The 56,047-nt window shown below is 67.2% G+C and carries 52 protein-coding genes and 1 riboswitch (2 of these 53 running past the window's edge); of the genes, 25 read left to right on the top strand and 27 right to left on the bottom strand.

Annotated features, from left to right (window positions below):
• Positions 1-1,242: the 3' portion of an MFS transporter gene (locus ACR65J_RS06360; RefSeq protein ID WP_440167097.1), read on the top strand. 171 nt of this gene lie to the left of the window's left edge; the window shows 1,242 of its 1,413 coding nt (coding positions 172-1,413); the start codon falls outside the window, past its left edge; its stop codon occupies positions 1,240-1,242.
• A gap of 254 nt (positions 1,243-1,496) precedes the next feature.
• The gene (locus ACR65J_RS06355) at positions 1,497-4,004 is read left to right on the top strand and encodes a GcvT family protein (RefSeq protein WP_440167095.1); all 2,508 of its coding nucleotides are present in this window, start codon (positions 1,497-1,499) and stop codon (positions 4,002-4,004) included.
• 165 nt (positions 4,005-4,169) lie between these two features.
• Here ACR65J_RS06355 and fdhA read toward each other — a convergent pair whose 3' ends face one another.
• From fdhA to ACR65J_RS06325, 6 genes are all read right to left on the bottom strand, one after another.
• Positions 4,170-5,384: a formaldehyde dehydrogenase, glutathione-independent gene (gene fdhA, locus ACR65J_RS06350; RefSeq protein ID WP_440167093.1), complete on the bottom strand. Its 1,215-nt coding sequence runs from the start codon at positions 5,382-5,384 to the stop codon at positions 4,170-4,172.
• A 134-nt stretch (positions 5,385-5,518) separates the two neighbouring features.
• A complete protein-coding gene (locus tag ACR65J_RS06345; RefSeq protein WP_440167092.1) occupies positions 5,519-6,919 on the bottom strand; it encodes a ferredoxin reductase in 1,401 nt (466 codons plus the stop codon).
• Positions 6,916-8,220 (bottom strand): aromatic ring-hydroxylating oxygenase subunit alpha, encoded by a 1,305-nt coding sequence (locus ACR65J_RS06340; RefSeq protein ID WP_440167090.1) that lies wholly within the window; start codon positions 8,218-8,220, stop codon positions 6,916-6,918. The genes ACR65J_RS06345 and ACR65J_RS06340 overlap by 4 nt, the downstream gene beginning before the upstream one ends.
• 352 nt (positions 8,221-8,572) lie before the next feature.
• Entirely contained in the window at positions 8,573-10,927 is a 2,355-nt protein-coding gene (locus tag ACR65J_RS06335) for an FdhF/YdeP family oxidoreductase (RefSeq protein ID WP_440167088.1), read from the bottom strand.
• A gap of 125 nt (positions 10,928-11,052) precedes the next feature.
• The gene (locus tag ACR65J_RS06330) at positions 11,053-11,673 is read right to left on the bottom strand and encodes an MBL fold metallo-hydrolase (RefSeq protein ID WP_440167086.1); all 621 of its coding nucleotides are present in this window, start codon (positions 11,671-11,673) and stop codon (positions 11,053-11,055) included.
• A complete protein-coding gene (locus ACR65J_RS06325) occupies positions 11,670-12,776 on the bottom strand; it encodes an S-(hydroxymethyl)mycothiol dehydrogenase (RefSeq protein WP_440167084.1) in 1,107 nt (368 codons plus the stop codon). The genes ACR65J_RS06330 and ACR65J_RS06325 overlap by 4 nt, the downstream gene beginning before the upstream one ends.
• Positions 12,777-13,088: 312 nt before the next feature.
• Here ACR65J_RS06325 and ACR65J_RS06320 point away from each other — a divergent pair, with 312 nt between their 5' ends.
• From ACR65J_RS06320 to purM, 3 genes are read left to right on the top strand one after another with little or no spacing between them, the layout of a single operon-like run.
• On the top strand, positions 13,089-13,409 hold the full coding sequence (locus tag ACR65J_RS06320; protein WP_440167083.1) for a hypothetical protein: 321 nt from the start codon (positions 13,089-13,091) through the stop codon (positions 13,407-13,409).
• Between the two features lie 58 nt (positions 13,410-13,467).
• Positions 13,468-15,138: an amidophosphoribosyltransferase gene (gene purF / locus ACR65J_RS06315; RefSeq protein WP_440167081.1), complete on the top strand. Its 1,671-nt coding sequence runs from the start codon at positions 13,468-13,470 to the stop codon at positions 15,136-15,138.
• Positions 15,135-16,280: a phosphoribosylformylglycinamidine cyclo-ligase gene (gene purM / locus ACR65J_RS06310; protein WP_440167080.1), complete on the top strand. Its 1,146-nt coding sequence runs from the start codon at positions 15,135-15,137 to the stop codon at positions 16,278-16,280. Before purF ends, purM begins: the two co-directional genes overlap by 4 nt.
• A 71-nt stretch (positions 16,281-16,351) precedes the next feature.
• Here the strand turns inward: purM and ACR65J_RS06305 are convergent, their stop codons facing one another.
• Entirely contained in the window at positions 16,352-17,125 is a 774-nt protein-coding gene (locus ACR65J_RS06305) for a VOC family protein (protein WP_440167078.1), read from the bottom strand.
• An 83-nt stretch (positions 17,126-17,208) separates the two neighbouring features.
• On the opposite strand from ACR65J_RS06305, the gene ACR65J_RS06300 reads away from it, so the two are divergent.
• The gene (locus ACR65J_RS06300; protein WP_440167076.1) at positions 17,209-17,982 is read left to right on the top strand and encodes an alpha/beta fold hydrolase; all 774 of its coding nucleotides are present in this window, start codon (positions 17,209-17,211) and stop codon (positions 17,980-17,982) included.
• A gap of 169 nt (positions 17,983-18,151) precedes the next feature.
• Here the strand turns inward: ACR65J_RS06300 and ACR65J_RS06295 are convergent, their stop codons facing one another.
• Positions 18,152-18,385 (bottom strand): DUF3073 domain-containing protein, encoded by a 234-nt coding sequence (locus ACR65J_RS06295; protein WP_159635036.1) that lies wholly within the window; start codon positions 18,383-18,385, stop codon positions 18,152-18,154.
• A 271-nt stretch (positions 18,386-18,656) separates the two neighbouring features.
• Here ACR65J_RS06295 and ACR65J_RS06290 point away from each other — a divergent pair, with 271 nt between their 5' ends.
• Positions 18,657-19,337 carry a septum formation family protein gene (locus ACR65J_RS06290; RefSeq protein ID WP_440167075.1) on the top strand — a complete coding sequence of 227 codons (681 nt, stop codon included), beginning with the start codon at positions 18,657-18,659 and terminating at the stop codon, positions 19,335-19,337.
• Positions 19,338-19,381: 44 nt separating this feature from the next.
• Here the strand turns inward: ACR65J_RS06290 and clpB are convergent, their stop codons facing one another.
• The 5 genes from clpB to ACR65J_RS06265 form a co-directional block, all read right to left on the bottom strand.
• Positions 19,382-22,024, bottom strand: coding sequence for an ATP-dependent chaperone ClpB (gene clpB, locus ACR65J_RS06285; protein ID WP_440167073.1), 2,643 nt, complete (start codon positions 22,022-22,024; stop codon positions 19,382-19,384).
• A gap of 155 nt (positions 22,025-22,179) precedes the next feature.
• A complete protein-coding gene (locus ACR65J_RS06280; protein WP_440167071.1) occupies positions 22,180-23,256 on the bottom strand; it encodes a sulfate/molybdate ABC transporter ATP-binding protein in 1,077 nt (358 codons plus the stop codon).
• Positions 23,253-24,140, bottom strand: coding sequence for an ABC transporter permease (locus ACR65J_RS06275; RefSeq protein WP_440167069.1), 888 nt, complete (start codon positions 24,138-24,140; stop codon positions 23,253-23,255). The genes ACR65J_RS06280 and ACR65J_RS06275 overlap by 4 nt, the downstream gene beginning before the upstream one ends.
• Positions 24,137-25,036 (bottom strand): molybdate ABC transporter substrate-binding protein, encoded by a 900-nt coding sequence (gene modA / locus ACR65J_RS06270; protein ID WP_440167067.1) that lies wholly within the window; start codon positions 25,034-25,036, stop codon positions 24,137-24,139. The genes ACR65J_RS06275 and modA overlap by 4 nt, the downstream gene beginning before the upstream one ends.
• Positions 25,033-25,443: a TOBE domain-containing protein gene (locus tag ACR65J_RS06265; protein WP_440167065.1), complete on the bottom strand. Its 411-nt coding sequence runs from the start codon at positions 25,441-25,443 to the stop codon at positions 25,033-25,035. The genes modA and ACR65J_RS06265 overlap by 4 nt, the downstream gene beginning before the upstream one ends.
• 117 nt (positions 25,444-25,560) lie before the next feature.
• Here ACR65J_RS06265 and ACR65J_RS06260 point away from each other — a divergent pair, with 117 nt between their 5' ends.
• Together ACR65J_RS06260 and ACR65J_RS06255 are read left to right on the top strand one after the other, a co-directional pair.
• Positions 25,561-26,430 (top strand): DUF4031 domain-containing protein, encoded by an 870-nt coding sequence (locus ACR65J_RS06260; protein WP_440167063.1) that lies wholly within the window; start codon positions 25,561-25,563, stop codon positions 26,428-26,430.
• The gene (locus ACR65J_RS06255; protein ID WP_440167061.1) at positions 26,427-27,236 is read left to right on the top strand and encodes a 2-phosphosulfolactate phosphatase; all 810 of its coding nucleotides are present in this window, start codon (positions 26,427-26,429) and stop codon (positions 27,234-27,236) included. Before ACR65J_RS06260 ends, ACR65J_RS06255 begins: the two co-directional genes overlap by 4 nt.
• 36 nt (positions 27,237-27,272) lie before the next feature.
• On the opposite strand, the gene ACR65J_RS06250 is transcribed toward ACR65J_RS06255, so the two are convergent.
• Together ACR65J_RS06250 and ACR65J_RS06245 are read right to left on the bottom strand one after the other, a co-directional pair.
• Positions 27,273-27,689, bottom strand: a complete 417-nt coding sequence (locus tag ACR65J_RS06250) for a YccF domain-containing protein (RefSeq protein WP_440167060.1) — start codon at positions 27,687-27,689, stop codon at positions 27,273-27,275.
• A 112-nt stretch (positions 27,690-27,801) separates the two neighbouring features.
• The gene (locus ACR65J_RS06245) at positions 27,802-28,413 is read right to left on the bottom strand and encodes a phosphoribosylanthranilate isomerase (protein WP_440167058.1); all 612 of its coding nucleotides are present in this window, start codon (positions 28,411-28,413) and stop codon (positions 27,802-27,804) included.
• A 105-nt stretch (positions 28,414-28,518) separates the two neighbouring features.
• Between ACR65J_RS06245 and ACR65J_RS06240 the strand changes: the two genes are divergently transcribed.
• From ACR65J_RS06240 to ACR65J_RS06210, 7 genes are all read left to right on the top strand, one after another.
• The gene (locus ACR65J_RS06240) at positions 28,519-29,088 is read left to right on the top strand and encodes a HutD/Ves family protein (RefSeq protein ID WP_440167056.1); all 570 of its coding nucleotides are present in this window, start codon (positions 28,519-28,521) and stop codon (positions 29,086-29,088) included.
• Positions 29,089-29,157: 69 nt separating this feature from the next.
• A riboswitch (guanidine-III (ykkC-III) riboswitch) is annotated at positions 29,158-29,223 on the top strand.
• A gap of 9 nt (positions 29,224-29,232) precedes the next feature.
• The gene (locus ACR65J_RS06235) at positions 29,233-29,556 is read left to right on the top strand and encodes a DMT family transporter (protein WP_387561131.1); all 324 of its coding nucleotides are present in this window, start codon (positions 29,233-29,235) and stop codon (positions 29,554-29,556) included.
• Positions 29,556-29,921 carry a DMT family transporter gene (locus ACR65J_RS06230; protein WP_440167054.1) on the top strand — a complete coding sequence of 122 codons (366 nt, stop codon included), beginning with the start codon at positions 29,556-29,558 and terminating at the stop codon, positions 29,919-29,921. The genes ACR65J_RS06235 and ACR65J_RS06230 overlap by 1 nt, the downstream gene beginning before the upstream one ends.
• 9 nt (positions 29,922-29,930) lie before the next feature.
• Positions 29,931-30,557, top strand: coding sequence for a nucleoside/nucleotide kinase family protein (locus ACR65J_RS06225; protein WP_440167052.1), 627 nt, complete (start codon positions 29,931-29,933; stop codon positions 30,555-30,557).
• A 30-nt stretch (positions 30,558-30,587) separates the two neighbouring features.
• On the top strand, positions 30,588-31,631 hold the full coding sequence (locus ACR65J_RS06220) for an aldo/keto reductase (protein ID WP_440167050.1): 1,044 nt from the start codon (positions 30,588-30,590) through the stop codon (positions 31,629-31,631).
• 48 nt (positions 31,632-31,679) lie between these two features.
• Positions 31,680-31,982: a putative quinol monooxygenase gene (locus tag ACR65J_RS06215; RefSeq protein ID WP_440167048.1), complete on the top strand. Its 303-nt coding sequence runs from the start codon at positions 31,680-31,682 to the stop codon at positions 31,980-31,982.
• 3 nt (positions 31,983-31,985) lie between these two features.
• Positions 31,986-32,636 carry an MBL fold metallo-hydrolase gene (locus tag ACR65J_RS06210; RefSeq protein ID WP_440167047.1) on the top strand — a complete coding sequence of 217 codons (651 nt, stop codon included), beginning with the start codon at positions 31,986-31,988 and terminating at the stop codon, positions 32,634-32,636.
• An 85-nt stretch (positions 32,637-32,721) separates the two neighbouring features.
• On the opposite strand, the gene ACR65J_RS06205 is transcribed toward ACR65J_RS06210, so the two are convergent.
• Positions 32,722-34,617, bottom strand: a complete 1,896-nt coding sequence (locus ACR65J_RS06205) for a DEAD/DEAH box helicase (protein ID WP_440167044.1) — start codon at positions 34,615-34,617, stop codon at positions 32,722-32,724.
• Positions 34,618-34,935: 318 nt separating this feature from the next.
• Between ACR65J_RS06205 and ACR65J_RS06200 the strand changes: the two genes are divergently transcribed.
• Entirely contained in the window at positions 34,936-35,682 is a 747-nt protein-coding gene (locus ACR65J_RS06200; protein WP_440167042.1) for an SAM-dependent methyltransferase, read from the top strand.
• A gap of 14 nt (positions 35,683-35,696) precedes the next feature.
• On the opposite strand, the gene ACR65J_RS06195 is transcribed toward ACR65J_RS06200, so the two are convergent.
• Together ACR65J_RS06195 and ACR65J_RS06190 are read right to left on the bottom strand one after the other, a co-directional pair.
• Positions 35,697-37,121: an MFS transporter gene (locus ACR65J_RS06195; RefSeq protein WP_440167039.1), complete on the bottom strand. Its 1,425-nt coding sequence runs from the start codon at positions 37,119-37,121 to the stop codon at positions 35,697-35,699.
• Between the two features lie 8 nt (positions 37,122-37,129).
• On the bottom strand, positions 37,130-38,476 hold the full coding sequence (locus tag ACR65J_RS06190) for an MFS transporter (RefSeq protein WP_440167037.1): 1,347 nt from the start codon (positions 38,474-38,476) through the stop codon (positions 37,130-37,132).
• Between the two features lie 137 nt (positions 38,477-38,613).
• On the opposite strand from ACR65J_RS06190, the gene ACR65J_RS06185 reads away from it, so the two are divergent.
• Together ACR65J_RS06185 and trmB are read left to right on the top strand one after the other, a co-directional pair.
• Entirely contained in the window at positions 38,614-39,123 is a 510-nt protein-coding gene (locus ACR65J_RS06185; RefSeq protein WP_440167035.1) for a hypothetical protein, read from the top strand.
• Between the two features lie 78 nt (positions 39,124-39,201).
• Positions 39,202-40,125: a tRNA (guanosine(46)-N7)-methyltransferase TrmB gene (gene trmB, locus ACR65J_RS06180; protein WP_440167033.1), complete on the top strand. Its 924-nt coding sequence runs from the start codon at positions 39,202-39,204 to the stop codon at positions 40,123-40,125.
• A 21-nt stretch (positions 40,126-40,146) separates the two neighbouring features.
• Here the strand turns inward: trmB and ACR65J_RS06175 are convergent, their stop codons facing one another.
• A complete protein-coding gene (locus ACR65J_RS06175; protein ID WP_440167031.1) occupies positions 40,147-40,593 on the bottom strand; it encodes a hypothetical protein in 447 nt (148 codons plus the stop codon).
• 5 nt (positions 40,594-40,598) lie between these two features.
• Positions 40,599-42,179 carry a fimbrial protein gene (locus ACR65J_RS06170; protein ID WP_440167030.1) on the bottom strand — a complete coding sequence of 527 codons (1,581 nt, stop codon included), beginning with the start codon at positions 42,177-42,179 and terminating at the stop codon, positions 40,599-40,601.
• Between the two features lie 213 nt (positions 42,180-42,392).
• On the opposite strand from ACR65J_RS06170, the gene ACR65J_RS06165 reads away from it, so the two are divergent.
• Positions 42,393-43,211: a DUF1206 domain-containing protein gene (locus ACR65J_RS06165; RefSeq protein WP_440167418.1), complete on the top strand. Its 819-nt coding sequence runs from the start codon at positions 42,393-42,395 to the stop codon at positions 43,209-43,211.
• A gap of 145 nt (positions 43,212-43,356) precedes the next feature.
• Here the strand turns inward: ACR65J_RS06165 and ACR65J_RS06160 are convergent, their stop codons facing one another.
• On the bottom strand, positions 43,357-44,028 hold the full coding sequence (locus tag ACR65J_RS06160) for an anti-sigma factor family protein (RefSeq protein ID WP_440167028.1): 672 nt from the start codon (positions 44,026-44,028) through the stop codon (positions 43,357-43,359).
• Positions 44,025-44,543: a sigma-70 family RNA polymerase sigma factor gene (locus tag ACR65J_RS06155; RefSeq protein WP_440167026.1), complete on the bottom strand. Its 519-nt coding sequence runs from the start codon at positions 44,541-44,543 to the stop codon at positions 44,025-44,027. Before ACR65J_RS06155 ends, ACR65J_RS06160 begins: the two co-directional genes overlap by 4 nt.
• 238 nt (positions 44,544-44,781) lie before the next feature.
• On the opposite strand from ACR65J_RS06155, the gene ACR65J_RS06150 reads away from it, so the two are divergent.
• Positions 44,782-45,351, top strand: coding sequence for a COG4315 family predicted lipoprotein (locus tag ACR65J_RS06150; protein WP_440167025.1), 570 nt, complete (start codon positions 44,782-44,784; stop codon positions 45,349-45,351).
• 34 nt (positions 45,352-45,385) lie between these two features.
• Here ACR65J_RS06150 and ACR65J_RS06145 read toward each other — a convergent pair whose 3' ends face one another.
• The 4 genes from ACR65J_RS06145 to ACR65J_RS06130 form a co-directional block, all read right to left on the bottom strand.
• Entirely contained in the window at positions 45,386-46,159 is a 774-nt protein-coding gene (locus ACR65J_RS06145; RefSeq protein ID WP_440167023.1) for a hypothetical protein, read from the bottom strand.
• Positions 46,152-46,730, bottom strand: a complete 579-nt coding sequence (locus tag ACR65J_RS06140; protein WP_440167021.1) for an RNA polymerase sigma factor — start codon at positions 46,728-46,730, stop codon at positions 46,152-46,154. The genes ACR65J_RS06145 and ACR65J_RS06140 overlap by 8 nt, the downstream gene beginning before the upstream one ends.
• A gap of 166 nt (positions 46,731-46,896) precedes the next feature.
• Positions 46,897-47,598 (bottom strand): protein tyrosine phosphatase, encoded by a 702-nt coding sequence (locus ACR65J_RS06135; RefSeq protein WP_440167020.1) that lies wholly within the window; start codon positions 47,596-47,598, stop codon positions 46,897-46,899.
• Between the two features lie 61 nt (positions 47,599-47,659).
• Entirely contained in the window at positions 47,660-48,301 is a 642-nt protein-coding gene (locus ACR65J_RS06130) for a DMP19 family protein (RefSeq protein ID WP_440167018.1), read from the bottom strand.
• Positions 48,302-48,519: 218 nt separating this feature from the next.
• Here ACR65J_RS06130 and ACR65J_RS06125 point away from each other — a divergent pair, with 218 nt between their 5' ends.
• On the top strand, positions 48,520-52,002 hold the full coding sequence (locus tag ACR65J_RS06125) for a DEAD/DEAH box helicase (RefSeq protein ID WP_440167016.1): 3,483 nt from the start codon (positions 48,520-48,522) through the stop codon (positions 52,000-52,002).
• 105 nt (positions 52,003-52,107) lie between these two features.
• Here the strand turns inward: ACR65J_RS06125 and ACR65J_RS06120 are convergent, their stop codons facing one another.
• Entirely contained in the window at positions 52,108-53,400 is a 1,293-nt protein-coding gene (locus ACR65J_RS06120; protein WP_440167014.1) for an ammonium transporter, read from the bottom strand.
• Positions 53,401-53,691: 291 nt separating this feature from the next.
• Here ACR65J_RS06120 and ACR65J_RS06115 point away from each other — a divergent pair, with 291 nt between their 5' ends.
• The 3 genes from ACR65J_RS06115 to ACR65J_RS06105 all read left to right on the top strand — a co-directional run.
• Positions 53,692-54,801, top strand: coding sequence for a Gfo/Idh/MocA family protein (locus tag ACR65J_RS06115; RefSeq protein ID WP_440167012.1), 1,110 nt, complete (start codon positions 53,692-53,694; stop codon positions 54,799-54,801).
• Positions 54,801-55,559, top strand: coding sequence for a ThuA domain-containing protein (locus ACR65J_RS06110; protein ID WP_440167010.1), 759 nt, complete (start codon positions 54,801-54,803; stop codon positions 55,557-55,559). Before ACR65J_RS06115 ends, ACR65J_RS06110 begins: the two co-directional genes overlap by 1 nt.
• Before the next feature lie 147 nt (positions 55,560-55,706).
• Positions 55,707-56,047: the 5' portion of a cupin domain-containing protein gene (locus ACR65J_RS06105; protein WP_440167008.1), read on the top strand. It continues 34 nt past the right edge of the window; only the first 341 of its 375 coding nucleotides appear in the window; the start codon lies at positions 55,707-55,709; its stop codon lies beyond the right edge, outside the window.

The raw sequence follows: 56,047 nt of genomic DNA, 5'->3' as shown, positions 1-56,047 counted from the left end.
TCAGATCTCCAGCTCGACGCCCTGTCGCTGGGCATGATTGCTGCAGGCCCGCTGGCTGGCATTTTCATCGGCTCCCCGCTGGCCGGGTGGGCTACTGACAAATTCGGCCGCAAGCCCATGTTCCTCGTGGACATGGGCCTGTTCCTGATCGCCTCAGCGGCCCAGTTCTTCGTAACCTCCGGAGACGGCGCCGTGATCCAGCTGGCGCTCATCAGATTCATGATGGGCGTCGCGATCGGCGGCGAGTACTCGATCGGCGGCCCGCTGCTGTCAGAGTTCTCCCCTCCGAAGCTCCGCGGGCGGCTGCTCGGGCTGACCCTGATCGCCTGGTACGTCGGCTTCATGATGGCATTCATCATTGGCACCCTCCTGCACGACGCCGGCACCCCCTGGCGCCTTGTCATCGGCACGAGCACGATACTGGCCTTCGTTCTGTTCATCGCGCGCATAGGCCTCCCCGAATCGCCGAGCTGGCTCATCACGAAGGGACGGCGTGAGGAAGCACTCGCGATCGCCCACAAATACGTCGAATCGCCACAGATGCACGACAGCATCACCGAGGAGATCGACCTGAGGATGATCCAGGAGGCCCAAGCCGCGAAGGGCAGGACCAAAATCAAGAACGCCTCCTTTGGAATGTTGTTCTCGAGGGAGCACTGGCGGACCACCCTGTTCACCGCGGGTTTCTGGTTCTGCGCGGTCACCCCGTACTTTGCGATCGCGACCTTCGCCGACGACGTGCTCAGCCAATTCGGCTTCGGCGGCGGCTGGGCCGGTGGAGTCGGCCTGTCCGCACTTGCGGCCGCGGGTGTTGTCACCACCGTGCTTCTGATCGACAAGCTGGGCCGCCGGATCCTCACCGTGCCCGGACAGTGGCTCTGCGCAGGCATCCTGCTGGTCATCGGCGTATGGGCGGACGCACCAGCGATCCTCGTCCTCGCCCTGTTCCTCGCGTTCTCCTTCTTCAACGCCGGCTACACCACATTGACCCAGGTCTATCCGGCCGAGGTATTCCCCGCCCCCCTGCGCGGCATCGGCATGGGCTTCGCCGCGGCTTTCAGCCGCATCGGAGCCGCACTCGGCACCTTCGCCCTGCCGTGGGCAATCAGCAACATCGGCCTGGGCCCAAGCATGGTCGTGGCCGCCATCGTTGCATTGCTCGGTGCAGTCCTCTCGCAATGGCTCGCGCCTGAGACGAAGGGACGCACCCTCGCCGAGATCTCTGCAGACGTTTCCCACTGACACCGGGACCGGACGGCCTCACGCCGCCGGATAACCGGAGCTGCACAAAGAGGCCTTCGCCGCACCAGCGGCGGGGGCCTCTTTGCCGCCCTTCGACATAGCGCTGCGGACCGTCGCAACAAAGCAGGAAACCCTTGACATCCCATGTGAGCTGAGACACTCTGTTGCATATAGTGATGCGCGTTGCTCATAGCGAAGCAAATTCCATCACCCGGTCAGGCGGATTCCAGCACCAACCAGGAGAACCAAAAATCATGAGCGCATCACCCCGCGTCGTCATCATCGGAGCCGGCATCGTCGGCACCAACCTCGCCGACGAGCTGGCAAGCCGCGGCTGGAACGACATCACCGTCGTCGAACAAGGACCGCTGGAGCTCGCCGGCGGCTCCACGTCGCACGCACCGGGCCTGGTGTTCCAGAACAATCCGTCCAGGACCATGACGGAGTTCGCCACGTACACCGTCAACAAGCTCCTCGCCCTGGGCAAGGACGGCCAATCCTGCTTTAACCAGGTGGGCGGCCTGGAGCTGGCAACCACTCCCGAACGCCTGGCCGACCTCAAGCGCAAGATGGGCCTGATGACCTCCTGGGGTGTCGAAAGCCGGATCATCGACGCCGACGAATGCGAAAAGATCTACCCGCTGCTGAACACCGGCAAGCTCACCGGCGGCCGCGAGGTCCTGGGCGGCCTGCTCATCCCCACCGACGGACTCGCGCTGGCGGCCCGTGCGGTACAGCTGCTGATCGAGCGCACGCGCGAACAAGGCGTCACCTACCGCGGCTCCACGACCGTCACCGGCATCGCCCAGGAGGGCGGCAAGGTCACCGGCGTCGAAACCTCCTCCGGCGTGATCCCCGCCGACATCGTGGTGTCCTGCGCAGGATTCTGGGGCCGTGAGCTCGGCCGGATGGTGGGCCTGGAAGTGCCTCTGCTGCCACTGGCCCACCAATACGCGATCACCACGCCCCTCGCCGAACTCGAGGGCGCCAACGAGCTTCCCAACGGCGCCGGCAAGCCCATCCTGCGCTACCAGGACAAGGACCTGTACTACCGCGAATGGGGCAACCGCATCGGCATCGGCAGCTACGCCCACCGCCCGATGCCCGTGGACATGTCCGCACTGCCGAAGGTCGCTGCCGAGGAGATGTCGGACCACCGCATGCCCTCCCGCCTGGACTTCACCCTTGAAGACTTCGTGCCCGCGTGGGAGGACAGCCGGGACCTGCTGCCGGCACTGCGCAGCACTGAGATCCAGGACGGTTTCAACGGCATCTTCTCCTTCACCCCGGACGGCGGCCCGCTCATGGGCGAGGCACCGGACCTCGAGGGCTTCTTCGTGGCCGAGGCCGTCTGGGTCACGCACTCGGCCGGCGTTGCCAAGGCCATGGCAGAGCTGATCATCGACGGCCAGCCGCAGACTGACCTGCACGGCTGCGAGCTGACCCGTTTCGAGAAGGTGCAGACCTCCGACGCGTACGTCAGCGAGACCTCGCAGCAGAACTTCGTGGAGATCTACGATGTGATGCACCCGCTGCAGCCCCGCGAATCGCCACGGGACCTGCGCGTCAGCCCGTTCAACGTCCGCCAGAAGGAGCTCGGGGCGTTCTTCCTGGAGTCCGCCGCCTGGGAGCGCCCGCACTGGTTCGAAGCCAACCGCGGACTCCTGGCCGAACTCCCGGAAGAATGGCGGGCCCCGGAGCGCGAAGAGTGGGCCGCCATGTTCCACTCCCCCATTTCCGCCGCCGAGGCGTGGAAGACGCGTACCGCCGTCGGACTTTTCGACATGACGCCGCTGAAGCGGCTCTCCGTCACCGGCCCCGGTGCCCAGGCACTGCTGCACCGGCTCAGCACGGGCAACATCACCAAGAAGCCGGGGGCCGTGACGTACTGCCTGCTGCTGGAGCACGACGGCGGCATCCGCAGCGACGTGACCGTGGCCAGGCTCGCGGAGGAAGAGTTCCAGCTGGGCGTGAACAGCAACGTGGACTTCGATTACCTCCGGGTGGAGGCCCGCCGGCAGTCAGCAGCCGATCCCGCCCAGTGGGCGCACGTGACCGACATCACCGGCAGCACCTGCTGCATCGGCCTGTGGGGCCCGCTGGCCCGCGAGGTCATCGGCAAGGTCAGCACGGATGACCTGAGCAACGACGGCCTGAAGTACTTCCGGACCAAGGAGATCTCGGTGGGCGGCATCCCTGTAACGGCGATGCGGCTCTCCTACGTAGGCGAACTCGGCTGGGAGCTCTACACCACCGCCGAGTACGGGCTGAAGCTCTGGGACCTGCTGTTCGAGGCCGGCCGGGAGCACGGCATCATCGCTGCCGGACGCGGCGCCTTCAACAGCATGCGCCTGGAGAAGGGCTACCGGCTGTGGGGCACGGACATGACCACCGAGCACCACCCGTACCAGGCCGGCCTGGGCTTCTCCGTGGCCAAGGACAAGACCGGGTTCGTGGGCGCCGAGGCACTTGCCGGACTCAAGGAACAGCCGGCGGCCAAGACGCTGCGCTGCCTGACGGTCGACGACGGCACGTCAGTGGTGCTGGGCAAGGAACCGGTGTACGTGGCCGGCGAAGCCGTTGGGTACGTCACCAGTGCGGCCTACGGCTTCACCGTCCGCAAGCCCATCGCCTACGCCTGGCTGCCCTCGTCGGTTTCCGAAGGGGACTCTGTGGAGATCGAGTACTTCGGCCGACGCGTGGCGGCCACCGTGTCCGCTGAGCCGCTGGTGGACCCGGGCATGGAACGCCTCCGCGGCTGATCTGCCCCAGCCACACCAGGTGGTTGGGCCTGCTTGAGACCGGCAGGCCCAACCACCTTTTTGTTGCCCGCGAACAGCGGGCACTGCGGCAACGAAAAAGGAACCAGTCCCAAGGTTGATCCTTGGGACTGGTTCCCATTCTCTTAAGAAACCGGGCTCCGGATATCAGTTGTTGAGGTAGCCGTTCGGGTCCAGGACATACTTCGTGGCAGCCCCGGCGTCGAACTCCGCGTACCCGCGCGGGGCATCGTCGAGCGAAATGGCCGTGGCGTTGACCGCCTTGGCGATCTGGATCCTGTCATGCAAAATCGCCATCATCAGCTGCCGGTTGTACTTCATCACCGGGCACTGGCCCGTGGTGAAGGACAGGGACTTGGCCCACCCGGTGCCCAGGGACAGGGAAAGGCTCCCCTTCCGGGCGGCCTCGTCCGCAGCTCCCGGGTCGCCCGTGACGTAGAGGCCGGGAATGCCCACGGAGCCGCCGGCGGTGGTGAGGTCCATCAGCGAGTTAAGCACCGTGGCCGGTGCTTCCTGGGCGCCGTGGCCGTGTCCGCGGGCCTCGAAACCGACCGCGTCGATGCCGGAGTCGACTTCCCGGACGCCGAGGATCTGCTCGATCTGGTCGGCGGGGTCGCCGTTGGCCACATTGACGGTTTCACAGCCAAAGGACCGGGCCCGTGCCAGGCGGTCCTCGTTCAGGTCGCCCACGATGACCACCGCGGCTCCCAGCAGCTGGGCGCTGGCGGCCGCGGCAAGGCCCACGGGACCGGCTCCGGCAACGTACACGGTGGACCCGACGCCGACGCCTGCCGTAACAGCGCCATGGAAGCCGGTGGGCAGGATGTCGGAGAGCATGGTCAGGTCCATGATCTTCTCCAGTGCCTGGTCCCGGTCGGGGAACCGCAGCAGGTTCCAGTCCGCGTAGGGAACCAGCACGTACTCCGCCTGGCCGCCCACCCAGCCGCCCATATCGACATAGCCGTAGGCTGAGCCGGGACGGTCAGGGTTCACGTTCAGGCAGATCCCCGTCTTGCGCTCTTTGCAGTTCCGGCAACGCCCGCACGAGATGTTAAAGGGGACCGAGACGATGTCCCCGACCTTGATGAACTCGACATCGGGCCCGGTCTCGATGACTTCGCCAGTGATCTCGTGCCCCAGAACCAATCCGGCGGGGGCGGTGGTCCGGCCGCGGACCATGTGCTGGTCGGACCCGCAGATGTTGGTGCTCACGGTGCGCAGGATGACGCCATGGGGAACCTTCCGGCCAATATTGGCGGGATTGACGCCGGGTCCGGCCTTCAGTTCAAATGTGGGATACGGGGTGTCGATGACCTCGACGACTCCGGGCTCTTTGTAGGCAACAGCTTTGTTTCCTGACATGGGCATGGCTCCTATCGTTGGCGTGCGATTGCCACGGAAGGCCTGACGCTAATGCCTCAGGCCTTCCGTGTGGTGTTACTTTTCACTTGCGGTGAATCTTTGGGGGTGCGCTCGGCTCCCGCCGTTCCAGGGGCCTACGCGTCGATCACCATGTCGGTGCGCGCGGTAGAGCAGCAGGGAAGGAACTTGCCCGCATCGATTTCCCGTTTGCGGATTCCGCCCTGGTGGTTCATGTCGATCTCCCCGGACAGCTTGACCACCTTGCAGGAGCCGCACATGCCCTCCTTGCAGTTGGCGCCGATCCGGACACCCGCGCGCTGGGCCACCTCAAGGATGTGCTCCTCGGGGTCGATCCGCACATTGATCCCGGTGCGCATGAAGGACAGGGTGAGGCTGCCGGTTCCCACGGTGTCGAAGCTTGAGGCATCAGGGGTCTGCGCCTCCGGGGCCGCAGCCGGGGTGCCGGCGGCGGCTTCCGGGGTGGCGGCTTCCAGGGCCAGTCCCGTGGCCTGCAGGGTTCCATCCTCGTCGTAGCCGGGCTCGTAGATCCCGAACGCTGCCGGCTGGCCTTCGAAGTAGTCCTCAGCGGACTCCGCGATTTCCTCCGCGATCTCCTCGGCGATGTCCGCCGCCAGGGCGAGCTCGGCCTGATATTCGAGGAGGGTCTGCCGGTCGCCGGAGAAGAACTCCATGTAGATGGACGTGTCGTCGACGCCCACGTTTCTGAGCAGCTCAGTGGCGGTGTTCAGGTACCCCTCCGGTCCGCAGGCGTACACCTGCCGGCCGTTGGCGTCGGGCGCCACCTCATCGATCATGGCCGCCGTCAGCCGTCCGCTGAAGCCTTCCCAGTCCTCGGGCCTGCCGCGGTCACCCAGGGCGTAGAAGACCTTGACCCGCGAGTCCACGGAAGCGATGTAAGCCAGCTCCCGGTGGAAAGCAAAGCCGCCGGCCTCCGCACCGTGGTAAAGCACCACCACGTCGGCGGTTCCCGGCAGGGAGTGGATGGTCCGCAGCATCGACATGATGGGGGTGATGCCGGCGCCGGCGGCCAGGAACAGGTACCGGGCGCGCCGGTCGGCATCAGGCAGGTGGAACGCCCCAACCGGTCCCAGCATGTCCAGGACGGTGCCGGGCCTGACATTCTGGTGTACCCAGGGTGAAACCAGTCCGCCGGCATCGCGCTTGACGGTGACGCTGAAGGTCCACGGTTCCGTGGGTGAACTGGACAGCGAGTAGCTGCGGTCCACCGGTTCCTGGTCCTCGCCGTTCACCGGGAAGGCGATGTTCACGTACTGGCCTGGGCGGAACGCCAGCGGTGCACCGTCGGAGCGGCGGAACACGAAGGTCATCATGCCGCCCGCTTCGGGAACGGTCTCGACGCATTCGGCCATGAACTCCTGCGGATGCCACGGGCCCAGGGCCTTGGCCGCGCTGGCCGGTCCTTCGATGCTGCCCATCACCCGGTTCCACGGCATTTCAAGGCCGCGGATGCGCTGTGGTTCCTGGACGGGCGTCTCGGTGAGGACCTCAATCATGCCAAGTGCTCCTGCACGCGCTGGACGTACCAGTTGATGAAGGCCTCCACCTGGTATTCGCTCTTCATGTACGGGCCGGGTTCGTAGGCGGGGCTGGCAGCGCCCTGCTGGCACAGCTCAACAAATGCCTTGTCCTGGATGTTGGTCTGCTTCCAGGTGTAGGTGAGCTTGTCGAGGTCGTAGTCGACGCCTTCCTCGGCGTCGTCGGCCACCAGCCACGTGGTGCGGACCAGGGACTGGTGCTCGTTGATGGGGAAAACGCCGAACGTGATGACGTGGTCGCCCAGGAAGTGGAACCAGCTGTTGGGCTGCAGGTGCATGGAGCAGCGGCCCAGGCGGAAGTCCCGCAGGTCCCCGAGCAGCTTCTTGGAAAGCCTGCGGCCGTCGGCCGAGAACGATTCGCCTTCTCCGTCAAGGGATTCCCGTGAAATGCGGATACCGGCAATGCGGGTGTCGAGTTCCTCCACCACCTCGTAGGGGAGGCCGTAGCGGCGGCAACGCTCCTCAAGCGAGGACTGGGCTTCCTTGTTGCGGTCCCAGACCTCTTCGAGGTGGGTCGGGATCAGGCCTTCCGTCAGGCCCCAGGTGGGGAAGAGGGAGCAGGCGAGTTCCGGGTGCCCGTCGCAGTGGTAGCACTCACGGTTGTTCTCCATGACGAGCTTCCAGTTGCCCTCTTCGATGATGTTCTGCTGGTAGGCAATCTTCGTCTTGGACAGGTCGTGGGGCGCGAGGTAGGGCTCGAAGATCTTGGCGGTCTCGTCGAAGTCTGCGGGCGGAACGTCTGCGATGCAGACGAAGATGAGCCCGGCAACCTCGCGGCTGTGGGCGCGCTTGAGGGCAAAGCAGTTCTTGTCGAACTTGGCCTCGCCGGGGGCGGAGGCGTGGATCAGGTTGCCCTCGGGTGAGTAGGTCCAGGAGTGGTAGCCGCAGACCAGGTTCCCGGTGGAACCGGCAGCTTCGGTCAGGACACGTGCACCGCGGTGGCGGCAGACGTTGTGCAGGACGTTGACCTCGCCCTCATCGGTGCGCAGCACGATCAGGGAGTAGGGGCCGTAGTCCACCGTGATGTAGTCGCCCGGCTCCGGAAGCTCGGCAACGCTGCCGGCAAAGATCCAGTGCTGGCCGAAGATGGCCTCCATGTCGAGCTTGAAGATTGTCGGGTCGGTGTAGAAGGGGGCGTCGAGGGAGTAGCCGGTGCGCCGCAGGGCGAACAGCTCCGTAATTTCAGCCAGCTGCTCGGCAGGCAGTGTTGAGGCGAGCTTTCCGCGTGCGCTGAGCGGCGCGTTCACTGAGGTAGTCATGTGTTTTCCTCCCGATAGGGCTGGATATTGAGCGAATTGAGGTGATTACGGAGCAGGTGGGGCAACAGGGGGTGTCCAAGACGCTCTGTTCATGAATGTGGGGAGGTCCATCAGCAACAGAAGCGATGACTCCAGTGGAAGACTGGAAGCATTCAACGCAACAGCGATCACCATATGCAACAGTGTGACGCCTGCCACGCCCACTGTCAATCAATTTCGGATGTGACGAAAAAGCGTCGCATCAGCGGCGCCCCACCCCACAACAACCGCCAGCCACCAACATCAGAACGGCGGCACACCGGGCTACCGGTGTGCCGCCGTCGCGGGCTTTGCTATGGATGTAATCGCGCGGCTAAGCCAGCGTCCCTGCCAGCTCCCCTGCAGACGCCTGGGCCGCCGCTGCAGAGCCCTGGTGCGGCTCGAAGCGGACGAACATGGCCTTGAAGCCCGGGGTGTTGGACACGCGGGCCACGTTTTCCTTGTGGACCAGGGCGTTGGCCTCCGGGAAGTACGCCGCGGCGCAACCCTTCGCGGTGGGGTACGCCACCAGGCGGAACTTATCCGCCCTGCGGTCCACGCCCTGGAACGTGCTCACCACGTCCACGAGTTCCCGGTCCTGGAAACCCGATTCAGCGAGGTCCTCGGGGTGGATCAGGATCACGCGGCGGCCATCGGAGATGCCACGGTAGCGGTCGTCCAGGCCGTAGAACGTGGTGTTGTACTGGTCATGGCTGCGGATGGTCTGCAGGACCAGGTGGCCCGGCGGCGGCGTCAGGTATTCCAGCGGGCTGACGGTGAACCGGCCCCGTCCGATGTCGGTGGCAAAGGACCGGGTGTCCCGCGGCGGGTTGGGCAGCACGAACCCGTTCCTGGTCCGGACCCGGGCGTTGAAGTCCTCGAAGCCTGGCAGGACGCGGGCAATGTGGTCGCGGATCACGTCGTAGTCCTCGGCCATGCCGCGCCAGTCCACAGGATGGTCCGGTCCGAAGGTCGCCTCCGCCATCCGCGCCACGATCACGGGCTCGGCGAGCAGGTGCTCGGAGACGGGGGTGAGGCGGCCCTGGGTGGAGTGGACCACGGACATCGAGTCCTCCACGGACAGGAACTGCGCGCCCTTGGGATGCTTGTCGTCCTTGTCCGTTCGGCCCAGCGTGGGCAGGATCAGCGAGGTGCGGCCGTGCACGATGTGCGAGCGGTTGGGCTTGGTGGAGATGTGCACCGTCAGCCCGATCCGCTGCATCCCGGCTTCAAGGGCTTCGGTGTCCGAGCAGGCAAGCGAGAAGTTGCCGCCCATCGAGACGAACACGTCCACCTCGTCGCGTTCGAAGGCCTCCATCGACTCGACGGCATCGTGGCCGTGGTGCCGCGGGGATGAGATGCCGAACTCGGAATCGAGTGCCGTGAGGAGCCATTCCTTCGGCTTTTCCCAGATGCCCATGGTCCGGTCGCCCTGCACGTTGGAATGCCCGCGGACCGGGCAGGCACCGGCACCTGGCTTGCCGAAGTTGCCCTGCAGCAGCAGGACGTTGACCATTTCCTTGATGGTGTCCACCGAGTGCGGTTGCTGCGTCACGCCCAGCGCCCAGCAAAAGATGGAGGCCTTGGACGCCACCAGCACCCCTGCCACCTTCTCGATCTGCGCGCGGGAGAGTCCCGTGGCCTTCTCGGTTTCGTCCCAGTCAAGCTGCGCACGGGCGTCGCGGTAGGCAGCGAACCCGTCGGTCTGCGCGGCGATGAAGGAATGGTCGACGACGGTTCCGGGGTTCTGCTCCTCGGCCTCCAGGAGCAGGTGGCCCAGTGCCTGGAACAGCGCCAGGTCACCGCCCACCTTGATCTGCAGGTATTCGTCGGCGAGCGGGGTACCGCCGCCTACCACGCCCGAGATGGTCTGGGGGTCCTTGAAGTTGAACAGGCCGGCCTCGGGCAGCGGGTTCACGGCCACTACCTTGCCGCCCTTGTCCTTGCATTCCTTCAGCGCCGACAGCATGCGGGGGTGGTTTGTGCCGGGGTTCTGGCCGACGACAAAGATCAGTTCGGCGTCGTGGATGTCATCCAGGGACACGGTGCCCTTGCCGATGCCGATGGTCGGATTCAGGGCCGATCCGGAGGACTCATGGCACATGTTGGAGCAGTCCGGCAGGTTGTTGGTGCCCAGCGACCGGGCGAACAGCTGGTACAGGAACGCGGTCTCGTTCGCGGTGCGGCCGGACGTATAGAAGACGCTGCGGTCCGGGGTCGTCGCCCGGAGGTGCTCACCGATCAGCTCGAACGCGTCATTCCAGGAGATCGGCGAGTAGTGGGTGTCACCCTCCCGGATCACCATCGGTTCGCTGAGCCGGCCCTGGTTCCCCAGCCAATACTCGGTCTTCCCTGAGAGCTCGGCAATGGAGTGCTTCGCCCAGAACTCCGCGCCCACGGTCCGCAGGGTGTTCTCCTCGGCCACGGCCTTGGCACCGTTCTCGCAGAACTCGGCAGCTTTGCGCTTCTTGTCCGATTCCGGCCAGGCGCAGCCCGGGCAATCGAACCCGCCTCGCTGGTTCAGCCGGAGCAGTGACTGTGCCGTGCGGGTGACGCCTGCCTGTGCCACCGCGCGCTCCAGGGCCACCATGACGGCCTTGACCCCGGCGGCCTCAGTCTTGGGCTTATGGACCTCGAGGTTGTCCTCGTTGATGTCCTCGACGGGGGCAGGCTGCTTGCCGAACTTCATTGTTCCAACTTCCTCGCCGGCACCCGGGAACTCCCTTGCCGGCAGCTATTGTTCACTTGCACTGGAGGCGCGCCGGACGTTCCCGGCGCGCCTCCACGGGCACTCTCTGCTGGTTTCCCTGCCGGCTACTGCGGAACCTTGGCCAGCGTTTCCTGCTCGGCGGCGATGGTGGTGTTGTCGCCGTGGCCGGTGCGGATCACGGTGTTGGCCGGCAGCGCCAGCAGCCGCTCGCGGATGGACTTCAGGATGGTGGGGTAGTCGCTGTAGGACCGGCCGGTGGCGCCCGGCCCACCGTTGAACAGCGTGTCCCCGGTGAAGACCGTCCCCTCGCTCTCCAGGTAGAAGCAGGTCGACCCCGGGGAGTGCCCCGGCGTGTGGATGGCCCGCAGGGTTGCCCCGCCCACCTCGAACACGTCCCCGTCGGAGTGGTACCGGTCAGGTTTGACGTCAGGATAGACCTGCTCCCACAGCACCAGGTCCTCCTGGTTCAGCAGGACCGGGGCGCCCAGGGCGTCAGCAACCTCCCGCGCGGCACCGATGTGGTCATTGTGCGCGTGGGTGAGCAGGATGGCCTTGACCTTCCGGCTGCGGACCTGGTTGAGGATCGCGGCGGCGTCATGCGGCGCATCGATGATGATGCATTCCTCGTCGTTGCCCACGATCCAGACGTTGTTGTCCACGTCCCAGGTGCCGCCGTCGAGCGAAAACGTGCCCGAGGTGACCAGGTTCTCGATGGTGACACTCATGCCGACGCCTGAGCGGGCTGGATCTCGACGACCGAGCGCAGGACCTTGCCCTCGTGCATCTTGCCGAAAGCTTCCTCCACCTGGTCGATGCTGATCCGCTCGGACACGAAGGCGTCCAGGTCCAGGTTGCCCCGCTTGTAGTGCGAGACGAGCATGGGGAAGTCACGGGACGGCAGGCAGTCGCCGTACCAGGAGGACTTCAGCGACCCGCCGCGGCCAAAGACATCCAGCAGCGGCAGTTCCAGCGTCATCTCCGGCGTCGGCACGCCCACCAGGACCACCCGGCCGGCGAGATCGCGGGCGTAGAAGGCCTGCCGGTACGTTTCTGGACGGCCGACGGCGTCAATCACCACGTCCGCGCCGTGGCCTCCGGTGAGGGCCCGGATGGCTTCCACCGCGTCCTCCTGCTTGGAATTCACGCCATGGGTGGCACCGAGGGACTTGGCCATCTCAATCTTGTTGTCGTCGATGTCAACGGCGATGATCGTCGTCGCACCGGCCAGCTTCGCCCCGGCGATCGCCGCGATGCCAACACCGCCGCAGCCGATCACTGCCACGGACTCGCCGCGCTTGACCTCGCCGGTGTTGATCGCCGCGCCGATGCCGGCCATGATGCCGCAGCCCAGCAGCCCCACCGCGGCCGCATCAACCTCGGGATCAACCTTGGTGCACTGCCCCGCGGCCACCAGGGTCTTCTCCGCGAAGGCACCGATGCCCAGGGCGGGAGAAAGGACCGTGCCGTCCTCAAGGGTCATCTTCTGCGTGGCATTGTGGGTGTTGAAGCAGTACTGCGGCTGGCCCTTGGCACACGCCCGGCACTCGCCGCAGACCGCACGCCAGTTCAGGATCACCCGGTCCCCCGGCGCCACGGAAGTCACGTCCGGACCAACTGCGGAGACCACGCCGGTGGCCTCATGGCCCAGCAGGTACGGGAAGTCATCGCCGATGCCGCCCTGCTTGTAGTGCAGGTCCGTATGGCACACACCGCAGGTCATGATGTCCACCAACGCCTCGCCCGGGCCCGGATCCGGCACCAGGATCGTCTCGAGCGACACCGGAGCGTTCTTCTCCCGCACAACGACAGCTTGAACTTTATGGGCCATGGTTCTGTGTTCCTTTCCTGGACCCGGCCGGATCCGGTGAGTCGGCACCAAGTGCCAATCTAGCTGACATGCCGCGTTCGGGGACCAGATCGTGCCCTACGATGAAGGCGCGTTGAATTGCCTATTACACAACAGAGCGCGCAGAGTGCTTACTGGAAATATGACAGCGGCCACACTTCATGTCAATAGATATATCAGTTGCAGGGGGCGTGGCTATCACAGGCTGGCCGTACCCTGCCGTCATTTTCCAGGGCCCCGAGGCCCCTGCTTCCCGTCGCGCGCACGACAAGTCCTGGCAGTAGGCTGGATGGCATGGCTTTTGAACAAACCCCTGCCGAGCAGCGCGAAGTGACCGTCCGCCGCGCTCCGAAGTATGTTCCCTTTTTGATTGTGGGGGCACTGGCAGGCATTATTGCCGCCGCAGTGGTGGCTTACGCCCTCCCTGGCGATGCCACGTTCGATCCCGGCGCTGTCTTCGGATTCTTCATGGTGATGTTCGCGGCTGCGGGCGCCCTCCTGGGCGCCCTCCTGGCGCTTGTCCTGGACCGCCGCAGCGTAAGGCGGCAGGAACGGGCAGTCGTGGAGGCCGTCCCGGAATCGGAACCGGATACCGATACCGATCCCCAGCCCTAGCCGGGTCACAAACTGAAGCGGGGGAAAGTCATACCCCATATCGTGCGATAATCGATCAGTGGCACGCGGCGATGGCAAACTTTCCCATGATCTTCTTCCCGGCGAAAAAGGACCCCAGGATGCCTGTGGCGTCTTCGGTGTTTGGGCACCCGGTGAAGAAGTAGCAAAACTTACCTATTACGGGCTGTATGCACTGCAGCACCGCGGTCAGGAGTCGGCTGGCATAGCCACCAGCGACGGCAAGCGGATCAACGTCTACAAGGACATGGGCCTCGTATCCCAGGTCTTCGACGAGACCACGCTGAACACCCTGACCGGGCACCTGGCCGTGGGCCACTGCCGCTACTCCACCACCGGCGCCAGCCACTGGGCCAACGCGCAGCCCACCCTCGGCGCCACCTCCACCGGCACGGTGGCCCTGGCGCACAACGGCAACCTGACCAACACCGCTGAACTCAACGCCATGATCACCGAGCGCAACGGCGGGCAGCTCACCGGCGAAATGAAACAGGGCAACACTTCAGACACGGCCCTGGTCACCGCCCTGCTGGAGGGCGAGCCCGGCAAGAGCCTCGAAGAGACCGCCACCGAACTCCTGCCCAAGATCAAGGGCGGCTTCTGCTTCGTCTTCATGGACGAAGGAACCCTCTACGCAGCCCGCGACACCTTCGGCATCCGCCCGCTGGTCCTGGGCCGGCTGGAGCGCGGCTGGGTTGTTGCCTCCGAACAGTCCGCACTGGCCACCGTCGGTGCCAGCTTCATCCGCGAGATCGAACCGGGCGAGTTCATCGCCATCGACGAGGACGGCGTGCGGTCCAAGAAGTTCGCGGACCCGACGCCGGCAGGTTGCGTTTTCGAGTACGTCTATCTTGCACGCCCGGACGCCGCCATCGCTGGCCGCTCCGTCTACGAGTCCCGCGTGGAGATGGGCCGGCAGTTGGCCCGGGAAAACACGCAGCAGGCGGACATCGTCATCCCCGTCCCTGAATCCGGCACCCCCGCAGCAGTTGGCTATGCAGAGGAATCCGGCATTCCCTTCGCCCATGGCTTCGTCAAGAACTCCTACGTGGGCCGTACCTTCATCCAGCCCTCGCAGACGCTTCGCCAGCTGGGTATCCGGCTCAAGCTCAACGCCTTGGAGTCCGTGATCCGCGGCAAGCGCGTTGTGGTGGTGGATGACTCGATCGTCCGCGGCAACACCCAGCGCGCCATCGTCCGGATGCTCCGCGAAGCCGGTGCCGCGTCCGTTCACGTCAAGATCTCCTCCCCGCCCGTCCAGTGGCCCTGCTTCTACGGCATCGACTTCGCCTCCCGCGCCGAGCTGATCGCCAACGGCGCCACCATTGAGGAGATCTCGCAGGCCATCGGCGCCGACTCGCTGGCCTACATCTCGGAAGACGGCATGATCGAAGCCACCCGGCAGCCGCGCGAACGCCTCTGCACCGCCTGCTTCACGGGCAAATACCCCATCAAGCTGCCCGACGCAGACAAGCTGGGCAAGAACCTGCTGGAGCGTACCGACCTGGGCGGCCTGAAGCCCTCCCCTTCGGCCCTTCCCGGCGAAACGGCCGCCCTGGCAGTCGACGCCACCGAGGACCCGGCGGAGAAGGCCGGTGCCACCGGCTGCGACCCGGGCCCGGACTCCGAATTCGAGAACCTGCTGACCGAAGCCGACCTCGTGCCCGACGTACACGCCGCCACCGGCGCCGACAAGAAGGACTCCGTATGACTTCCGCCAACACCGCCGCAGACAACTCCGGCATCACCTACGCCTCCGCAGGCGTGAACGTTGAAGCCGGGGACCGCGCCGTCGAGCTCATGAAGGATGCCGTCAAGGCAACCCACAACTCGTCGGTGATCGGCGGGGTGGGCGGCTTCGCCGGCCTCTACGACGTCTCCAAACTGCTGACCTATAAGAAGCCGCTGCTCGCCACCTCCACGGACGGTGTCGGCACCAAGGTAGCCATCGCCCAGGCCATGGACATCCACGACACCATCGGGTTCGACCTGGTGGGCATGGTGGTGGACGACATCGTGGTGGTAGGCGCCGAGCCGCTGTACATGACCGACTACATCGCCTGCGGCAAGGTGGTTCCCGAGCGCATCGCCGGGATCGTCCGCGGCATCGCCGCAGCCTGCTCCGTGGCCGGCACTGCCCTGGTGGGTGGCGAGACCGCCGAGCACCCGGGCCTGCTGGGCGAGCACGAATACGACGTGGCCGGCGCAGCCACCGGCGTCGTGGAAGCCGATGCACTGCTGGGCCCGGACCGCGTCCGCGCCGGCGACGTCGTGATCGGCATGGCCTCCTCCGGCCTGCATTCCAACGGCTACTCCCTGGTCCGCCGCGTGATCAACCACGCCGGCTGGGCCCTGGACCGCCAGGTCTCCGAACTCGGCCGCACCCTGGGCGAAGAGCTGCTCGAACCCACGCGCGTCTACGCCGCCGACTGCCTGGACCTGGCCCGCACCTTCCCGGTCAGCGCCGGCGCGGCCGTCCACGGCTTCAGCCACGTCACCGGCGGCGGCCTTGCCGCCAACCTGGCCCGCGTCCTGCCGCAGGGCCTGGTGGCCACAGTCGACCGCGCCACCTGGGAGCTGCCCGCCATCTTCAAGCTGGTGTCCGAGCTCGGCAACGTTCCGCTGGCCGACCTGGAGCGCACCCTGAACCTTGGCGTGGGCATGGTGGCCATCGTGTCCGCCGAAGCCGCGGATGCCGCCGTCGCGCGCCTGAACGAACGCGGTCTGCCGTCCTGGATCATGGGCACGGTCACCGCGGATTCGGACTCCATCCTCAAGTCCGGCCCGGACTACGTCCAGGGCGCCAAGGGCGTGGACGGTGGAGCTGTCCGCCTGGTCAACTCCTACGCCTAAGCCTCCCATCGAGTGCTGGGTACTTGTCGTTTTCACGCCCGGGAACGACAAGTACCCAGCACTCGATGCATTTAATCAACCTGGATGAGGTTGAGGACGCCGCCCTGCGGGTCCTCGATGGTGGCCAGTGAACCATCGCCCGGATGCTCGTCCGGCTCAACGAGGACCCGGCCCCCTGCGGCCTGGGCCTCCGCTGCCGCCACGGCAACATCTGCCACCCCGTAGTAGATCTGCCAGTCCGCTTCGTCGACCTCATCGGCAGGGATGATCCCCGCCACCTCGTTGCCGTCGATGAGCAGCGTACTGTAGCTGCCGCCGTCATCCTGGGGATACTCGGTGACCTCATGCCCGAAAAGCTGCTGGAAGAAGCCGACGGCAGCCTGGGGCTCGGGCGTGAAGAGTTCCGCCCAGGCCAGCGCGCCAGGCTCGTTGAAGAGTTGGCTGCCGTAGTGGCTTCCTGCCTGCCAGATTCCCGTGGTCCCGCCACCGGGAGGAGTCAGGAAGCCCAGCACGCCGGTATCGCCCACCTTCTCCGGCCCGAACTGGGCGGTACCTCCTGCGTGGCCAGCCTCCTCAAGCAGGCGGGCAGCGTCTGCGGCGGCGAAGTAGACGTTCCACTTTGCGGACGTGCCAGCCTGCAGTTGCAAGGGGCTTTGCGGTGCAATGGTGGCCACCAGTTGCCCGCGGACAAAGGCCTGCGCGTAACTGCGGCCGTCCGGGGTGGGAAAGTCCTGGAAGGTCCAGCCGAAGAGCCGCCCGTAGAAGTCCTTGGCTGCCGCAACATCGGGGGTCTGCAGATCCGCCCAGCAGGGCTCGCCCTGACGGTATCCCTCAACTAATGCCATGGAGGCAACGCTACACGGACCCCTTGAGCAGCAAAGGGGCAAGAGGCACAATAACCCCCACACGGTTGAAAACGGGAGAACACATGGCCGGCACCATAGACATTGATGGACACCCGACGTGGGTGGAGGACCGCGGCGGCAGTGGCCCTCCACTGCTCCTGCTGCACGGCGGCCTCAGCAACAGTGATGCCCTTCTTGGCACAATTGGCACCGGACTCGCGGAACACTACCGACTCCTCGCCTTCGACCGCCGCGGCCATGGATACACCGCCGACACTGACGCTGACTTCCATTACGACGATATGGCGCGGGAGACAATCAGCGTCCTTGAGAAGGTGGCCGCCGGCCGCGCCCATCTCGTCGGCTGGAGCGACGGCGGCATCATTGCCCTCCTCGTAGCGCTGGCGAGGCCGGACCTGGTGGCAAAAATGGTGGTCATCGGCACCAACTACCACGTGGACGGCATCCAGCCGGTGGACATGGACCCGGACTCGCCTGTGTTACAGGAGCTTGGCCGGGCCTACGCCGAGCGGTCCCCTGACGGACCCGGGCATTTTGAGGCAGTAGTCCGGAAAGGCATGCAACTGATCAGCACCGAGCCTTCGCTCACTCCCTCCCAGATCTCCCGGATCCAGCAGCCGGTACTGGTGGCGGTAGGGGACGACGACGTTGTGACCCTGGCGCATACCGTCTCCTTGTATGAGGCACTGCCCAATGGGCAGCTGACGGTGATTCCCGGGGCGTCCCATGGCCTGCCGCTGGAGCAACCGGCCACGCTCACCAGCCTTATGCTTCCATTCCTGGCTGCGGACGGCCCACCACGGACCTTCATGCCTGTCAGGCGCCGCACGCGTTAGGCAGGAACCACGAAAAGGCCCGTTGGGGGACATACCCAAAACAGGCGTGTTCCCAACGGACCCCTTGACTGCGGTCAGCACCGTTAGCGCTGCAGAAAAAGCAGCGAGGCGAAGATTATTGAAACTGACGCGCAAACTGCCTAAAGGGGCAGTTTGCTGTCGGCGACAACTAGCCGATGCGACGGTTGTCTACCTCGTCGTCATCGTCATCCAAATCATCCGCGTACTTATCCACATAAGCCGAATAGTCCGGTTCAACCGGCTCATTCGAGTAACGGCTCGTCGAACGACTGCCCGGACCCGTCAGCTCACGCTGAAGTGCCGAGTAGTCAGTGTTCGGGGAGTAGTACTTAATGTCCCGAGCCTGCTTGGTAGCTTTTGCCTTTTGACGGCCGCGCCCCATGGCGTGACCCCCTTTTGTACTTGGACCGGAGGTGGTCACCTTGGCGATCGGTGAGGCCCCGGAATGTTTGGTCAATTTGTCGTACACCTAGATTACATGCTTTCGGCGGGCCCTGCTTGCCGCCTCATGGCCCGGGCGCCCTCGTGGGGTACCATCACGCACCTGCGCCCGCGGGATTCCGGGATTTTTCTTCGGTAGAGTCACTTAAGAACTGCCGATTTTGTATGGCCTTTGGCGAGCCGCGGTACCAAACCCAGGAGGATGCGCACCCGTGAACCACCAGGACATCCCGCCGAAACCAGCCTTGCCGCCGCGGACCGGAAGCCTGCCAATAGTCCAGGGCGGCGACGCCGGTTCAGCACCCGCTCCGGAGTCTGTGACCTGGTCCCAGCCGCGCCAGGATCCCGGGCCCGAAAAGCGGGCCAACAGGAGGCCGGCGTTCTGGAAGGCGTTCCTCATCGTCGTCATCCTCGCCGTGGCCGGCTCACTGGCGTGGCTCGCCGTGTGGCTGAACTCTGCTCCCGGCATCGATACAGCGAAAAGTGCAGCGCCGGGCGTGCTGCAGACCGCCGTCACTCCGCCGGCCACTCCCCAGCCGCTGCCCCGCGACGGGGTCGCGCCGGCAGCCTACGCGGTAGGTGACTGCTTCAAGGACTTCGACCCCCAGGCCCTGGCGTCCACGGTGGTGCCGTGCGACACGGGCCATTCCGCGCAGCTGGTAGCCACCCTCCACTACCCGGACAGCGCCAAGTATCCGGGGGCTGACCCGCTCAAGGCCAAAGCGCTGGAAGTTTGCCAGGCAGCGAAGCTCGGCCCGGCGGCCAAGCAGTTCCAGCTGAACTACCAGCGCAGCTTTCCCAGCAACACCAGCTGGGAGTCCGGGGACCGCAGGGTGGACTGCTACGTCAATGCCGACGGCGGCAACGTGATCAACGCGAGCGTGCTGCCCTGACGGCCAAACCGCCAGGGCAGCAGTCCCCCAGCCCTGCAGGCCGGCTAGTCCTTCCGCCGCACTGAGAGGCCGGAGCTCGGGGCACCCGTCAGCGCGTCGAAGTTGCCCTCGGTGAGTTCGCCCAGGTCAGCTGCGGTGTCAACCATCACGGTGTCGCCGTCGCTGATCTCGCCGGCAAGGATGGCCTTGGCCAGCCGGTCGCCGATCTCACGCTGCACCAGGCGCCGCAGTGGCCGGGCGCCGTAGGCGGGGTCGTAGCCGGACAGTGCCAGCCAGGCCTTGGCCCCGTCGGTGACTTCGAGGGTGAGGCGCCGTTCGTGCAGCCTCCGCCCCAGCTCTGCCACGTGCAGCTCCACGATGTGGGCCAGTTCGTCTACCGTGAGGGCGTCGAACAGCACCACTTCGTCGAGCCGGTTGAGGAACTCCGGCTTGAAGGACGCGTTCACCGTGGCCATGACGGCATTGCGCTTGGCCGTGGCGTCCAGGGACTGGTCCACCAGGAACTGGCTGCCCAGGTTGGAGGTCAGCACCAGGATCACGTTACGGAAGTCCACGGTGCGGCCCTGCCCGTCGGTGAGGCGGCCGTCGTCGAGCACCTGCAGGAGGATGTCGAACACCTCGGGGTGCGCCTTCTCCACCTCGTCCAGCAGCACTACGGAGTAGGGCCGACGGCGGACGGCCTCGGTCAGCTGGCCGCCTTCCTCGTAGCCCACGTATCCCGGAGGCGCCCCGACCAGCCGGGCGACGCTGTGCTTCTCGCCGTACTCGGACATGTCGATGCGCACCATGGCGCGTTCGTCGTCGAACAGGAAATCGGCCAGTGCCTTAGCCAGCTCGGTTTTTCCCACGCCGGTGGGGCCCAGGAACAAGAAGGAGCCGGTGGGGCGGTTGGGGTCGCTGATGCCGGCCCGGGCACGGCGGACAGCGTCGGACACCGCGGTCACGGCCTTGGACTGGCCGATCAGGCGCCGGCCCAGCTCTTCTTCCATGTGCAGCAGCTTCTGGCTTTCACCCTGCAGCATTCGGCCTGCCGGGATGCCGGTCCAGGCAGAGATGACTTCAGCGATATCCTCGGCAGTCACTTCCTCCGCCACCATCTGCGCGGACTTGTCCGTCACGGCGGCCTCGGCCTCGGCAGCGGCATTCACCTCGCGCTCAAGCGCCGGAATTTCCCCGTAGAGGATCCGGGAGGCAGTTTCGAGGTCGCCCTCGCGCTGTGCTTTGTCAGCAGCGGAGCGCAGTTCGTCCAGCTTGGCCTTCAGGTCACCCACCCGGTTGAGGCCGGCCTTCTCGGCTTCCCAGCGGGCGTTCAAGGCCGAGAGCTCCTCCTCCTTGTCAGCCTTGTCAGCGCGGAGTGCGGCCAGTCGCTCCACGGATGCGGGATCCGATTCACCGGACAGGGCCAGTTCCTCCATGGTGAGGCGGTCCACCTGGCGCCGCAGCTGGTCGATCTCCTCCGGAGCAGAGTCGATTTCCATGCGGAGGCGGGACGCGGCTTCATCGACGAGGTCGATGGCCTTGTCCGGCAGCTGGCGTCCAGAGATGTAGCGGTTGGACAGTGTGGCGGCGGCCACCAGGGCGGAGTCGGCGATGGAGACCTTGTGGTGCGCCTCGTAGCGCTCCTTGAGGCCGCGGAGGATGCCGATGGTGTCCTCCACGCTCGGCTCGCCCACATACACCTGCTGGAAGCGGCGTTCCAGGGCCGCGTCCTTTTCAATGTTTTCGCGGTACTCATCCAGGGTGGTGGCACCGATCAGGCGGAGCTCACCGCGGGCCAGCATGGGCTTGAGCATGTTGCCGGCGTCCATGGAGGAATCGCCGGTGGCGCCGGCACCCACCACGGTGTGGATTTCGTCGATGAACGTGACGACTTGGCCTTCCGAGCCCTTGATCTCCTCAAGGACCGCCTTCAGCCGCTCCTCGAACTCGCCGCGGTACTTGGCGCCGGCCACCATCGAGCCGAGGTCCAGGGAGATGAGCGTCTTGCCGCGCAGGCTTTCCGGGACGTCGCCCGCCACCATGCGCTGGGCCAGTCCTTCGACAACAGCGGTCTTGCCCACGCCGGGTTCGCCGATGAGCACCGGGTTGTTCTTGGTGCGCCGGGACAGCACCTGGACCACGCGGCGGATTTCGGAGTCGCGTCCGATCACGGGGTCCAGCTTGCCGGCACGGGCCATGGCAGTGAGGTCAGTGCCGTACTTCTCCAAGGCCTGGAACGTGTTCTCGGGGTCGGGGCTGTCCACCTTGCGGTCGCCGCGGACCCCGGGGAGGGCCGCGAGCAGCGCCTCACGTGAGGCACCGGCTTCACGCAGCAGGCGCGCAGCGGCATCGTTGCCGGCGGAGAGGCCCACCAGGAGCACCTCGGTGGATACGAAGGAATCCCCCAGCCGGTCCGCCTCCTCCTTGGCATGCTGGATGTCCTGCAGGGCAGGCCGGGACAGCTGCGCCTGCTGGCTGGAGCCGCCTGACGTGGCCGGCAGGGCCTTGATGGCGCTGCTCGCCTGGACGCTGACGGCGTCCGGGTCCGCACCGGTGGCCCGGAGGAGCGCAACGGCGACGCCCTCCCGCTGGTCCATCAGCGCCTTGAGGAGGTGGGCCGGTTCCACCTGGGGATTACCGGCCGTCGAGGCGTTCATTGCCGCCGCGGAAAGAGCCTCCTGGCTCTTGGTGGTGAATTTGACGTCCAAAGAGAGCTCCTTTCGGGGGCTTGTTGACTAGGTTGAGTGTACTACGCTCAACTTTGCAGGGCGAGATTCCTTAGCCATGTTTGCCCACGGCGAAACAGCTGTCCAGAGCCGGAGGTCCTCCCTGCGGTCCAGCCCGGACCGTCCGCGCCCTGGCGCTAGGTTCCGTACACGGAAACGGCGGCGGCCTTGACCACGAAGTGCACCGTCATGCCCGGAGCAAGGCCCAGGTCCGCGGAGGCAGCAGGCGTGATGTCGGCGGCAAGGCCGCCCGCCCTGACGCGGACCTGGTCGCCGTGGGGCTCGAGGTCGGTGATGGTGACGGCGAACGAGTTCCGCGGGCTTCCGTGGGCGTCGTCAAGGAACACGGAAACGGCCGACGGCGGGAACACGGCCACGCCCGCACCCGCCGGCTCCGGCAGCCGGCCGGGTTCGCCGTCGCCGCCCAGTTCCTCGTCGTGCCCCGCGATCCGCAGGCCCTGGCTGGTGCGGACACCAGTGCCGTCGAGGGTCCCGGGGATGAAGTTCAGCCCGGCAAGTCCGGCAGCGAAGGAACTGTGCGGGCGTTCCAGCACGGCACGCGTGGGCCCTTCCTCTGCAATCTTCCCGTTTTCCAGGATGACCACGCGGTCGGCGAGCACCAGTGCATCCAGGACGTCATGCGTGACAATGATCGCCTGCCGTCCCGCGAGGACCCGCTTGAAGAGGCGGCGCAGCAAAGGGGCGGCATGGATATCCAACGCGGCGAGCGGCTCATCGAGCAGCAGCAGCGCAGGATCGGCGGCGAGCGCACGGGCCACGGCCACCCGCTGGGCCTGGCCGCCGGAAAGCTCGGCGGGACGGCGTCCGGCGAGGTGTCCCGCTTCCACCTCAGCCAGCCAGCGCATGGCTTGATCCTTGGCATCCCGCTTGGGGACGCCGGCGCTGCGTGGCCCGAAGGAGACGTTGTCCACGGCGCTCAGGTGCGGGAAGAGCAGGGGTTCCTGGGCCAGCAGGGCGGTGCCGCGGTGGTGGGGAGGGACCCACGTGCGCTTTCCGCCATCGAGGTCGAACAGTGTCCTGCCATTGAGTTCGGCGCGGCCGCTGTCCGGCCGCAGCAGGCCCGCGATGCTGGCCAGGAGGGTCGATTTGCCGGCGCCGTTGGGGCCCATGACGGCCACCGTTTCACCCGGCCGGACGGCAAGGTCCACGTCGAACCCTCGCCCGGCCACGGCGGCCTGGAAGGACAGCGTCACCGGACGTCCCCTCCAGCCGGCGCGGCCGCCGTCGTCCGTTGCCCTGCTCCGGCACGGGCCGCTGCCGGTTGCCGGTATGCGAGCGCCACCACGGCGACAGCGACGGCCACCAGCACCAGGGACAGCGCGACGGCGGCGTCCGGGTCCGTTTCCCGCTGCAGGTAGATCTCCAGCGGCAGGGTCCGGGTCACCCCTTGGAGGCTGCCCGCGAAGGTCAGGGTGGCGCCAAACTCACCCAGGCTGCGGGCGAAGGACAGGACGGCGCCGGAGGCCAGGCCCGGCAGGACCAGCGGCAGCGTGACCCGCCGGAACACGGTGCCCGGCCGCGCCCCCAAGGTCGCGGCCACGGCCTCATAGCGGGAGCCGGACGTCCGCAGCGCTCCTTCCAGGCTCACCACCAGGAAGGGCAGCGCCACGAACGTCTGGGCCAGGACCACCGCCGTGGTGGAGAAGGCGATGCGCAGCCCGAGCACCTCCAGGGTCTGCCCCAGCAGCCCTTGGCGGCCGAACGTGTAGAGCAGGGCGATGCCGCCCACCACCGGGGGAAGCACCAGGGGCAGGAGTACCAGCGAGCGCAGCAGCCCCTGCAGCCGGAAGGAGTCCCTGGCCAGGACCAGGGCCAGGGGAACTCCCAGCGCGATGCAGAGAAGGGTGCTCGCCGCCGAGGTCCGCAGGCTCAGCCCCAGCGCCGTCAGGGACGGCTCCGACGTCACCAGCGGAATGAACTGCGCCCAGTCAACGCGCAGCACCATGGCCAGCAGGGGAAGCACAACGACGACGGCGGCCAGGACTGCCAGCGCACGGACCCATGCGGGGATGCCGGAGTAGGCAGCGGCCTGGGTGCGCGGCCGCGCCTGGGGCGGCGGCCCGTGCCGCTGGATCACTTGCTGCCTGGACTGGAACTGGCCGGGGCAGAACTGGCTGACCCGGAACCGGCCGGGCCGGAACTGGCCGGGCCGAATCCCGCCGCGGCGAGGACCTTCTGGCCCTCCGGGCCGGTGACGACGTCCAGGAAGGCCTGGGCGGTGGCCTTGTTACGGCCGCCGGCGACGCCCGCAATCGGGTAGGTGTTGACCGCACTCACCGATTCCGGGAACTGGATGCCTGCCACCTTGTCCCCGGAGGCCTTGATGTCTGTGCCGTAGACCAGCCCCGCGTCCGCCTCGCCGGAGGCGACCTTGCCCATGACGTCGGTGACGGCGTTCTCCTCGCTGACCGGACTCAACGTGAGCCCCGCTGCTTCCGCCACTTTGGCCGTTGCGGCTCCGCAGGGGACCTGCCGGGCGCAGGTCACCAGCCTGATGCCCGGCCGGGCCAGGTCCTGCAGGGATGCAACTCCAGCCGGGTTGCCCGGCGGCACCGCGATGGCCAGGGTGTTGGTGGCAAAGTCCTGCGGCATGCCGTCGGTAAGGCCGGCGTCCTGCACCTTTTGCATGTTGGCTGTGTCCGCGGAGGCGAAGACGTCAGCGGGCGCGCCTTGGCTGATCTGGCTGGCCAGGTCCGAGGACCCCGCGAAGCTCAGGGTGACCGTGGTGCCCGGATGTTCGGCTTCGAAAGTGCTCGCGAGTTCGGTAAAGGCCTGCTTGAGGGAGGCCGCCGCGAAGACGGTGATGGCGCCGCTTGGCTTGGCGCCGGAACCGGTGGCCGCGCCGGAACTTGTCCCCGCGTCCGGGCTCCCCGACGGGGTACAGCCGGAAAGAACGGCCAGCAGCAGCACAGCCAGCGGGAGGACGGCGGCCCGAATGATGCAAGCCGCGGACCGAACGGGTTGCCGGCTCATGCGGTGGTCCGGCCCTTCGGCGACTCGATGATGACGGTCGTTGCCTTGACCACGGCGGTGGCCACGGCACCAGGCTCGAGCCCCAGCTCACGAACGGCTTCGCTGCTCATCAGCGAGACAACCCGGAAGGGCCCGCACTGCAGTTCCACCTGCGCCATGACCTTGTCCGTGATGACGTTGGTCACCAGCCCCACAAACCGGTTCCGCGCCGAACTGCTGCCACTTTTGGGGTCGTCGGGGAGCTGCGCGAGCTTCCGGGCGTGCGCTGCCAGCTCCAGCCCGTCCACTGCGAGACGGCCGGAGGGGTCCCGGAGTGCGGTGAGGGTTCCCTGCTCCGTCCACCGGCGCACGGTATCGTCGCTCACCCCCAGGAAACGGGCAGCCTCTGCAACGCGAATAAGTGCCATTCGGTGATTCTAGTCCGCAAATGAGGGTTAGCGGCACGTTTTAAGACGCACCAGCGGTCATGAACGTGCCACCCGGCTGCGCGGCGATATACGGAAGGGCAGCACTAGACTCCTTGCATGGCCATCTACATCGACCCGCCGCTGTGGCCTGCACACGGAACACACTTTTCGCACCTGGTCTCGGACGCGTCCCTGGACGAGCTGCATTCGTTCGCTGCGGCCGCGGGGATCCCTGAGCGGGCGTTCGACGGCGACCACTACGATGTGCCGGAACGCCGCTTTGCCGACCTGGTGGCGGCGGGCGCGGTCTCGGTGGAGGGCCGCGTGCTGGTCCGCAGGCTTATCGCCAGCGGGCTGCGGATCCCGGCACGCCGCCGGAACAAATCGCTGAAGGTCCCGCTGCTGAACCGTTGGGAAGCCGTCATGCCCGGCCACGACGCACTGTTCCTTGACCTGCTGGACCGGTGGAGCGAACCGCACCGCCACTACCACGGCTGCACCCACCTGCTGTCCGTGCTGGAGGCGCTGGACCTGCTCACGGAACCGGCTGAAGCACCGCGGACAGTGCTGCTGGCTGCCTGGTTCCACGACGCCGTGTACCGCGGTGCTGCCGGCCAGGACGAGGAGGAGTCGGCCCGGTTGGCGGAGGAACGGCTTGCCGACGCCGGCCTTCCGGGGTCAGAGGTGGCGGAAGTGGCGCGCCTGGTCCGGCTGACATCGGACCACCGTCCGGAGCCAGGTGACGACGACGGCGCCCTCCTCTGCGACGCGGACCTCTCCATCCTCGGCGGCGAACCGGAGGAATACGCGCGCTACGTCGCTGCCGTGCGGAAAGACTATGCGCACATCGGCGACGCGGACTTCGCAGCCGGCAGGGCCGCCGTCGTCCGCCAACTGCTGGAACTGGACCCTCTCTTCCATCACCAGCGGTCCAAAGAACTATGGCAGGACGCGGCGCACTGCAACCTGGAAGGCGAACTGCAGTGAACGCGCCCGGTACCAACCCACGGCACACGTACTCCGCCAATGCGGCACACCGGCAGCTTCCCTTCACCGTCCGGCTGGACTGGGGACTGGAGGGTGCCAGGACGGTGGCCGCCGGGGCTGACATCGCCGTCGTGGTGGACGTCCTGTCCTTCGGAACCTGCGTCAGCGTCGCATTGGACCGGGGCGCGGAAGTCTTTCCGTACCGCTGGCGCGACACCACCGCAGAGGACTTCGCCGCCCACCACCAGGCCCAGCTCGCCGGCCCACGGCACGGCGGCGGCCTCAGCCTGTCCCCCGCCAGCCTCCGGGCGGCCGTTGCGCTGGAACGGGTGGTCCTGCCCTCCCCCAACGGTTCTGAGCTCTGCCACGCGCTGGCGGCGGAAGTTCCACTGGTGGCCGCCGTTTGCCTCCGGAATGCCGCGGCCACGGCAGACTGGGTGGCCGCCAACCTTCCTGGCGACGCAGTAGTTGCGGTTGTCGCCGCGGGCGAACGCTGGCCGGACGGCACACTGCGCCCTGCCGTGGAGGACCAGATCGGCGCCGGAGCTTTCATCGCAGGACTGGTGGCCACCGGCAAGGGCGGTTATGAAGCCGGGGACGGCAGGCACGGCTACGCTCCGGAGGCCGTGGCCGCCATGGCTGTTTTCGAGGCGGCCGAGCCGCGCCTGCGCGAAACGCTGCAGCACTGCGCCAGCGGCCGGGAGCTGTCCGGGGCCGGCTACGCCGAGGACGTGGACATCGCCGCCGAACTGGATGGCAGTGACTCCGCGGCCATCCTGCGGGGCGGGGCGTTCCGTCCGCTGTGACGGGACGGCACTGCCCGGCAAAGCGGGCGGTCCCGCCTAACGGTAGGTCCGGACGGGATAGTTGCTCACAAAAGGCGTGTTGGTGGGCACAATCTGCTTGCCCAGCGGCATCAGGGATACCGGAATGAGCTTGAGGTTGGCGATGGCCAGCGGGATGCCAACGATGGTCACTGCCATGGCGAACGCGGTCACCACGTGTCCAATGGCAATCCAGATCCCGGCCACCAGCAGCCAGATCACGTTGCCCAGCAGCGAGAAGACACCCGTACCGCCGGGCTTGTCCACCACCATCCGGCCAAACGGCCACAGCGTGTAGGCGGCGATCCGGAATGAGGCAATGCCCCAGGGGATGGTGACGATCAGCAGGCAGCAGACCACGCCCGCCAGGAAATAACCCAGGGCCAGCCAGAAGCCGCCGAAAACCAGCCAGATGATATTCAGAAGTGTCTTCATGCACCCATTGTGCCCTCGCCCCCTGACAAAGAGGGCCTGTGGCCAAAAGATGGGGGACATCCCTGATCCTGCCCTGACCCCGCAGCCGTCCGGGGCACAGAGGCTTCGGCGGCTAAACCGTGGCAGCCGCTTTGGCAGCCTGCACGAAGGCCCGGATCTTGGCCAGGTCCTTCACTCCGCGGGACGCTTCAACCCCGGAGGAAACATCCACGCCCCAGGCATGCGCCGCGGCTGCTGCCTGGCCCACGTTGGCCGCCTCAAGGCCGCCGGCGAGCAGCCAGTTCCGTCCCTTGAGCACGGGCAGGGCTGCCACGGAGGCGTAATCCCAGGATTCCCCGGAACCCGGCACAGCGGCATCGATCAGGAGCAGGTCCTCACCCCAGTCGTCGAACTCGTCCTGGCCGGCACCCATGGTGATGGCCCTGACCAGCTTCATGCCGGCGTCGTGCACTGTTGCGACGTCCGCGGGTGACCGGTCGCCGTGCAGCTGGATCCACACCAGGCCCGCGGCGCGGGCGATGGCAATGGCATCGGCCACAGGCTCGTCCCGGAAGACGCCGATCGGGGTGACGCTCTCCGGAAGCCCGGCCAACAGGGAAGCTGCCTGCGACGGCGAGACAACCCTGGGGCTGGCAGTGAGGACGAATCCCACCGCATCTGCACCGGCGTCCACTGCTTCGCGGACCGATTCGGGCGTGCTGAGACCACACACTTTGACGAACATTCCCGGGCTCCTTCAGGCTGTTTTCGTGTTGACCCCCCGGAGGAGATTAGCAGGGACCGGACACAACTGCGACGGGCGGCCATGTCAGGGAACTAGGCTGGGCTGATGCAGATCATCCGCTTCGCTGACCTCAAGGCCGAACCATGGCGCAACGGCGGCGGGGTGACCAGGGAAATCGCGCGCCAGGCTTCACCGGACGGCGGCTGGGACTGGCGGGTGAGCATCGCCGATGTGGCCAAGGCCGGCGACTTTTCCGCTTTCCCCGGCATGGAGCGCGTGCTGACGGTCATCGAGGGGGAACTGCTGCTGCTCAGCGTGGGCGGCGCGGAACAGCCGCTTGAAAAGTACCGTCCGTTCCGGTTCGACGGCGGCGCCGCCACCACGGCGACACTTCCCACGGGCGACATCCGTGACCTCAACGTCATCACCCGGACCGGTGCGTTCAAAGCCTTTACCTCCATCATCGAGCTGTCCAAAAAGCGCGCCCACCCCGTCTTCGAAGGGCAGGTGGGGGTGCTGCTGCAGGGACAGGCGAAGGTCAGCCAAGCCGGCGCGGAGGCGGTGGAGCTGGGCAGATACGACGCAGTGACCGGCTCGGACGACGACTCCCCCGAGATCCTTGGCCGGGGATTCCTGGCCGTCGTGTCCATCGACCCAGTGGACACCACGGCGTAGGCACCCCTTCAGGTGGTGAGGTTGCGCACCACCGGTGGCAGCCCGCCGTCGTGCCTTGCTACCTTGGAAGCCAAGGCCCCCACCCGGGCCTCCGGACGACGGTTCAGTACCCGGCACGCGACAAGACTGGCCAAAGGAACTGTCATGCCGTGGATCATCCTTATTCTTTCCGGCGCGCTGGAGGCCGTCTGGGCCGCGGCGCTTCACCGGGCCGCGCAGGTTTCCGGACGCCGCCGAATCGCCCCCGCAGCCCTGTTCCTGGCGGCCGTTGCTGCCAGCACCGGCGGCCTTGCCGTGGCCATGCAGTCCATTCCCACAGGAACGGCCTATGCCGTGTGGGTGGGCGTGGGGGTTGTCCTCACCTCCGCCTATGCGATGGCCACCAGGGTGGAACGTCCGACGGCGGCGCGCCTGCTCCTGCTGTCCGGCATCGCCGCGTGCGTGGTTGGCCTCAAGGTGGTGGCGTGATGCTGAAACGCAGCCTTCCGTGGCTGGTGCTCCTGGCCTCCGCGGTCCTGGAAGCAGTCTGGGCCACGGCCCTTGGCCTGTCCGATGGCTTCAGCCGGCCGGTGCCCACCATCGTCTTCGCCGTCACCGCCACGCTCAGCATGCTGGGCCTGGGCATGGCCATCCGCAGCATTCCGCTGGGCACCGCCTACGCCATCTGGGTGGGCATCGGCGCCGCACTGACCGTGGGATGGGCCATGGCCACCAGCGTGGAGCCCTTCAGCGTGGTGAAGCTGCTGTTCATTGCGGGGATCGTGGGCTGCGCCGCGGGCCTGAAGGCGTTGCCGGCAGAAAAAGATGCGCCGCGGGTGTCCAGCGGTGGCTAGGCTTTTGCCATGCACTCCCCCGAGATCACGATGGCCGTGGATACGCTGCGGCGCCGGCTGCTGCCCGGAACGCGGACCATCCTGGGCATAGCCGGGGCACCGGGGTCCGGCAAGTCCACCTTCGCCGCCTGGCTCCAGGAGCAGTTCAGTCCCGGAACCTCCGTGGTGGTGCCGATGGACGGCTTCCACCTGGGCAACGCGATCATCGAAGGGACCCCGCTCCGGCAGCGCAAGGGCGCCATTGATACGTTCGACGGCGGCGGCTACCTTTCGCTGCTGCGCCGCCTGGCGCTCCGGGACGAGGCAGTGGTATACGCACCGGAGTTCCGGCGCACCCTGGACGAGCCGGTGGCCGCTTCCATCGCAATCCCGGCCGAGGTACAGCTGGTGATCACCGAGGGCAACTACCTGCTGGCGGACCAGGAACCGTGGAAGGACGTGCGGGCGCAGCTGGACGAGGTGTGGTTCCTCGAAACCCCGCCCGCGCTTCGGCTGCAGCGCCTGGTGGACCGGCACATCTCGTTCGGCATGGAGCGGGAGGCTGCGGTGGCCTGGGCTGCTGGACCTGACGAAGCCAACGCCCGGCTGATCCAGGCCACCCGCCCGGCGGCGGACCGCGTCATACCTTGGCTGTAATTTTCAACGCAGGAAACGAACAGGAGAACCATGGCAAACGCATCCCCCGAATTCGGCAACACCCACCCCGGCAAGCCCGAACCCGGGAGCACTGTCCAGCTTGGCGACGGCCTGACCGTCAGCCCCCTCGGCTTCGGCGGCATGGCCCTCACGCCCGTGTACGGCGAGGTGGACCCCGCCGAGGCGCTGCAGACCCTGCACCACGCCGTCGACGCCGGTGTCAGCTTCATCGACACCGCTGACATCTACGGCGGCGGCAGCAACGAGGAGCTGATTTCCCAGCTGCTCAAGGAGCGGCGGGACGAAGTCCAGCTGGCCACCAAGTTTGCGCTGGTGGGAACGCCCACTGACGGCTACACGGATATCCGCGGCGATGCCGGGTATGTTCGCGAGGCCGTGGACCGGAGCCTGCAGCGGCTGGGTACCGACGTGATCGACCTCTACTACATGCACCGCCGCGATGTCCGGGTCCCCATCGAGGAGACCGTGGGCGCCATGGCGGAGCTGGTCAAGCAGGGAAAAGTCAGGCACCTGGGCCTGTCCGAAGTGACGGCCCAGGAACTGCAGGACGCATCGGCGGTCCACCCGATCGCGGCGGTCCAAAGCGAATGGTCCATCTGGAGCCGGGACGTGGAACGCAACGTAGTCCCCGCCGCCGCAGGCCTGGGTGTGGGCTTCGTCCCGTACTCGCCGCTGGGCCGCGGCTTCCTCACCGGAACCGTGGACACCTCAAGCCTGGGCGCCAAGGACTTCCGGCGGAACATCCCCCGCTTCGCCCCGGACGCCGCAGACGCCAACCAGGCCGTGGTGGTCGCCGTCCGGTCCGTAGCGGATCAGCTCAACGCCACGCCGGCGCAGGTGGCCCTTGCCTGGCTGTTCGCGCAGGGCAGGCGGCTGGGCCTGCCCGTGGTTCCCATCCCCGGCACCCGCAAGGCTGCCCGGATCGACGAAAACCTCGGGGCACTGGCCCTGGAGCTTACCCCGGCGCATCTGGAGGCCCTGGACGGAGCGTCGGACGCCATCGTCGGCTCCCGTTCCGCGGACCCCACCTGGGTGTCTGAAGGACGGGAATAGCGCCCTTCCACCAAACCCTACGTTTTGACCGATACCCCGAGGAGCCGCATGACTGCCATCGTCCACTTCGAAGTCCAGTTCAACCCCGACTATGTCGCCGACGCCGCCAAGTACCTGGCTGAAACCCTTACCGCCACCCGGGCGTGGCCCGGCAACCAGGGCATCGAAGCGCTGGTGGACGACGCGGACCCCTGCCACATCCTGGTGGTGGAAACCTGGGCCACCACCCAGGACCACGACGACTACGCCGCGTGGCGGGCCACGCCGGACGGCAGGAGCGCGCTGCACGAGGTTCTCGCCGCGAAGCCATCCAAGCAGGTTTACTCCACCACCCTGCCGTTAGGCCTGTAGCCCATGGACTCACTTCGATACGACCTGCCCGCCCTCACCATCCGCAGCATCTCCGTCAGCGAGATGGACAACAATGTGTACCTGCTAACGGCCAAGGAGAGCGGCGCGCAGGTGTTGATTGACGCCGCCGACGACCTTCCTGCCATCCGGCAGCTGCTGGCGGATGGGGCTGCGGACACGGGCGCCGGGGCGCACCTGGCCCTCGTGGCCACAACGCACCAGCACTGGGACCACGTGCGCGCGCTGAAGGAACTGGTGGATGCCACCGGCGCACCAACCGCTGCCGGAGCGGACGACGCCGACGCGTTGCCCGCTGCAGTGGACCGGCGGCTTGTGCACGGGGACACGGTGGCCGTCGACGGGTTCGAGCTCACCGCCGTGCACCTGCGCGGCCACACGCCGGGCTCGATCGCCTTCGTCTACCAGGACCCGGAAGGACCTGCACACATCTTCTCCGGGGACTCACTGTTTCCGGGCGGCGTGGGCAATACCCAGAAGGACCCGGAACGGTTCAATCAGCTCCTGTCCGACGTCACGGAGCGGTTGTTCGGCACCTACCCGGACACCGCCGTCGTGCATCCCGGGCATGGGAACCCCACCACGCTGGGTGCCGAGCGGCCGCAGCTTGGGCAGTGGCGCGCCCGCGGCTGGTAGCGGTTAAAAACGAGTGCTCCGCAGTTGTCGTTTAGACGCGTCTAAACGACAACTGCGGAGCACTCGATGATTGGCTGGACTGGGCCTAGCGGCCGCGGCGCTCGTTCGAGGCCGGGGCGGACGCGCGCCGGGGGCCGCTGCGCGCGGGACGGCCCGAGCCGCCGTTGCCTGCGCCGAAGGAACCGCCGGAGGTGCCACCGGTGTTGGAGGACCACACGGCCTTGCTGCCGCCGGTTGCGCCTGCACCGGACGAGCGCTGTCCGCCGGTCCGCGCACCTGCACCGGCCGCGGCACGCTGGCCCGTTGCCGGGCGTCCGCTGCGCTGTCCGCCCGAAGAAGCGGGGCGGCCGGAGGATGCGGGGCGGCCGGTGCCGCCGCGGGGAGTTTCGCTGCGGGTTACGCGTGAATCAGTACGGCCATCCGAACCGCGGCCGGCCGATGAGCGGCCACCTGCTGCGGGGACGTCGTTGCGGTGGGTGCCGGCAGCAGTGCCGCGGCCGCGGGCGTTGCGGCGGGCAGCGGCTGCTGCCACTGCGCGGTCCTCGTTCTGCTCTGCATTGCGGTCAAATGCTGCCCGGGCTTCCGTGCGGCCTTCGAAGGCAACAGCCCGGCGCTCGGCGCGGGTGGCGTCGCTGCGGGCGGGTTCGGCCGAAACCTTGCCGCGTCCACCACGTCCGCCGCGCCCACCGGTGGTGGGAGCAGCCTGGCGGCGTGCACGCTTCCGTTCGGCGTTGGCGCCCGTGGAGGTACCGCCGCCCTGCTTGGGGGCCTTGGCGGCCATCAGTGCGGCGCGGGTGCGGGGGTCAACCTTGTCGGCGATTTCACCGGTCAGTTCGCCCACGATCGGCGAGCTGGCGGTAACGCGCTCGAAGTTGACCTCAACGCCGGCTGCCTTCATGAGCTTCTTGACGTCGGTCTGCTGCTCCGGGAGGGTCAGCGTCACAACGGTGCCGTCCGAACCTGCGCGGGCGGTACGGCCCGAGCGGTGCAGGTATGCCTTGTGCTCGGTGGGCGGGTCCACGTGGATGACCAGCTCGACGTCGTCCACGTGCACACCGCGGGCGGCCACGTCGGTGGCCACCAGGACGCGGACGTCGCCGTTGGAAAACTCGGCCAGGTTACGGTCACGGGCATTCTGCGACAGGTTGCCGTGCAGATCGACGGCCGGGATTCCGGCGTCGGTCAGGGTCTTGGCCAGCTTGCGGGCGTGGTGCTTGGTGCGCATGAACAGGACGCGGCGGCCGGCGCCGGAGGCGAGCTCCACGATCAGCTGCTTCTTGACGGTCTGGTCGTTCACCACCAGCACGTGGTGCTCCATCGTGGTCACCGCTGCCTGCGGATCGTCCACGGAGTGGGTGAGCGGGTTGGACAGGTAGCGCTGGACGATCTTGTCCACGCCGTTGTCCAGGGTGGCGGAGAAGAGCAGGCGCTGGCCCTGGCTGGGGGTCATGTCCATGAGCTTCTTGACCACCGGCAGGAAGCCGAGGTCAGCCATGTGGTCGGCCTCGTCCAGGACGGTGATCTCCACAGCCTCAAGGGTGAGGATGCGCTGGCGGATCAGGTCCTCCAGGCGGCCGGGGCAGGCGATGACGATATCGACGCCGGCGCGCAGCGCCTTTTCCTGCCGGGCCTGGGAGATGCCGCCGTAGATCACGGTGGTGTTCAGGCCGGCGGCCTTGGCCAGCGGCTCGATGGTGGCGTTGATCTGGGTTGCCAGTTCACGGGTGGGCGCCAGGACCAGGCCCATGGGGCGGCCGGGCTTGCAGAAGTACTTGGCTTCCCGCTCAGCGAGTCTTGCTACAAGCGGGATGGCGAAAGCAATGGTTTTACCGGATCCGGTCCGGCCACGGCCCAGGACGTCACGGCCGGACAACGTGTCCGGAAGGGTCTTCACCTGGATGGGGAACGGTTCAACGATCCCCTGGGCGGTAAGGGTGTCTGCAAGGGCCTTGGGAGTACCGAGGGCAGCAAAAGTAGTCATGTAGTTTTTTACGGTCTTTCTGGCGGTATCCGGGCGGATATCGGCCCCCGATGCCGGTTGGACCAGGGGTTTCGCCGAAGAAAAGTCAGGTGATCAACCGGGCGCTGTAAATCAGGACAGCCGGCCGGGACCAAATGGAACGCGTTCATCGACGCAGGATGTGCCTCTCACATGAAGAAAGCCCACTCCCTGGAAGGAACCTCCAGATCCGGAGCAGGCGGGCATCACTGCACATCAAGTTCCTCCAGTCTAGCATCCCGACGCCGGGCACCCGTCCCGGGCGTTGCCTTCGGGGGCGCAGCGGGGCAGTGTTGAGCCATGAACGAGCAGCCGGGGCGGCACCAGGACACGCACCAACACGAAGGCCACGCGCACGACGGCGGCGGTCCACCTGAGGGGGTCGGTGGCGGCATTGACGCGGCGTCCGCCTGGGACGAGCGGTACCGCACCAAGGCGAGGCTCTGGAGCGGGAAACCGAACCCGCAGCTGGTCCGTGAGGCAGGTGGCCTGCGGCCGGGAAAGGCGCTGGAGCTGGGATGCGGCGAAGGCGCCGACGCCATCTGGCTGGCGCAGCAAGGCTGGTCAGTAACCGCCGTCGACGTCTCCGCCGTTGCCCTGGAGCGGGCCCGCTCCCACGAACTGGCCGAACTGGCGCGGGAAAGCGTGAACGCCTCGGACAACAATATTGAAAGCCGGATCACCTGGCAGCTGGCGGACCTGACGCAGTGGCAGCCGGAGGCATCTTATGACCTGGTGACGTCGCAGTTCCTGCATTCGCAGGAACTTGACTGGCGGATCCCGCTGCGGACAGCGGCCTCAGCCGTCGAACCCGGCGGAACGCTGCTGGTGGTGGGCCACCACCCGGACCGGCTGCCGCCATGGGGCCCGGGGCACCACCATGCAGATATGTTCTACACGGCGGACGACCTGGTCCGCGAACTGGGGCTTGGCGGGCCGGAGTGGCAGATTGAGGTCCTGACCAGCCGGGAACGGCCGGTGACGGGACCCGAAGGACAGGAGGCGACCATCGCCGACGTCGTCCTGCGCGCCACCCGGCTTTCCTAACCCGCCCGGCCTTCCTAGCCCGCCGGAGGAGCAGGGGTGGTGACGCGCGGTGCCACCAGGGCCGCGGCGACCCCGATGGCGGCGGTGAAGGCGAAGACCCCTGCGAAGGACTGGACCGGCGTCGTGAATGCCGCGAACACAATCCCTGTGGTGGCCAGGGACAGCGCGCCGCCCAGGGAGTCAGAGATGGACATGGCGGAGCTGTTGAAGCCTTCGTTCTCCTTGGTGGACAGGGCGAGGGTCATCACGCTCAGGCGCGGGTAGAGCAGGCCCATGCCGCCGCCTGCCAGGACCCAGCCAGCGATGGCGGTGGCGGCCGGCCAGTGCAGCGCTGTGGTCGCCAGGGCCAGGAGCACTGCCGCCAGGACCATGAACGATCCCGTCTGGACCGCTCGGCGGTGGGGCAGCCGGGTACCCAGCCGCCCCTGGACGGCCGCCGCCCCGGCCCACGCCAGCGCCCCACCCGTGAGGGTCAGGCCGGCCAGGGTGGGCGGGAACGAGTACTGGTCAATCAGGAGGTAGGGAAGGTAGACCTCGGCGCCAAAGAACGACGCCGATGCGAGCCCCCGTGCCAGGATCACACTGGGCAGCCCGCGCCGGGCAGCGAGGGTTCCGGAGGGCACCAGGGGGCGCACAGCCACCAGGGCAAGGGCGACGGCGGCAAGCGCCAGGAGTGCCGTGGCTGCCGGGAAGGCGGGGATGCTTGCATCCACGGAGAGGTTGAGCCCCAGCACCGCAAGCGCAGCCAGCGCCGCCCATCCCAGCCTGCCAAGGGCCCACGGCGGGGCAGTTTCCTTGAGCCGGCCTGCCCCTTCCGCCCGTCCGGTTTCTTCAGGCCCGTCCAGTCCGCGCAGCACCGGGACGATCATCGCCAGTGCGGGAATGACCAGGCCGACCACGCCGAGGAACACCCAGTGCCAGCTGAAGACCTGGGCCACCAGGCCGGCGGCGAAGGGGCCCACCAGTGATGGGACCACCCAGGCGGCCGAAAATGCGGCGAAGATTTTTGCATGCAGCGGGCCGGGAAAGAACCGCGCCACCAGTACGTAGAGGGCAACGGTGAGGGCGCCGCCGCCGAGCCCCTGCACCAGGCGGCCGGCGACGAGCATGGGCATGGAGACCGACGTACCCGCGATCAGAAGTCCCAGCACGAACAGCGCCACGGAGGCATACAGCGGCGATGCAGGCCCGCGGCGGTCGGACCAGTTTCCGGCTCCCACCATCCCGATCACGCCGGTGGCCAGTGGCCCCGCGAAGGCCAGCGCATAGAGGCTTCCGCCGTTCAACTCCCGGCTGACGAGGGGCATGATGGTGGTGACGGCCAGGGACTCGAAGGCGGCGAGGAACACCAGGGCGCACGTCCCTACGGTCACCCAGAGATACGGGGGCCGAAAGATCCCGGCGGCGTCGCGGGTTCCCGGCAACGTGGAGTCCTGCACAGCGGTTCCTACTCCACGAACCGGTTCCGGCCGGACCGGTAACCGAAGACAGCCGCGAGCAGGCCCACCACCATGAACAGGATTCCTGCAGGAACGAACGACCCGGTGGCCTGGTGCAGCTGCCCCACCATGAGGGTGCCCGTGGAGCCCACCCCGTAGCCCACACCCTGCATCATGCCGGAGAGGTGGGCTGCGGTGTGCCCGTCGCGGGTTCGGAGCATAATCAGGGTCAGTGCGGCGGCGGTGAGGCTTCCCTGCCCCAGTCCGAGCAGGCCGGCCCACACCCAGATGAGGTCCAGCGGGCCCAGGATGCTCAGCACGAATCCCCCGCCGGTCATCAGTGCCACCACCACGTTGATGGCGCGCTGGTCGGGGAACCTCGCGGCAAGTGCCGGTGCAAACAGGGACCCCAGCATCTGGAGCACGATGCATACGGCGACGATCAGCCCTGCGGTGGCCCCGTCCACGCCTCTTTCGCGGAGGATGGGCGCCAGCCAGGCGAAGCCGCTGAAGGACATCATGGCCTGCAGCACCATGAAGATGGTCACCTGCCAGGCGACGGGAGAGCGCCATACATTCACGCCGTCATGGACCGCCTGATGCCGGACCGTGCCCTGCTTCACGGCCACGGGGAGGAACAACAGAAGGACGACGGCGGCGGGCACCGCCCAGACCCACAGCGCCTTTGTCCACTCCCCCGTCGCCGTGTAGACCGGATAGGTGAAGCCCGCCCCGAGCGCCGCGGAGGCGCAGATGGCGGTGGTGTAGAGACCGCCCATGAGCCCCAGCCGGTGGGGAAAGTCGCGTTTCACCAGGCCCGGAAGGAGCACGTTGCACAGGGCGATCGCCGCGCCGCAGGCTGCCGTGCCCAGGAGGAGGGCCGGCAAGTGGCCCGCACCGCCGGCGGCTGCCCCGGCGTCAACGGGCCGCAACAGCAGCCCGGCGGTCAGCAATGCCATGGCGCCCAGCAGGACCCTTTCCGCGCCGAACCGGCGGGCCAGGACCGGGGCGAGCGGCGCGAAGACGCCCAGGAGTGTCACGGGAACTGTGGTCAGCACCACCACGGACCAGCCGGGCAGCCCGGCCTGCGATGTCACCTCCGGCAGTACGGCCGAGAGGCTGGAAAAGACGCTGCGCAGGTTCAGCCCGATCAGGACCAGGCACACACCCAGGTAGGCCAGGGCGCGCCGGCTGCCCACGCGGGTGGGTTCCGCCGCCGGCAGCTCGTCAATTTCTGCATCCACCAGGGTGCTGAGGTCCACCAGGCTGCTGCCCGCCCTGGTCCGGCCATGGGCTTCCCCGGAGTCAGCCCTTCGCTGCTGCATCCCCTGTTCGGCATTCGGTGCGTCGGTCATCCGCCCATTCTTGCAGGCAGGCGCCGCCGTGGAGTTTTCCACATACGGCCCGGCGCACCTTCCGGCGCACCAGGCAGATTCATAGGTTGTAACCAGCCGCGGCCACGTACCTGGCCGCACCTAGCAACGGGAGCACCATGGAAACTACGCCGCCGCCGGAATCACGCCCCACCCTGCCGGAGAGCCGGCCGCCGGAGACACGACTACCTGAGACCAGGCCACTGGAGGGTGCACGGCTGGAAGGTGCACGCCTGGAAGACGCACCGCCGGACGGGACAGGCCCGCCTCCCTCTCCGGGCGGCCCTGGCCAAATGCCGGGGGCGCCCAATCACAAAGGGGCGAGCAGCCTGGTCCTGGCGATCCTTGCCCCGGTCAGCATGTTCCTGACCGCGCCGTTCGCCGGGCTGGCCATGCTCCTGACCTATTCGGACAACGGCCGCTCCCCCACCCCCTGGGTAACTCCCTTCGTGCTGTTCAGCCTGCCTCTCCTCTTCGCCTCACTAGGTCTCCGGCTGGCACTCCCAGCACTGAAACAGTTGCCCCAGGGGTCAGGAAGCCGGTCCGCGGCGGCAATTGCCCTCTGCATCTGCGGCGTGGTCTTCGCCTTGGCACTCGGTCCTGCACTCGACCTCATAGGCGTGTTCTGAGCATCCGAGTGCTCCGGGCAAAGGTGTATTCCGTTCGCTCCGATCTTCCGCCGTCCCCGCGGCGCTATTCTGGAAGGGATGAGCGAATCCCCTGAAAACCCCCAGCAACCGCATGTCCCGCGGCCTGTCACGCCCGGCACCCAGGCCTCCTTCGGCACGTACGGGGGCCGCCCGGTCAGTTTCGTGCGCCGCGGCACCAGGCTGCAGGGGCGCCGGCAGGCTGCCTGGGCCGAGCACGCCGAGCGGTGGGCGGTCGACGTGCCGCGGCACGTGGCCAACACCTCTGTCCACCCCGACTACACCTTTGACGCCGCCGCGGAATTCGGCCGTGAAGCCCCGCTCATCGTCGAGATCGGATCCGGGCTCGGCGACGCCATCTGCCATGCGGCGGAGCAGAACCCGGACACGAACTTCCTGGCCGTGGAGGTCTACACGCCGGGGCTGGCCAACACCATCATCAAGATCAACGGCCGGGGGTTGAACAACGTCCGTGTGGTGGAAGCGAACGCGCCCGAAGTTCTGGCCACCATGCTGCCCGAAGGCTCGGTCAGCGAACTGTGGGTCTTCTTCCCGGACCCCTGGCACAAGTCGCGGCACCATAAGCGCCGCCTCATCCAGCCCGAGTTCGCCGGGCTTGCGGCACGCGCGCTGAAGCCGGGAGGCCTGTTCCGGATCGCCACCGACTGGTCAAACTACGCCGTCCATGTCCGTGACGTCATGGCGGGCTCAGGGGACTTCGAGAACCTGCACACCGGCGAGCGCCGCGGCCCCGAGAGCCCCCTGACGCAGGTGTGGCAGTCCGGCGTCGAATCCGTGGTGGGCGGGGCACCCGTGCGTGAGGGACGCGCCCCGGTAAGCACGGAACACACCGGGCCCAACGAAGGCGTGGACGAAACAGGCGGCTGGGCTCCGCGTTTCGAGGGCAGGATCCGGACCAGCTTCGAGGCAAAAGCCCACGAGGCCGGCCGGCTGATCTTCGATCTCTGCTACCGCCGCCGCTGAGCGGCGGGCCGTCGAAAGCTTCTAGCCGATATTGATGGCGGCCACGATCTCTTTGAGCATGTCCAGCCGGGGTTCCGCTTCCGGGTTCAGGTAGGGCCAGACGACCACGACGCCGATGAACCGGCCGCTTTCCCACACGCCCACGGTGGCTGCCACCTTCGCCGGCCCGCCGTCGTCGCCGTATCCCACCACCACGGCGTAGGCCGCCTTGCCGGGCAGGTTCAGCTCGCCTTCTGCCAGGAGGGTGCCGCCGCGGTCCTCGAGGTAGAAGCCCGACATGAGGTGGGCCCAGCCGTTGGCCTGCGGCGCATCCTGCACGGAGGTATCGTCCTTGATCACGGTGACCAGCACGTTGCCCAGCAGGCCGTACTGCTCGCTGTTGGGCCCGGCCGTGGAGTGGTCCAGGACCTGGGTGTGCTCGGGAAAGTCTGCGGTGAAGCCCAGCGGGGATTCGATGTGCACTGACATTGGTTTCAGAGCCTCTCGAGCTTGGTGTCGTTGGGGACTTTATAGTACGTGGACACGTTGGTGGTGGACTGGTTCTCGGTTTTGACGTCCACTTCACCCACTTTGACGTCGAACCCTGCCTCGTTCGTGGCTGTCAGCACGGAGTTCACCTGCACGGTGGCGGAACCGGCCTCGTACAGCCGGGCAGCCTCGCGGGCTGCACCGGCGTCATTGCCCAGGGCCACATTGCGCAGGTAGCTGTCGATGACCGGGCGGTTCTCCGGAGTGTAATCGACATCGATCTTGACGCTGCCCTGGGTACCGGCGGTAACGGTGGAATCGAACTTCGCAGCCTCGGTCTTCACACCGGAAGTGACGCCCTGGGCCACGGTCCCGTCCATGGAGACGGACACGGAACCGATGTTGTTGTCCTTGTCCAGGTTGACCTGCAGCCCGCCCTTGCCGGAGGCTTCGAAGACGCGGCCGTCCAGCTTGAGCTGGCCCTGGGCGGAGATCTCACCGCTGGCTGTCGAGGTGCCGTCCGTCAGGTTCCGCTCATAGGCGAGGTCCAGCTTCGCCGCACCGGACGCCGTGCCGGACTCGCCGCTGGCATCCAGCGAGAACGTGCCCTTGGCCTTGTCCGCCTGTCCGGTGGAACCGTTGTCCTTCGCGGCATCATTGATGGTGTCCAGGATGTATCCGGGAGGGTTGCCGGCCACCTCCTTGATTTCGCCGATGCTGTCTGGCGGAAGGTCGCGGTACATCTGTTCGCGGGCGGCCATGGCTTCCTCCACACTGGCGAACGTGTACTCGCGGGAGACCTCACCGGTGAGTGTTGCCCCCGCCGTGCCGGTGGTGTCGTTGACACCCAGGCCCATGTTCCCGTACACCTTCACGGTGGCGGAGCCGTCGGCGTTCTCCACCACTTCGGTACCCACTTCGGCGCCACCGTGGACCCACGCAACCCGGGCTTCAATGGAGGCCTTGCCCGTTTCCGAGTAGACCGGAATGTCCGCCCTGGCCAGATCCTGGAGGTGCTGCTTGGCCAACTCCTGCGCGGATACGGGAATGCCGCCGTCCATGCGCATGAGGTCTTCGGCGAACGGGCCATCGCTGCCTTCGCCTTGGATCAGGTACGTCCGGTCGGCATCGGACAGGCCGGCCCACCACTTTGCCTGCTCTTCCGGGCTGGCGTTGAGCATCCGGTCCAGCCCCGCTTCGAGCTCCCGGCGGTGCTCCGCGGCCGCCCTGGATTCTTCGGCCCTTTCCTTGAACCACTCCTTCGCCTGCGCGGCCATCGAGGTGAGCCGGTCCCAGGTGCTGCCGCCGGAGCCTCCGGTTCCGGCGGTTGACGCCTTTTCCTGCTCGTCGGCATGCTTCATCAGGATCTTCGAGTTTTCCCGCAGGCTGGCCACCACTTTGTCCAGGCTGGGGCGGTGGCTGGCGCTCCACTCCTGACGGAAGCGTTCACCATCACGGCCCTTCCACGGCGCGGACTGGATCTGGCTGTGCAGCGACCCGGCGCGGCTGCTCAGCAGTGCCGCTGCCTGGTCGGCGGCCTTGGCCAGCGCCCGCAACTGGCTGATGTCTGCGCCGTAAAAAGTCATGGTTTCCCCCGGAAAGAGTGCGGTACGTGTCTATCGCTGGTCCTTATGGTCGCACGGGCGGCGGAACCCGGCGATGGGGATCCCTCCCCATCGCCGGGTAGGCCGGACCAACTGTTCCGCGCCCGGACGGCGTGGGACGATTGGCCTTGTAAGAAGGGCACGCACACCAGCGCATTACCGCGCCTGTCCAAAGGAAAGACGATCAAAGAAGAACTGAAGCAGGTGGTCGACAAGGCCGAGGACGTCACCAATTCCCCGGTCCTTGAGTTCCTGGCCCGGGCCGGGTTCGCGGCCAGCGGTATCCTGCATTTGCTGGTGGGTGCCATCGCCATCCGGCTGGCCATGGGCGGCACGGGGCACGCCGATTTCAGCGGTGCGGTGGCTGAGCTTGCCACCACGCCCGTGGGTCCGTTCCTGCTGTGGGGAAGCTTCGCCGCCTGTGCAGCCTTATCGCTCTGGCAGGCCGGCGACGCAATTTTCGACTTCAACCACCAGGCCACCAAGAAGAAGATCAGGAACAAAGCCAAGGCCGCGCTGCAGGCAATCGTGTATGCGGTGCTCGCGCTGACGGTGTGGCATTTCGCCATGGGTACCGGTACTGGTGATGACAACCGCAAGGCCGCCAGCGATTTCACCGTCTCCATGATGGCGGCCCCGGGCGGTGTGGCGCTGCTGGTCGTGATTGGCCTGGCAGTCGCTGTCACGGGGGTGGCCTACGGTATGCGGGGCCCCAAGAAAAGCTTCGAGAAGCAATTGCGGATGCCTGCCGCCGGCGCAGCCAGGACGGCAGTGCTGTCCTTGGGCATTGCCGGCTACCTGGCCAAAGGATTGGTGCTGCTGCTCACCGGGCTGCTCATCGTCATCGCCACCATCAAGGAGCACCCGGAGGACTCCACCGGCCTGGACGGCGGCCTGCGGGCCCTCCGCGACCAGCCTCTGGGCCCCTACCTCCTGGCCGCGGTGGGAGCCGGATTGGTCTGCTACGGCGCCTACATGATCATGCGCGCCCGGCTGGCCAAAATGACAAAGTAGCGGCGGGCGGCGTTTATTTCCGCCCAGTGCTTCCAACGGCGGATCGAGGTGTTCGCCTGTGCGTGCCAGGACCCTGCCTCGGTGGCGGAATTCCGGGTACTTGGAAAAACCGGGGAAGCAGCCGCTCAGGACGAGGACCGCGCGCCTACGGAACGGTGATGACTGCCACGGCCCGCTGGGCACCGTCCCGCAGTTCGACGCTCGAGATGCTGCCCAGCTGGATGGGCGTGGCCCCGGTGACTTTGACCTTCCCGCTGGGGGTGGCGGTCCAGGCGCAGGCCCGGTCCTCCGCGCCCGCCCGGTCCCGTACCCACAGCGAGAGCGTCCCTTCGGCCGGCAGGCTGCTGCCACTGACAGCAAGCTCGGTCCCCCAGGTCTTCCTGGCCATGTCGATGTTCACTTGGAGCCCTCCACCGGAGGCCACGGAATAGGTTGCGTCCGGCTGCGGCGGCCTGACAAGCAGTGGCCCCACTGCCAGGCCCACAGCCAGGCACGCGGCGGCAAGAGCCCCCGCCAGTGCAGCCCACCGCCGTCGTAATGTCCGGCGGCGGCGCGCCAGTTCGTCCAAAAGCCGCCCAGGGGCGTTGGCGTCAGCCGCCTCCCTGCCTGGGACGCCATTGCTGCCTGGAACGCCACTGAGCGCCATGGCGTCAGGAACGGGAACGGAATCGAGGAGCATGGGGACTTTCTCCAGCACCGCCAGCTCCTTGCGGCAGGCCGCGCAGTCCTGGAGATGGGCCTCGAACAGGGTGAGGTCGACGGCGTCGAGGCCCCCCAGGACGTAGGCGCCCAGCAGGTGGTGCGGGTTGATGTTCACCGTTCCACCCCCATCTCGTCCAGGATGGTGCGCAAGGCCCGGATGGCGTAATAGGCGCGGGACTTGACCGTGCCGCTGGGGATATTGAGCTGGACCGCCGCTTCATTGACGGTGAACCGGCGGTAGTGCAGGGCCACCAGGACGTCCCGGTGTTCCTTGCTCAGCCGCAGCAGTGCTTCCTCCATCAGGACCCGGTTGAGCAGCTCGTCGACGCGGCCCATTACCTCACTGGGGTAGTTGAGGTTGGCGGGGTCGGTGAGGCTGCTTTCCAGCGCCTCATGCGGGCGGCGCTGGCTCCTGCGGTAATTGTCGATCATGATGTTCCTGGCTGTGCGGTACAAGTAACTGCGGAAGCTGCCGTTGACCTCCGGGGCATGCTGCCAGACGCGGAGCACGGTTTCCTGGACCACGTCCTCCGCGAGCTGTGGATCCCGGGTGGCACTGAGCACGAAACGGCGCAGGGCGCTGCCGTGTTCACGGTAGATGGCCTCCACCACGTTGTCGTCGAGCGGCATGCCGCTCCTCCCGTCACTGCCCTGCCCACTTCACCGTCCCTGGGAACGCCACGGAATGCTGCGCTTCCGGCAGTTACCACGACAGGAAGCAGGAATCGGTTCAATCGAACCCCGCACGTCGTACCTGTGAACCATTCTTTACCCGGAGGCGTCGTAGGAGTTAGCGCCCGGTGATCCAGCGCCGGGCGCCGGGCCGAAGAGGCACCAGCCAAGCAATCACACAGCCAAGGAGCACACCATGAAACACCATCTCGGGGCAGGGCTTGCCATCCTGGCCCTGGCGGCAGCCCTTACCGGTTGCGGCAACAGCACCGGCACCACGCCGGCGGCCTCCAGCCCGGCAGGGGGCGGCTCAACCAGTGCAGCCGGCACTTCGTCCGGGACGTTATCCACCAGCCCCTCCGCAACGTCCGCGGCATCATCGCAGGCAAGTTCCGCCGTCGAGATTAAGACAGCGTCCTCCCCGGAAGGCAGCATCGTGGTGGATGCGAAGGGAATGAGCCTCTACTTCTTCACCAAGGACACCAAGGACTCCGGCAGCAGTGCCTGCACCGGTTCCTGCCTGGTCCAGTGGCCGCCGCTGACCACCACGTCAGGCTCCCCCACCGCAGAGGGAGTGACCGGGAAGCTGGGCACCATCACCACACCTGACGGCAAGAAGCAGGTGACGTTGAACGGCATGCCCCTCTACTACTTCGCAAAGGACACCAAACCGGGCGACATCCTGGGCCAGGGCGTGGGCGGAGTCTGGTACCTGTCCGACCCGTCGGGCGCCATGGTCAAGGCAGCGCCGGCCCAGGGCTACTAGGCAATGCTGGCCTGGCAGGTGGCGCCGGCCTGTCTTACTTCAGGGGAACGTCTGGGGCCTTGCCCGGGAGCGGTATTTCGGTGGGCAACGGAACGGGCAGTTTGGGGCCTTGTTCCAGGCCTTTCCTGACGTCCTCCGGAACATCCGTGGGCAGTGCCGGCTCCGCAGGAACCTCAGCGGGCTTCTGCGGGGGCGCCCCGTGGCCGGGTGTGTTTCCCTGCTGCGCCGGAACGCTCGACGGCGCTCCGGCGGCAGGTGCCGAGGCGGGCGCGGGTGCCGGCGGGACGGCATCCGCGCTGCTGGTTGTGGAGGGCCGGGGTGCGGCCGGCGCAGGCACCGGAACCCGCGTGGTGTCATTGTGGACGGGAGCCACTGCGGAACCGGTCACGAAAGAGGTGACGGCGTGGTTCAGCTGGGAGAGGGAGTCGCGGAATCCCTGGTCGGAGGCGGCAGCCACTGCGCCGCCGGCTGCGAGCGAGGCAGCCACCGAGAGCGTGGTGAGCGTGATGCGGCGCTTGGCCCTGCGGCGGGCTGCAAGTTCATCAGCAGGTTTCCCCGGGGTGGGCTGGCCTGCCCGGCGCTGCCCGGCCCCAGCCTCCGTGGCGGTGATGGCCGGGAGGGCGGTGGTGGCGGCAGCTGACGGGCCTGCCATCAGCGCAGCGATTTCGGCGGAGGGCGCCGGGGCCTCTGCCGCCAGGGCATGCAGGTTGAGCAGGGCGTCGCGGAGCTGGCCGTCGTCGTCCATGCCTGCCTCCAGCAGAAGCTGGTCAACGGCACCGGTGTTGCGGGATCCTGCGGTGTCACTCATGATGTGCCTGGTTTCTCTTGAGCGTTTGTGCCTTGAGGTTCTGCAGGGCCCGGCGCTGGAGCTGTTTGATGGCTCCGGCGCTCTTGCCCATGATGGCGGCCACCTGGTCGATGGACAGGTCCGCCACGACGCGAAGGGCGAGGACCTCCTGGTGTTCTTCGCTGAGCCCTTCGAGCATGGCTTCTGCTCCGGCCGTCAGTTCCAAGGCGCGGTCCTCCGCAGAGGGTGTGGTCCGGCCGTCGTGCTGGGGGTCGTACGGTGTCAGCTGCGGCCTGCGCTCCACCCGCCGGTAGTGGTCCACCATGCGGGCGTGGGCGATCGAAAAGATCAGCGATTTCGCGCCCTGCAGGCCGCCCGTGAGCGTGCCGATCCTGGAGTAGAAGGCCAGAAAGACGTCCTGGGTGACAGCCTCGGGATCATCGAGTCCGCGTGCTTTGAGGTAGCCCTGCACCGGGCCCGCAAAGGTTCGATAGGCAGCAGCGAACAACGCGGCCGGATCAGTTCCGGCTGCGTTGTCGAATATGTCGATCTCTTCTTGGGCCAAAGTGTCCAGCACCAGCGGCTCCTCCATCCCGGGTCCGGGCTTACGCCTGGTCCCGGTTCCAGGTTGGGACTGCCAGTCCCCGTGGTATTCCGGCTGCCTTTTGCGGGTATGCCAGGGGCTCTTCCAAAGGTGCGCGCCCCGGCCGGCAGCCCGGACTGCGGCCGCAGCCGCAGTCCAGACTAGCCAATAAGCCTTAGCGGGCCGAAACTGACGGGGTGTGGACGGTGTTGCCGCCCACAGCGGGAACAGCAGGAACGGCGCCCGCGCCGTCGACACCCGGAACGGCCGGAACGGCGGGCACTGCGGGAGCCGACGGAACGGCCGGAAGCTCGGGCTTATCAGCCTCGACCGACGCGGAACCCTTGGCCTCGGCACCGGCCTTCGCTGCGGCGTCGGCCGTGGCCACGACGTCGGCGCAGTAGCTCTCGACGTTCGCGTCACCCTGCGCCGCGATGGACAGCGAGGAGAACGCCTTGGAGGAGGCATCCAGGCCGCCGTGGGTGAAGGCGGTGCAGAGGCCCAGGGCTGCAGGACCGGCAGCGTCAACGGCGGTGTTGGCCGTTGCGGACCCGGCTGCGTCGGCGGTGGCCTTGTCGTCAGAAGCCTTAGCCGTTGCGGAGGCGTTGGCGGTGGACTCTGCGGTGGCGTCGGCGCTCTTCAGTGCGTCGGTTACCGCTGCCGTGGCCGTGGGGGCCGGGGTGGCCTGGGCATCAGCTGCTGCTTCGGCGGAAAGCTTGGGGGCAGGTGCACCGAAGAGTTCGTGGGCGGTCTGCTGGGCCTGGGTGGGAAGGACGCCGGAGACGGCGGCGGCGCCGGTTCCTCCTACTGCCAGGGTTCCGGCGGCCAGGACTCCGGCGGCGACTTTGCTGGTGGCGAGAACGGTGAACACAGACATTTACTTCTCCAAAACCTAGACAACACATCGGACTGGGCCCGCCTGGCGGACCCATCACGGACTACATCGCCTGCGGTGCCGGAAAGGTTACGGGTGTCCCGAGATTCTTTTTCACGTCGTCCATGGCCGTGTCTTTCAATGCCCTGTTTTCCAATACCAGGGCCGCGAGCCGCTGGATGTACGGGCCCACTTCCTCGTCGTCCAGGACCAGCAGGTCCGGCTGGCCGCGCAGCCACCGCGCATTGAGGGCTGTGATGTTCTCGTGTTCCAGCAGTTCCTCGAATTCGCCGTCAAGCTCCCCCACGCGGAGGACGGCGCGGCCAAGAGGGCCGCCATCATCGGTGCCGCCGCCCAGGTAGGACGCTTCGGTTCCGGCGGTCAGCACGCCGTAGGCCTCCGCGGCACGGTTGAACAGGTCCAGGTGCGCGGCGGCGCCCATCCCCGCCATGCCTTCGCGGACCAGCGGGTCCGTGGCGATCCGGCCGCCCGCCATGACGGCATACTGCGCGAAGCCGCCCTCCAGCGCCTGGCTCAGGTAGAAATCCACCAGGCAGCTTCGGACGGCCACCGGGGACATGTCCTCCAGCGGCAGCATGGCCTTGCGCATGGCGTCGATGATGGCCGCGTTGGCTTCCACCACCTCCTCGTCGCTGCCTCCGATGCTGCTGCTGGTCAGGACGACGGGCTGGGACGTGATGGTCATGGCAATCCTTGCTGGGCGGTGGTGGTGCTCGGGCCGCTTTCACGCTACGACGGCCGGTTCACGCCAGCACCGGGAGGAAATGAACGTCAAGCGAAGTTTTCGGGACGGCCAAGGCAAGGGCCCGGCGACATGGGCCTGCCGCCGGCCGAACTAAGATGGATCAGATAACCACCCACCGGACCCGGCCCCGCCGTGGCCTGCCGAAAGTAGCGCTCACCATGCCATCCCAACCGGACGAAAGTGCGGACCTGGCAATACAGACACCCGCCATCAACGACCGCTCGCTGGCGGCCGGGCTGGCGTATGCCATGGCGAGCAGGGTCTCGGGCATATCGTTCGACGGCGGCACGGGGCTCATGCTGGGAAAGGTCCGGGGCGGCGCGGAGGTTCCTTACTCCACCACAGCAAAGCTGGTCCGGAAGGCCGGCGGCTGGAGCTGCACCGTGGGCATCTGCAGCTGCCCGGTCCGCAAGGACTGCAAGCACGTAGCGGCCCTGCTGTTCGCGGCCGAGGACAACCCCTCCATCCGGGTACAGCTGCTGGCACCGTCCACCTCCACGCAGGTGTCCCGCGCACCGTCCGCGGCCCTCTCCGACTGGGAGCAGGCCCTCAGCCCACTGATCTCCCAGCCCGGTTCCGCCCCCTCCACCAGCGGGATTCCCCTTGCCCTGCAGTTCGAAGTGGAGGAACCACCGCCGCACTTTTCCTACACAGGCCGCCGTGACCCGGTCCGCGGCGTCCGGCAGCTCAAGGTCCGGCCCGTGATCATGGGGGCCAAGGGCAAGTGGATCCGCGGGGACGTTTCCTGGAACACCCTGAGCTACCTGAACTTCCGGCGCGAATCGAACCAGGCGCACGTGGAATGGCTGCAGGAGTTCCTGGCCGGCCACTCCTCCTCCGCCAGCCGGATGCACAACTCCGCCGGCCTCTGGCTGAGCCTGAACTCCTATGCAGGGAAGAACCTGTGGAGCCTGCTGTCCGACGCCCGGAAGATCGGGCTCGCCCTGGTCCACTCGCGCGGCACCGAGCCGGTCCGGGTGGCCGAGTCCCCTGCCGCCGTCGGACTTTCCCTCAGCCGGTACGGCAGCCCGGTAACCGAACCTTCCACAGCGGAGCCTGCCGCCAGCGCCAACGCAGAGGCGTCCGACGGCGGCCTGGAGCTTTCGCCCACTATCACCGTAGAAGGGGAAGAGGTTGATCCGGCTGCGGTTGGCACCATCGGCAGGCCGGCGCACGGCCTCTTCTTCACCGCCGGGGAAGCGGCCCTCCCCGGGGTCCCCGACCCCAACGGGACCATCACGCTGGCCCAGCTGGAGAACGGGCTGAGCGAGGAGCTGCTGGCGTTTGTCACCGCGGGAAGCATGCTGCACATCCCGGCCAGGGACGAATCGCGGTTCCTGACCGGCTTCTACCCCAAGCTCAAGCAAACGGCCCGGGTCACGGCGCGCGACAAGTCCGTGGAACTGCCCGAACTGGCTGTCCCCACCCTGTCCCTTCTGGCCAACTATGGCGCGGACCACCGGGTGCGGCTGCACTGGGAGTGGCACTACAAGACCGGCAAGCTGGTCACCGCGCAGCCGCTGTGGCGGCACCCGGGCGACCAGGGCTACCGCGACGACACCGCGGAGGCCCGCATCCTGGAAGGCATCGGCCACCCCTGGGATGTGGTGCCCGCGCTGGGTGAATCAGCGACGGGCCGGTGGGGCACTCCCCGGCTGGCGGCCTCCGCCGAGCTGACCGGCCTGGACACGCTGGCGTTCACCGAGGAAGTACTGCCGCGGCTGCGGGAGGCCCCCAACGTGGACGTGGAGACGGTGGGCGACATCGCCGACTACCGCGAGGCCGAGGAAGCGCCGGTGGTGTCCATCTCCACCAAGGCCACCGAACAGCGGGACTGGTTCGACCTGGGCATCCAGATCTCGCTGGAAGGCCAGCCCGTCTCCTTCGCCGCCGTGTTCTCCGCCCTCGCCGCGGGCCAGACCAAGATGCTGCTGCCCAGCGGCGCCTACTTCTCCCTGGACCTGCCGGAGCTGCATCAGCTGCGGGCCCTGATCGAGGAAGCCCGCTCGCTGCAGGACAACAAGGACGCCCCCCTGCAGATCAGTCGGTTCCAGGCGGGGCTCTGGGACGAGCTGGCGCAGCTGGGCATTGTCGACGAACAGGCCGCCGCCTGGCGGTCCGCGGTGGGCGGACTCCTGGAGGGTGGCACGGACGGGCTGCCGCTGCCGTCGTCGCTCAACGCCGAGCTGCGCCCGTACCAGCTGGAGGGGTTCAACTGGCTCAGTTTCCTGTACAAGCACGGGTTGGGCGGCATCCTGGCCGACGACATGGGCCTGGGCAAGACCGTGCAGGCCCTGGCACTGATGTGCGCGGCGAAGGAGCTGGCCGTCGCGGCTGCGTCGTCCCTGGAAACGGCCGACGGCGGTGCTGCCGCTGACGCTGGAAGCGGGCCCGCCGCCGTCGCGCCCTTCCTGGTGGTGGCCCCCACCAGCGTGGTGGGCAACTGGGCCCTCGAAGCCGCCCGGTTTGCGCCCGGGCTGACCGTGCGGACGGTCGGCGAGACATTTGGCAAGAGCGGCCAGAACGTGGCGGAGGCCCTGGGCGGGGCAGACATCGTGATCACGTCCTACGCCCTGTTCCGCATCGATTACGAGGCCTACGCCTCGCGTACCTGGAATGGGCTGGTGCTGGATGAGGCGCAGTTCGTGAAGAACCACCAGTCCAAGGCCTACCAGTGCGCGCGCAAGCTGCCGGCGGCGTTCAAGCTGGCCATCACGGGCACCCCGCTAGAAAACAACCTGATGGAGTTCTGGGCCTTGACGTCCATCGTGGCGCCGGGCCTTTTCTCCAGTCCAAAGCGCTTTGCGGAGTATTACCAGAAGCCCGTGGAGAAGAACGGCGACAAGGGGCAGCTGGAGAAGCTCCGGCGCCGCGTGCGGCCGCTGATGATGCGGCGCACCAAGGACCAGGTAATCAAGGACCTGCCGCCCAAGCAGGAGCAGATCCTGGAGGTGGTGCTGAATCCGCGGCACCAGAAGGTGTACCAGACGCACCTGCAGCGCGAACGGCAAAAGATCCTGGGCCTGATTGAGGACGTCAACAAGAACCGGTTCACCATTTTCCAGTCGCTGACCCTGCTGCGGCAGCTCAGCCTGGACGTGTCGCTGGTGGACCCTTCCCTGTCCGCGGTGCGGTCCTCCAAGCTGGACGTGCTGTTCGAGCAGCTCGAGGACCTGATGGCCGAGGGGCACCGTGCCCTGATCTTCAGCCAATTCACGGGGTTCCTGGGCAAGGTGCGGGAGCGGCTGGACCAGGAGGAGATCGAGTACTGCTACCTCGACGGCGGCACCCGGAACCGCGCCGACGTGGTCAGTGAGTTCAAGAACGGCAGCGCGCCGGTGTTCCTGATTTCGCTCAAGGCGGGCGGGTTCGGCCTGAACCTTACCGAGGCCGACTACGTCTTCCTGCTCGACCCCTGGTGGAATCCGGCGTCCGAAGCCCAGGCCGTGGACCGGACGCACCGGATCGGGCAGGCCCGGAATGTCATGGTGTACCGGCTCGTGGCCAAGGACACTATCGAGGAAAAGGTCATGGCGCTGAAGACCCGGAAGTCGCAGCTGTTCGCCGACGTCATGGAAGGCGACGCCCTGGCCGGCGGAGCCATCACGGCGGAGGACCTGGCGGGGCTGTTCAAGGAGTAGGAGCCAGCAAGCCCCTACCGGCACGCAGAAGGGCCAAACCCTGGAACTATAAGCCGGCGGCTCCCGGCACCGGTCCAAGGTTTGGCCCTGACTGTCGGGCTGGGACTAGACCCGCTGCGGCGAACCCAGTTCCACCGGATCATCGTCCATCAGGTACGCCAGTTCGGAGTGCGCCGCGAGGTCGATCCCGCGCAGTTCGTCCTCGGGCTTGATGCGGAGGCCGCCCATGGCCTTGTCCAGGATCTTGGCCAGGATCCAGGTAACGCCGAAGGAGTACACCAGCACCGTGACCGTGGCCAGTGCCTGGACGCCCAGCAGTTCGAAGCCGCCACCGTAGAAAAGGCCGCGGACCGCGTTGGGCGCCGCATCGGTGGCGAAGAGGCCGATCAGCAGGGTGCCCAGGATGCCGCCGACAAGGTGCACGCCGACGACGTCGAGCGAGTCGTCGAAGCCCAGCCGGAACTTCAGTTCGATGGCCAGGGAGCAGACGGCTCCGGCAATGGCACCGATGGCTACGGCGCCCAAGGGGCTGACGGCACCACAGGCCGGGGTGATGGCGACCAGCGCGGAGATCAGCCCAGATGCGGCGCCCATGCTCGTGGCCGCGCCGTGGCGGACCCGCTCAACGAGGGCCCAGGCCAGCAGCCCGGCGGCGGCAGCCACGGCGGTGTTCAGGAAAACCACCGACGCCGACTGGCCGGCGGAGAGGGCTGAGCCGGCGTTGAAGCCGAACCAGCCAACCCAGAGCAGGCCGGCGCCCACCAGCACCAGCGGCCGGCTGTGGGGCTTGGCGTGATCCACCTTGGGCCAGCCGGAGCTCTTGCCCAGGACCAGTGCCAGTGCCAGTGCTGCGGCGCCGGCGTTCATGTGGACCGCGGTGCCGCCCGCGAAGTCGATGGCCTTGATGCCGTTGGCGATCCAGCCGCCCACGGAGCTGCCGTCCGCCGAGTTGAACGCGAACACCCAGTGGGCGATGGGAAAATACACCACCGTGGCCCAGATGCCGGCGAACAGCATCCAGGCGCCAAACTTCATCCGGCCCGCGGCGGCACCGGCAACGAGCGCGGTGGTGACGCAGGCGAAGAACAGCTGGAATGCGGCGAACAGGATGACGGGGATGGACGCGGAATCGTCCTTGGCCAGCAGCTGCCCCATGCCGGGGAACTCGGTGACGTCACCGATGAGTCCCAGTCCGCCCACGGAGTTTCCGAAGGCCATTGAGTAACCGAACAGTGCCCAGAGCACGGCCACCAGGCTGGCGCCGCCGAAGCACATCATCATCATGTTCAGGATCCGGCGGGACCCCACCATGCCCCCGTAAAACAGGGCCAGGGCGGGAATCATCATGCATACCAGCGCCGAGCTGGCCAAAATCCAAGCGACATTTCCCGAGTCCATGGGAAACCCCTTTCAAGATGCGAAAAGAACGGTAAGTTGCCGTCAGAGCCTTTCCGCCAGGTGGATGTGGGTGGAGGAACCACTCCCGGCGGAGGGGCGGCTTTTGCCGTCTGGTACCAATGTATGGCGGCTATTTTTGGGTAGGTTTCGGCTGTGTTAAATGGTGGTTTCAGCCAATTGCACGCGAGTTTCAGGTGTCACGCGGCGCGCAGCAGTTACTTCAGGACCAGGGCAGCGCAGGGCTAGGCTGGAAAGCATCCGGTCAGCCAGCCACGCCGAAGGAGCCAGCCCTTGAACAGCCAGCAATCCCCTCCTGTAACGCCGAGTGACTTACGGGTGGGCGTGGTGGGCATCGGCTGGGCCGGCCAGCAGCACCTCAAGGCCTACTCGGCACTCGACGGAGTAAGCATCGTCTCGGTGGCAGGGATGGAGCAGGACCTCCGCGACTCCCTGCAGGCCGAATACGGCATTCCGAACGCTTTCGCTGACTGGCAGGACATGCTCGATCACGGCGGCCTGGACGCGGTGAGCGTGGCAGTGCCCACCTTCCTGCATGCACCCATCGCCGTCGGGGCCCTGGAACGGGGAATCCACGTCCTGAGCGAAAAGCCCATCGCGCGCAATGCCGCGGAGGGCCAGGCCATGGTGGACGCGGCCCGAAAGGCCGGCCGCGTCCTGGACGTCGCCTTCAACCACCGGCGCCGCGGCGACATCAAGGCGCTCAAAGAGGTCATCGACGGCGGTGGGCTGGGCCGGCCTTACTACGCGAAGGCGTCATGGCTCCGGCGCGCCGGCATTCCCACGTTGGGCAGCTGGTTCACCAACCCGGAGCTCGCCGGCGGCGGACCGCTGGCGGACATCGGCGTCCACGTGCTTGATTTTGCCCTGTACCTCCTCGGCGAGCCCAAGGTGGTGGCGGTCTCCGCGGCCACCCATGCCGAACTGGGCCCGCAGGGGCGTGGCGGCGGAAGCCGGTTCTCCGCCCAGGCCACCAGCCATGCCTTCGAGGTGGAGGACTTCGCCTCGGCGTTCCTGCGGCTGGAGGGCGGCGCAACGCTCCTGGTCGAGGCGAGCTGGGCGGCCTACCGGGAAACGGATGACCAACTGGACTTCACGGTGTACGGGACTGACGGCGGCGCCGAACTCAGGGTGCACGGCGCCCCCTTCCCGGCGGTAGGCCAGCTGCGCGTGTTCACCGACAAGGACGGCGAGTCCGCGGACTACCTGCCCCCTGTCCTGCCTGGCCGCGCGCATGATTCAGTGGTGGAGGATTTCGTCACCGCTGTGCGCGCCGGGGCGCAGGTCTGGGCCAAACATGACGGATCCCTGGCGCTGTACCGGGCACAGGTCATCGACGCGTGCTACCAGTCCGCGCGCGAGCAAAGGGAGGTTCGGCTTTGATGAACGGCACACTGAGGATCCTGGTGTGGAACGAAGGCGTCCACGAAGCCAACAACGAGCCGTCCCACATCGGGGAGATCTACCCGGACGGCATCCATGGCGCCATTGCGGCCGGCCTTCGTTCCCACCTTCCGGACGCACACATCACGACGGCGGTCCTGGCCACGGCGCCTGACCATGGCCTTGCCGAGGAGGTGCTCGCGGAGACGGACGTCCTGTTGTGGTGGGGCCACGTCGCGCACGGGGAGGTGGGTGACGCCGTCGTCGAATGCGTCCACCGGCACGTGCTGGGTGGAATGGGCCTGATCGTGCTCCACTCCGGGCACTTCTCGAAGATCTTCACCAAACTGCTGGGCACCAGTTGCTCCCTGGCCTGGCGCAACGACGGGCAGCGTGAGCTGGTGTGGTCCGTGAAGCCCTCCCACCCCATCGCGGAGGGCGTGGCCAGCCCCATCGTTATTCCGGAGCAGGAGATGTACGGCGAGCTGTTCGACATCCCGGACCCGGACGACCTGATCTTCATCAGCTCCTTCGCAGGCGGCGAGGTGTTCCGCTCCGGCGTCACGTTCACCCGTGGCAAGGGCCGGATCTTCTACTTCAGCCCCGGCGACCAGGAGTACCCGGTGTACCATCATCCGCAGGTCCAGCGGGTCCTGGCCAACGGGGTGCGGTGGGCTGCGCAGCCGGGGCTGGACCGTTCCGCCCCCTCGGTGAGCAACCCTGCGCGGGAGTGGTTCGAGGAGGAAATGCGTCATTGACATGGGCTGCGGGCAGGAGCAGATTGAGAGCGTTGATCCATAGGTCCGGCAGGCTCTGGACGGGCACATTCCGCCCTGCCGGCCCAATTCCCGGGTGCGCACAGCCCCGGACGAACTCAGTAACCACTCCTTGCGAAGGAGCCAGAAATGCCCGCAGTAACGGTGAAGGACCTGGAGTCCAAATCCTTCGACCAGCCCGATGAGAAGCGCCGCCCACCCAAGACCCAGGTGGATGTGGTCAACATTGGCGGCGCCACCTTGGGCCGTTTCACCTTCGAGCCCGGCTGGCGATGGTCGGAAACGGTCAAGACGGTGGTCCATACGGACAGCTGCCAGGTCAACCATCTGGGCGTCTGCGCCGCCGGGACACTGACAGTGCAGATGACCGACGGAACCGGCATGACAATCCAGGCCGGCGACGCGTACTCCATCCCGGCAGGCCACGACGCCTGGGTGGAGGGCGACGAGACCTATGTCTGCTATGAAGT

This window comes from Arthrobacter sp. SAFR-044, assembly GCF_059414985.1.
This window is presented reverse-complemented; position numbering and strand designations above follow the sequence as displayed.

What these genes read in the sequence shown, in the direction of transcription:
- ACR65J_RS06225 (WP_440167052.1), top strand. Translation starts at nt 29,931, where the DNA reads ATGCACTCCCCCGAGATCACGATGGCCGTGGATACGCTGCGGCGCCGG.
- ACR65J_RS06235 (WP_387561131.1), top strand. Translation starts at nt 29,233, where the DNA reads ATGCCGTGGATCATCCTTATTCTTTCCGGCGCGCTGGAGGCCGTCTGG.
- ACR65J_RS06150 (WP_440167025.1), top strand. Translation starts at nt 44,782, where the DNA reads ATGAAACACCATCTCGGGGCAGGGCTTGCCATCCTGGCCCTGGCGGCA.
- ACR65J_RS06330 (WP_440167086.1), bottom strand. Translation starts at nt 11,673, where the DNA reads ATGAGTGTCACCATCGAGAACCTGGTCACCTCGGGCACGTTTTCGCTC.
- ACR65J_RS06200 (WP_440167042.1), top strand. Translation starts at nt 34,936, where the DNA reads ATGAACGAGCAGCCGGGGCGGCACCAGGACACGCACCAACACGAAGGC.
- ACR65J_RS06155 (WP_440167026.1), bottom strand. Translation starts at nt 44,543, where the DNA reads ATGCCGCTCGACGACAACGTGGTGGAGGCCATCTACCGTGAACACGGC.
- ACR65J_RS06125 (WP_440167016.1), top strand. Translation starts at nt 48,520, where the DNA reads ATGCCATCCCAACCGGACGAAAGTGCGGACCTGGCAATACAGACACCC.
- ACR65J_RS06190 (WP_440167037.1), bottom strand. Translation starts at nt 38,476, where the DNA reads ATGACCGACGCACCGAATGCCGAACAGGGGATGCAGCAGCGAAGGGCT.
- ACR65J_RS06335 (WP_440167088.1), bottom strand. Translation starts at nt 10,927, where the DNA reads ATGAAGTTCGGCAAGCAGCCTGCCCCCGTCGAGGACATCAACGAGGAC.
- ACR65J_RS06265 (WP_440167065.1), bottom strand. Translation starts at nt 25,443, where the DNA reads ATGGCACTTATTCGCGTTGCAGAGGCTGCCCGTTTCCTGGGGGTGAGC.
- ACR65J_RS06140 (WP_440167021.1), bottom strand. Translation starts at nt 46,730, where the DNA reads ATGGAGGAGCCGCTGGTGCTGGACACTTTGGCCCAAGAAGAGATCGAC.
- ACR65J_RS06230 (WP_440167054.1), top strand. Translation starts at nt 29,556, where the DNA reads ATGCTGAAACGCAGCCTTCCGTGGCTGGTGCTCCTGGCCTCCGCGGTC.
- ACR65J_RS06305 (WP_440167078.1), bottom strand. Translation starts at nt 17,125, where the DNA reads ATGGCATTAGTTGAGGGATACCGTCAGGGCGAGCCCTGCTGGGCGGAT.
- ACR65J_RS06320 (WP_440167083.1), top strand. Translation starts at nt 13,089, where the DNA reads ATGGCTTTTGAACAAACCCCTGCCGAGCAGCGCGAAGTGACCGTCCGC.
- ACR65J_RS06120 (WP_440167014.1), bottom strand. Translation starts at nt 53,400, where the DNA reads ATGGACTCGGGAAATGTCGCTTGGATTTTGGCCAGCTCGGCGCTGGTA.
- ACR65J_RS06260 (WP_440167063.1), top strand. Translation starts at nt 25,561, where the DNA reads ATGGCCATCTACATCGACCCGCCGCTGTGGCCTGCACACGGAACACAC.
- ACR65J_RS06185 (WP_440167035.1), top strand. Translation starts at nt 38,614, where the DNA reads ATGGAAACTACGCCGCCGCCGGAATCACGCCCCACCCTGCCGGAGAGC.
- ACR65J_RS06205 (WP_440167044.1), bottom strand. Translation starts at nt 34,617, where the DNA reads ATGACTACTTTTGCTGCCCTCGGTACTCCCAAGGCCCTTGCAGACACC.
- ACR65J_RS06220 (WP_440167050.1), top strand. Translation starts at nt 30,588, where the DNA reads ATGGCAAACGCATCCCCCGAATTCGGCAACACCCACCCCGGCAAGCCC.
- ACR65J_RS06170 (WP_440167030.1), bottom strand. Translation starts at nt 42,179, where the DNA reads ATGACTTTTTACGGCGCAGACATCAGCCAGTTGCGGGCGCTGGCCAAG.
- ACR65J_RS06355 (WP_440167095.1), top strand. Translation starts at nt 1,497, where the DNA reads ATGAGCGCATCACCCCGCGTCGTCATCATCGGAGCCGGCATCGTCGGC.
- ACR65J_RS06240 (WP_440167056.1), top strand. Translation starts at nt 28,519, where the DNA reads ATGCAGATCATCCGCTTCGCTGACCTCAAGGCCGAACCATGGCGCAAC.
- ACR65J_RS06110 (WP_440167010.1), top strand. Translation starts at nt 54,801, where the DNA reads ATGAACGGCACACTGAGGATCCTGGTGTGGAACGAAGGCGTCCACGAA.
- ACR65J_RS06245 (WP_440167058.1), bottom strand. Translation starts at nt 28,413, where the DNA reads ATGTTCGTCAAAGTGTGTGGTCTCAGCACGCCCGAATCGGTCCGCGAA.
- ACR65J_RS06210 (WP_440167047.1), top strand. Translation starts at nt 31,986, where the DNA reads ATGGACTCACTTCGATACGACCTGCCCGCCCTCACCATCCGCAGCATC.
- ACR65J_RS06130 (WP_440167018.1), bottom strand. Translation starts at nt 48,301, where the DNA reads ATGACCATCACGTCCCAGCCCGTCGTCCTGACCAGCAGCAGCATCGGA.
- purM (WP_440167080.1), top strand. Translation starts at nt 15,135, where the DNA reads ATGACTTCCGCCAACACCGCCGCAGACAACTCCGGCATCACCTACGCC.
- fdhA (WP_440167093.1), bottom strand. Translation starts at nt 5,384, where the DNA reads ATGTCAGGAAACAAAGCTGTTGCCTACAAAGAGCCCGGAGTCGTCGAG.
- ACR65J_RS06345 (WP_440167092.1), bottom strand. Translation starts at nt 6,919, where the DNA reads ATGATTGAGGTCCTCACCGAGACGCCCGTCCAGGAACCACAGCGCATC.
- ACR65J_RS06250 (WP_440167060.1), bottom strand. Translation starts at nt 27,689, where the DNA reads ATGAAGACACTTCTGAATATCATCTGGCTGGTTTTCGGCGGCTTCTGG.
- ACR65J_RS06300 (WP_440167076.1), top strand. Translation starts at nt 17,209, where the DNA reads ATGGCCGGCACCATAGACATTGATGGACACCCGACGTGGGTGGAGGAC.
- trmB (WP_440167033.1), top strand. Translation starts at nt 39,202, where the DNA reads ATGAGCGAATCCCCTGAAAACCCCCAGCAACCGCATGTCCCGCGGCCT.
- modA (WP_440167067.1), bottom strand. Translation starts at nt 25,036, where the DNA reads ATGAGCCGGCAACCCGTTCGGTCCGCGGCTTGCATCATTCGGGCCGCC.
- ACR65J_RS06325 (WP_440167084.1), bottom strand. Translation starts at nt 12,776, where the DNA reads ATGGCCCATAAAGTTCAAGCTGTCGTTGTGCGGGAGAAGAACGCTCCG.
- ACR65J_RS06295 (WP_159635036.1), bottom strand. Translation starts at nt 18,385, where the DNA reads ATGGGGCGCGGCCGTCAAAAGGCAAAAGCTACCAAGCAGGCTCGGGAC.
- ACR65J_RS06145 (WP_440167023.1), bottom strand. Translation starts at nt 46,159, where the DNA reads ATGAGTGACACCGCAGGATCCCGCAACACCGGTGCCGTTGACCAGCTT.
- ACR65J_RS06175 (WP_440167031.1), bottom strand. Translation starts at nt 40,593, where the DNA reads ATGTCAGTGCACATCGAATCCCCGCTGGGCTTCACCGCAGACTTTCCC.
- ACR65J_RS06135 (WP_440167020.1), bottom strand. Translation starts at nt 47,598, where the DNA reads ATGTCTGTGTTCACCGTTCTCGCCACCAGCAAAGTCGCCGCCGGAGTC.
- ACR65J_RS06215 (WP_440167048.1), top strand. Translation starts at nt 31,680, where the DNA reads ATGACTGCCATCGTCCACTTCGAAGTCCAGTTCAACCCCGACTATGTC.
- ACR65J_RS06340 (WP_440167090.1), bottom strand. Translation starts at nt 8,220, where the DNA reads ATGACTACCTCAGTGAACGCGCCGCTCAGCGCACGCGGAAAGCTCGCC.